Source organism: Streptomyces mauvecolor (assembly GCF_039532965.1).
Lineage (GTDB): Bacteria > Actinomycetota > Actinomycetes > Streptomycetales > Streptomycetaceae > Streptomyces > Streptomyces violascens.
The window spans coordinates 53,980-100,008 of the sequence record NZ_BAAASQ010000038.1 but is presented as its reverse complement, the minus strand read 5'-3'; the positions used below and the strand labels follow the sequence as shown (position 1 = coordinate 100,008).

Genomic DNA, 46,029 nt, shown 5'->3' with positions numbered 1-46,029 from the left:
CATACCTCGAGCGAACTACCAAAACCGGACCCTGACCAGCCACCTAACAAAGTCCTACTAGACAGTGCCGCGTCCTTCCGGCCGCCATCACCGTGTCCGTTGGCAGCGGGGGTGTGTCGCCATACCGGCTCTGGATCGGTCTCCGCTGGCTCGTCAAACGAGCGGCGCCCTCGCGGCGGACGACGCCATCGCCAAATGGTCCCTTCGGGTGGCCGGCCGACGGGACGGTGTAAGCCGGGCGGCCGTTGGAGAGGTTCCCGCGCGTGACTGTGACCCCCGCTGCTGACATGCTCCGCCTGCTGGGCGGATTCGAGATCTCCCAGGCGCTCTACGCCGTCGCGCGCACCGGCCTCGCCGACCTGCTCCTCTCCGGACCCCGGCCCGTGACGGAACTCGCCGAAGCCGCCGGTGTCCGCTCCGACCTGCTGCGGCGCCTCGCGCGCACGCTGGCGGCCGAGGACGTGTTCACCCTGGACGAGGCCGAGGACATGGTGGGCCTGGGGCCACTGGGCACGACCTTGGCCACGGGCACGCCCGAGTCGGTGCGCAACGTCGCGCTGATGTGGATGGAGACGCACTACCTGCCGTTCGCCGAGCTGACACAGACCCTGCGCGACGGGATTCCCTCGGCCGACCGGGTGCTGGGGCAGCCCTTCTTCGACTGGCTCGGCCAGGACCCGGCGAAGGTGGCCACCTTCAGCGCCGCGATGGCCGACCTGCTGCGTACCCTGCGCCAGGACGCGCTTGCCTCGCTGGACCTGGCAGGGGCAGGCAGCGTGGTGGATGTCGGCGGCGCCGACGGCGCGGCCCTGGCGGAGCTCGCCGAGCGCCACCCGGACCTGCGCGGCACCGTGTTCGACCTGCCGCATGTCGTGGCGGCCGCCCCCGAGTTGCTGCGTGCCCGGGGCGTCGCGGACCGCGTCACCGCCGTGGGTGGCGACTTCTTCGCGTCCGTGCCCGGCCCGGCGGACTGCTACCTGGCCTGCTTCATCCTCCACGACTGGCCCGACGACCGGGCCGTCCGCATCCTGGAGAACATCCGCGCCGCCGCCGCGCCCGGTGCGCGGTTGTTCCTCGTCGAAACCGTCCTCGGCGAAGGCACGCAGCCGCAGATCGCGAATCTGATGGACCTCACCATGATGGGCATGCTCGGAGGCCGCGAACGCACCCGTGACCACTGGCAGACCCTGCTGGCCACGGCAGGCTTCCGGCTCGACCGCATCCGCCCGACCAAAGGCCCGATGTGCGTCGTCGAGGCCACGCTCCAGCCGTGAAGTTCGTGGACACATTTGTTTTTCGTCCGGAATGAGAGGTTCAGCGAACTTTCGTGATGCGCCGGACGTCTTATGGGGTGAGCGGCCGTTGACCTGGCCGCTCGATGGGGGCACCGCACGGGCGGACCTGTGCGGCGGTGCAGAAGACGAGAACACGGGGGTGTTCCATCGTGACCGACATCATCGAGCGCATCACGGACCGGCTGACCGGCGAGGCGTCACCGGCCCCGCAGGACGGTGAACTGACGCCGTACATTGCGCCCTTGCCCATCCCACCGGTCCTGCGTCCCGCCTCCGGTGACGTACGCGACGAGACCGAGATCGCCATACGGCCGACCTGGGTGAGGCTGCACCCGCAGCTGCCGCCCACCCTGATGTGGGGATACAACGGGTCCGTGCCTGGCCCGACCATCGAGGTGCGGCGCGGCCAGAGGGTTCGCATCGCGTGGACCAACCGCGTACCGAAGGACAGCGAATATCCCGTCACCTCGGTCGAGGTCCCGCAGGCCACGCCCCTGCCGTCCACCGAGCCGGGACGCGGCGGCGTGGAGCCCGACACGGACGTCGCGGCGTTGCCCGCCTGGACAGTGACGCACTTGCACGGCGCCCGCACCGGCGGCGGGAACGACGGCTGGGCGGAGAACGCCGTGGGGTACGGCGATGCCCAGCTCTCGGAGTACCCCAACGACCATCGGGCGGTGCAGTGGTGGTACCACGACCACGCGATGAACATCACCCGGTGGAACGTGTACGCGGGGATGTACGGCACCTACCTGGTGAGGGACGACGAGGAGGACGCGCTCCAACTCCCTTCCGGTGAGCGGGAGATACCGCTGCTGCTGGCCGACCGGAACCTGGACACGGACGACAACGGCCGGCTCAATGGGCGCCTGCTGCACAAGACGGTCATCGTCGACCCGAAGAACGCCGAGACGGGCATGCCGGTGTCGCTGCCCTTCACCGGTCCGTACACGACGGTCAACGGCCGCATCTGGCCGTACGCCGACGTGGAGCCCGACTGGTACCGCTTCCGCCTGGTCAACGCGTCCAACGCCAGGATCTACGACCTGGTGCTCGTCGACGAGCACAACCGGCCGGTGCCGGGCGTGATCCGCCAGATCGGCAGCGACGGAGGGCTCCTGCCGAGTCCCGTGCCCGTCGACTTCGGCCACGACCTTCCGACCCTCACCATCGCCCCGGCCGAGCGGATGGACCTGCTCATCGACTTCCGGGCGCTCGGGGGCCGGGCCGTTCGCCTCGTCAACAAGGGGCCGAACGAGGCGCCGGGCGTCCCCGACGTGGCGGGGAACCTGCGCTATCCGCAGGTCATGGAGTTCCGCGTCAGTACGTGCGAGAGCCCGGGGGAGCCGGGCGACGGCTTCCAGATGCCGGGCGTCCTGTCCGGTTCGTTCCGCAGGATCACGCACGAGGTCCAGCACGGCCACCGCCTCGTCGTGCTGACCCCGCCTGGCACCAAAGGCGGCGGCGGAGAGCCGGAGATATGGGAGATGGCCGAAGTTGAGGACGCCGGGAGCCTGGCGCTCCCGGCCGACGGAGTCATCCAACTGCGCGGTACGGACGGTGCGTTGAAGACATACCGTCGCATCGCACGCACCTTCAACGACGGCCTGGGCTTCATGGTCGCCGAAGGCACCTACGAGCAGTGGAGCTTCCTCAACCTCGCTGTGAACCCGCCCGTGACGCATCCGATGCACATACACCTGGCCGACTTCCAGATGCTCGGCCGTGATCCGTACGACGTGTCGGGCTTCGACCCAGCGGTGGGCGGCACGCGCAGTCCCGTGACGTTCAACCCGGCTCTGCAGATCCCCCTCGCGCCGAACGAGTATGGGTACAAGGACGTGTTCCGGGTGCCCGGTGGCCAGGTTCTGCGCGTGATGGGCCAGTTCGTCGGGGCGTACGGGCGGTTCATGTACCACTGCCATCTGCTGGAGCACGAGGACATGGGAATGATGCGACCGTTCGTCGTCATGCCCAAGGAGGCGATGAAGTTCGAGCACGGAGCCGGCCACGGCGGCCACGGCGGACACGAGGGACACGGCGGCTGAGGGGGCGCGTCGCGTAGGGGGAGGCGCGTGGTTGCGCGGGGCGGCTCACCGGCACGAGGAGGGCTGCCTCCGCTTCCCCGGCGGCAGGCATGCGCTGACGCCTGCTCCCGGTTGCATCGCTGCCCGAGGACATTCATGCCTCTCCGCGCGGTTCACGCCATGACGGAATCTCCCGACACGGTCCGGGCCGCCGAGCCGTCACGCTGTGGGCCGAAACCGGCAGCATGGGCGGGCTGACCGGGCCGGTCATCGGAGGATGGGCTGATCCGCCGTCAACGCCGCCGCCGTGGTAGCCCGGTACTGGCTGGGCCGAACGCACGTCAGCCCCGGTACAGCCCAACCCGAACCGCTCGGCCCATGACCATTCGCACGGATGTGACGAATCGCCGCACTGGACAAGGGACTTGCAGCAAGATCACCCTGCTTCATTGCCCGGACAAACCCGCCAGGCATCACCGCCGGGGGAGACATGCCGGACCTGGAAGACTCGCCGCTGCACTGCGTGATGTCGTCCGACGGAGGTTCCGGTACGTGTCGAGGCGAACGCTGCCGGGGGAGCAGTACACCGAACCCGGCCGGGATCCTGGGCTGTTCGGGCCGAACTCAGCGGCATGGGTTCGTGCATACCGACATCCTGGCGATCGCGGGCAGCCTGAGCGGGCTGATGCTCGGCCAACTCCACCCTCGCGCGCGCTCCATGGCGTCATCAGCGCTCTCCGTCGGTGCATCGGCGAGTACTGGAGGGTGAAGGAAGCCCCGCCTGCGCTGCGCATGACCTGTCCTGAAGTCCCGTTCTCCCCTCGGAGGACGGGGCTTCGTACGTTTCCGCACGAGCTCCTTCAGCACAGCTTCCCGGTGTACCAGGCGTTGCGGATCTTGGTGGCGGGGCCGAGATAGGTGACACCCGGGGAGACGCAGCGGTTCTTGTCCCAGCCGAGCACGACGTCGATGTGGATGTCGATGATGCTGCCGTCGTGGGTGCAGTGGTTGTAGTACGAATTGCCGTAGCTGACGAAGTAACCACAGGCGGCGGCGTGGGCGGGGGCAGCGGTGGCCACGGTGGCGCCCCCCAGCAGGGCGAGGGAGGCAAGAGTGGAGGCGATCCGGCGTGTGCGCATCTGGGTCTCCTTCGTGGGGCGGTCGACCCAGGTTAAAAGCCGGATAAATAGCTTGTACAGGGCGCCTCGTACGGCCTGTACCCGTTCCGCTTCCCGAAGCGGGATCACGCGAACAGGCGTCCCCCTGTTTCGGCTTGGCCTCACCGTTGCTCTGCTCGGCATGTCCGAGGGAATCGCATGGATCGGTGAACACAGCTACGAGGCCCCTGGGCTCGGCGTGCCCGGGATGCTCGGCCGCATCTCGCTGACCGCCGCTCGCGGTGTGGAGACGGAGGAGTTCCTGGTTCGTCTTGGCGGACCAGGAGCAGCTTCTGTGCGGGGATTCATATAGCGAGCGGCATGAACTGTCTATCAGGCCGTGGTCGAAGTCGGCGACCTGCCACTGGTGATCCTTCCCCAGCCGCAGACGGGGTGACACACCAAACGGGCGGGCGGCGACCCGAATCCGTCATCCAGGGAGAGCGGGGCGGAGGCCAACGCGGCTGAAGTAGCGGTGGACGGTGACCTCGCGGGGTGGCGCCGGCTGATCGGCCGGTCGCAGGCGCGGCGAGGCTGCGGGATGCGCTTGCGCGGGGAGGAAGAACCCGTCGATGTCGGCGAGCCGGCCGTCGCGGTGGAGCGCGGTGCTCACGCTCGCCGTGGCGGGCCCCAGCTCCCGGCGGACCCCGTCGGCGGCCCGCGGAACGGTGAAGGGCTCCACGGCGGTGTTGGTGAGCAGGCATCCCGGATCGGGATCGGGGCCGGTCTCGAACGCCGGGATGAAGAACGACCGGATGCCCGCCACACGGTCCGGGGGTTCGAGGAGACGGGTCCGGACACGGGCCCTGCGCCACCTGGTCGTTGTAGGCGTCCAGCGCTGCGCAGAACAGGCCGTCCTTGCTCTGGAAGACCGGGTACAGGCTGCCCGGGTGCGGCCTGCGCGTTCGGTCAGGGAACTCTGCCCCCGTGTACCTGGCTTGGTGATTCATGATCACGTATGCAGGACTGGTTGCATTCCAGCAGAGGAAGAGGACCAGTGCACGACCGCCACGACAACGACAGAATGGCTGCCGCCCGGAACGGGCGCACCCCGGTCAGTAGGCCCGCGGACGGAGGCGGGACACCGCCCCAAGGCCTCCTCGCCCTTCAGGCAAGCGCGGGCAACGCCGCTGTCGTCCAGTTGCTGCGTCAGGCCGGCCATTCCTCGGCCCAGGAACAGCACCAACACTCGGCCGGGTGTGGGCACCAGCAGACCGGGCAGCCCGCGCATGCGGTGCAGCGGTCTGCTGTCCACGAGGTCCTGCGCGCCCCCGGACGGCCGTTGGACGACGCCACGCGCACCGACATGGAGGCACGCCTGGGCGCGGACTTCTCCGGAGTCCGCATCCACAACGACAGCGCCGCCAAAGCCTCGGCCGCCGAGGTCGGCGCCCGTGCCTACACCTCTGGCCATCACGTCGTCATCGGCCACGGTGGCAACGACAAGCACACCCTTGCGCACGAGCTCACCCACGTGATTCAGCAACGTCAAGGCCCCGTGGCCGGCACCGACACCGGTGCGGGCCTGAAGGTCTCGGACCCGGCTGACCGGTTCGAACGCGAAGCCGAGGCCACCGCGCGTCGAGTGATGTCGAGCCCGGTCGCTGCTCAGCCGGATGTGCAGCGGTCAGCGGTCAGCCAGAGCTCCGTGGCCGAGCCGACGGTGCAGCGGGTGCAGGACCGGCTCACCGACGCCTACTGGGCCCAGCAGGCCCAGGGAAAGAAAGTGGTGAAAGCGCCGACCAAAGCGTCGGCGGGCCGCAAGGGTGAGGACATCCTGAACGACGTCGGGCCCAAGCTCATCAAGGAACTGGCCAACAAGTGCAGTGGGAAGTCCGAGGAGGAGCTGGCTGCGATGGGCCGGCTTGAACTGTTCCGGACGATGGAAGCATGGGAAGCCGAGGACATCGAGGCCTGGTGGGCGAGGGACGGTGATGCGCCTACGAAGCTGAACAACATGAATCAGTGGGTCCTTGACCACGAGTCCGACGGCAAGGCCTCAGGAGAGTTCAACAAAGCATTCGGCGAGACGAAGAAGACGGCGGTCGATCCTTCCAATCCGAAGGACGGCGTCCTGCCGGTCGGCGCCCACCTCGGTGACGAAGTGCAGGCACGCAGCTATTTCAAGCGTCCCCAGGAGCAGGTGACGATGAAGTTCATCCTGAGGCCCGGTGCCCACGAGTTGCTCTTCCACCCTGATTACGTGGCCGTCGACGGGAGCGGCAAGGGCCGCACACCCGAGTCGCTTCGAAGCATCCACGGCGGCATGCCGCAGGCCAAGAAGGGCGAAGGAAAGCTTGAGGGGTACGTCGGGATCAAGCAGGAGGATCGGGGCGACTTCAGTGTCAGTCTGGGTACCAAGTGGTCAAGGCTGCTGTTCCAGATGTTCGTAGAGCGGATCGAGAGGGTTTGATACGTCCCTGGAACCGGTGGGGGCCGCAGAACACACTGTGGGACATCGAGGACGGGAAGCCCGTGATGGGTCCCGTCCCGGATCGCTGTGGCTGACGCGGTGCTGGAGCGCTGGCTGATTCCCCAGGCGGTCGGTCAAGCGGTGAGGACGGTGGTGGGTGACTCCCGGTCGCCAGCCCGTCCATGACCCGAAGGACCTCGGAGGCATCGGCCACCGCGTCGGCACCCACCAGGCTCACACACCAAACCACGCCAGGCATTACGGACTTGAGCCTTGACCACACCTCGCCCAACCCAACGGAAACAGAAATGGTTTGGCGAAACCCTCCAAGCACGGAGTGGATGGACATACATGGCCATGTCCAAGCCCATGTCCATGTCCATCCCGCCGCCACCGGTGCGAGCTGGGCGCTGCGCAGCAGCAAGCACCCTCACCCCGAGAGGTTCGCCGAGACGATCGCGCCGATGAAGCCGTCCGTCGCAACCTGGCGCGCGTGCCACGAGTCGGCGCCCGGCGCGGCGACGTACATCCGGAAGAAGAAGAGCGGATCACCGCTGGATCCGGTACGCAGACCCACATCGCGGTCGCGTCGGGCGTAGTTCTCCATGGTGACGTAGTCCCCGCCGCTCGACGCGACCGCCGTCCCGAAGTGGTACTCGAAGGTGTTGTCGTTGCCGGCCGCCCGGTTCTGCTTCCGCTGCTCCTCCTGCGCCGCATCGCCGTAGCCGACCGTGACCAGGATGTCCCCCGGGTTCGGTGTGGGCATGAACTCGTTCATGCCCAGGGCCTCCAGGGCCTGGTCCACCGCCGCGGGGTTCACCTGCACCAGTGCCTGGAAGCGGGCGCTGAGGTTGGCTCCGTATGCGAGATACGCATCGGGGCCCGCAGCGGCGGCCGTCGCGAAGTCGGCCGCCAGGGAGCTGCCGTCGATGCGGTCGATGAGCCGGGCGAGTCCGATGTGCCACTTCTCGATGCCGGGCGTGGCCGGGTTGAAGGCGCCGCTCACGAACGCCGCCATCTCGTTGCACCGTTGCGGCGTCCGGACGTCGAGGCCCTGCTGGGTCTCCTTGCCGTGCCGGCCTTTCTTCTGGACCTTCGGCTCCACCTGGTACAGCTTGCGCTCGCCCCGATCACCGGTCAGGAGAAGGTATTTGGAGGTCTTGACCAGCGTGACGGCTCCCTTCAGCTTCGCGTTGGCCTCGCCGATACGCGTACTCGTCGCGAAGAACACCTTGGGCTCGTTCACGCCGTCTTCAATCGCCAGATCGCGGGCGGTGGAGATGCGGAGCGGCACGGTGCCCGCGCGTACCAGATTCGGCGTGAGTTCTGCCGGGTTCTCGAAGTAGCTTCCGTCGCGCTCCTGTTGGCTCACGAAGAACTCGTTGTCGCCGGTCAAGTCCTGGTCCTTGCCCAGGATCCTCCGCTGGCGCTTCTCGGGGTAGCCGGGATCGCCCGGGGCCACCGTCTCCGCCCGCTGGACGGTCGCCGTCCGCTGGATCGTACGCACCACCGCATTGTTGCCCGCCACCCGCTGGAGCGCGGAGGCCTGAGCAGGGTGCAGCGCGGCACGGTGCTGGAGCGGGCGGGCGGGTGCCGTGAGGTGGAGCGGCGGCCGCGGGCGCTCCGCGCCGGGCTCGGACGGCCTGTCGTGTGCCCGCATCTCGTGATCCTCCTGGTGGGCGAGGCGTATCCCGCGATCTCTCGAACTCCACCGACCTTTACCGCTCCGCGCCCGCAGATCCAGAGCGAGACGGGCGCCGTCGCGGGCAAACACGACTGCCCGTGCAGACAGACGGACCGTGCAGACCGACGGAACCGGATGGCGCGATCCTGGTCTCGGCGGATGACCCTCTGCTGAGACCTCGTTGTCACCCTCGGCAACAACCGCTATGCCTTTCGGGGGCGTTGGGAAGATTAGGAAGATCGGCTGTGGCTCAACGTCCCCGGGCCCTTCTACGGCGGGGAGACCGACACATGCTGGACGGGGCGGCTTTCGACCCCCGCCCAGGTCCTCTACGGAGGTGAGTACCTGACCTCATGGTGCGGTGTGCCAGTTGTCGGACAGTCGTGCAGGATGCCGACGAGCGGGTCGGCGTGTGTACATGTACCCCCTCCGGCGCGTCACGGTGCCGAACCGTGCTGTTGGACGTGGCGGGGTTCGCCGGCCGTGTGACATGCCCCTCTTCCGCCGTCGTTGCGGTGGTCATGAGGGGAGGTGGAGCATGTGGTGATGACCTCCTCGTTCCGCCCGCCGCATGTCGGTGGCCGACCGGATCCAACAGTCGGGACTACCGCGTGCGGTGAAGAGTCCCCTCCCGCCCGCGGGTACCTGCTGGACAACGCGCGCGCCGAGGCGGGCGAGCGATTCGTCTGGCTGGCCGAGCTGTTCGACGGTGTGACGCGCGGGCACTTCGATCGGCTGGGGGTCGGGGCCGGCTCGCGCTGCTGGGAAGTGGGGGCCGGTGGCCCCAGTGTCCCGGAAGCGCTCGCGGCGGCCGTCGGTCCGACCGGGCACGTGCTGGTCACGGACATCGACCCGATCTGGTGCACGCCCGGCTCGTGCTGGTCCATGTACCCGACCGGGCCCGGGCGTTGGCCACGATGGCGGCAGCACTCCGGCCCGGCGGCTGGCTGCTGATCGAGGACGCCGATACCGCTCTGCAGCCACTGGCATGCCTGGACGACAGCGGCCCTGCGCAGCGGCAGGCCAACCGGCTGCGCGACGCGGTCCGGGAGCTGCTGACGCGCCGCGGCGCGGACCTGCGCTACGGCCGGACACTGCCGCGAGCCTTGCGTGAGGCCGGCTTGGTGGATGTCGCCGCAGCGAGCTCTTTCCCCTTCGGCGGGCCGGCCTGTGACCGGCTGGAGGCGGCGACCATCCGGCACGTGCGCGGCGAACTGCTCGCGGCCGGCCTGGCCGACGACGCCGAGATCGACGCACACCTGGCCGCCATCCACGCCGGCGAACTCGACCTGACACTCGCGCCACTGATCTCGGCCTGGGGACGCCGTCCGGCCGAGTACCCGCCGGCACTCGGTTAGGGGCGGGAACCGAACACACCAGCCAGTGAAAGGGGCCATGGCGGTTGCTCCCGCTGGTCAGCGGAAAGACAACATCCCTGGTAGGCCTTCGGTGTTCGTATCAGACACGAAGGGTTCGCGTCTGATACGAACACGATCAGGTTGTCGAGGCGACCGGACAGCCGGCCTGGCGGTCCCGCCTGCCAGGCCGCGAGCGTCAAGGCTGGGCCCCAGCCCGGGCTCCCAGCCCTCGCTCGTCATCCGCACCCCATCCTCGACGGGTACCTCGCCGTACGGCCTACTTCGGCGGCGCCTGGAAGCCGCCGATCTTCCGCTCAAGCAGTTCGGCCAGCCGTAGCGGGGTGCGGTCCTCGAACATCGGGCCGATGACCTGTACGCCCACCGGCAGGCCGTCGGGGGACCGGCCCGCCGGTATGGCGGTGGCGGGCAGGCCGGGCATCGTGGCCAGGCCGGCCCAGACGAGCTGGTCGAAGTACGGGTACTCGACGCCGGCGATGTCGATCCGGCGCTCCAGCGGATTGGGGTTGTGGTCGTGCGGGAACGCGGGAGTGGGCGTGATCGGGCACACCACGGCATCGAACTCGGCGAACAGCTGCCGCCAGCCGTGGCGGTGCAGTTCGCGGAGGTTGACCGCCTGGAGCCAGTCGCGGTGACTGAACACCATCGCGCGCAGCCGTGCCGCGTCGAGACTCTGGTCGTCCGAGCTCAGCCCGGCGGCGCGGGTCCGCAGCTGCTCGTACGATTCGAGGGGAAAACGTGCGACGGAGCCCGAAACCAGCAACTGGCTGTACAGCGTCCCGGCCTCGGCCAGGTCGGGTAGCAGCGGACTGTGCCGTTCGACGTGGGCTCCGCCGTCGACAAGCGCGTCGGCGACCCGGTTCACGCCCGCCCGCACCGCCGGCCCGGTCGGAATGAGTGGATGGTCGTCGAGGATCAAGACCCGGAAGTCGCGGAGCCGTTCGTGGCGCGCGGGCGGCAACCTCAAGTGGTGCGCCATGCCGTGTGTCAACGGATCCGGTCCGGCCATGACGTCGAGCAGGAGCGCGAGGTCGCGGGCAGTGCGCGCCATCGGACCGACGACGGCGAGGTCGAGGTCGACCGGCAAGGCGGGTGCGGCCGGCTGAACCATACCGCGGTTGGCCGCAAGGCCGAGTGTCGGCTTGTGTGCGTAGATGCCGCAGAAGTGCGCGGGGGTGCGCAGCGAACCGGCGAGGTCGGAGCCGATGGACAGCGCGCCGAATCCGCACGCCAGGGCCGCCGCCGATCCGCCGGAGGATCCGCCCGACGTGCGGCCGTGGTCCCACGGGTTGTTGGTGGTGCCGTAGATCTCGTTGAAGCTCTGGATGTCCTGCAGCCCCAAGGGCACATTGGTCTTACCCAGCACCACCGCGCCGGCGGCCTTGAGCCGCGACACCTGTACCGCGTCCTCGGCCGGCACATAGTCCCGGTGTTGCGGCATGCCCCAAGTCGTGGGCAGCCCGGCGATGTTGTAGGACTCCTTGACCGTCACCGGAATGCCGAGCAGCGGCCGGTCCTCGCCGCGGGCACGCGCCTCGTCGGCGCCGCGTGCCGCGGCCCGCGCGCGGTCGAAGTCCGGCACACAGATCGCGTTGATCTCCTTGTCGTCCCGCTCGATACGGGCGATCGCCTCGTCGGTCAGTTCCACGGAGGTCACTTCACCGGCACGCAACGCGGCCGAGAGTTCTTCGGCCGTCTGAAAATTCCAGTCCATACATCGGACGGTACGGGTCTCTGGGGGAGGTCACGAAATGGCGTTTCGCGCAACGGGGTTGGCGCTCGGGCCACAGGCAATTCTCCCGACCGATGGCGATCGGGATGCACAACTGAGTGCGTTACGTCCGATGGCCCCAACACCGGCCCGAGACACGTCTCGACCCCGACATGGCGAGCTACTGCATCGTCAAGGCGATCAACGACGGGCCCGACGGTGCGACGTCCGGCCGGCACCGGGAACCGAAGCAGGCCTTCCACCCCCCTGGCCCGGCACTACCGACGGGCGCGACACTGAACCCTGCCCGCGCGGTCCCGCCCGATCGGCCGATGGAGTGCGCCGGGGGAGTGCGGGGGTGGGGCGTGCGTACGGCCGCGAGACGGCTGGGTAGGGTATGCGTCGTATGTACCGACAAGGGGTGGGGTGGATGGTGAGCCGTCAGCACACGTGGACCGCAGCGGGTTTGGCCGTGGTGATTGCGCTGGGCGCGGTCGGCTGTTCCAGTGGGAACGGCAAGAAGTCCTCCGGCGACGGGAAAGCCTCGCCGTCGCTCTCCGCGTCCGGCGGCGCGACGGGTGCCGGCGGTGCACCGGGGGGCGTGAAGGCGCTGCCCGGCCTGCCGACCGTGTCCACCGCGCGCACGGACCTGGCCGGCCTGAAGGTCGCCCCGGCCAGCTCGATGGCGGGGTACAGCCGCGACAAGTTCCAGCACTGGGTCGGCCAGGGCGGCAAGTGCGACACCCGCGAGACCGTGCTGAACCGGGACGGCACCGGGGTCAAGCAGGACGCCGAGTGCAAGCCGGTGTCGGGAAAGTGGGTCTCCCGCTACGACCACCTCACCTTCGACAGCGCCTCGAAGATGGACATCGACCACACGGTCCCGCTTGCCAACGCCTGGCGCTCGGGGGCGAGTTCGTGGACGGCCGAGCAGCGCAAGGCGTTCGCCAACGATCTCACCCACCCGCAGCTCGTCGCCGTCTCCGCGACCAGCAACCGGGCCAAGGGCGACCAGAGCCCGGACCAGTGGGCGCCGCCCGCCAAGGACTACTGGTGTGCGTACGCCGAGTCGTGGACCGCGGTGAAGGCCACGTACAAGCTGACCGTCACCCAGGCGGAGAAGGCCAAGCTGACCGAGATGCTGAACATGTGTGCAGCCTGACGGCCGAGTACGAGTCGCGGCAGAGGGCAGGGCAGGATGGACGGCATGAACGGTAACCAGGAGCACCCGGCCGAGGGCGCGGCCGCGCAGTCGTTCACCGGTCGGGTCACCGCGGGCCCCGGCGGGGCGATGACGGACGAGGTCGGCGTGATCACCGGCGACCTCACCCTCACCACGAGCGTCGGTGAGGACCACTTGGCCCGCTTCGCCATCCAGTACACCGAGGCGGACGAGTGGTACACCCTGACGGGCAGCCCCCGGCCGCTTCCGCCGGACGGCCTTGAAGCCCTGCACACCCGCACCCTGGAGGCGATCCGAGTGGGCGGCGCCGCCGAAGCACCGACGACGTAGGCCCGGCGGCCCCCGGGCCCGTGGCCCGGGGCCCGCCGAGCAGGCTCGATCCGGCACGGCGTCCGGCGGGCCGTGTGCGCGTCACGTCACCACCTGACTGATGCCATTGGTCGTGTCGATCCGGACCACACCTGGCTGTCGCTCGCCGCCGATGCGGAAGGCTGGTCACTGCGGTTGCAGGAGACCCGGCGCCTGCGCGCGCCGTCGTCCGAGGCGACGTGGTCGCCGAGAACCGTCAGAGTGCGGCGAGCGATTCGTTGCGGTACGCGGGGTCGTGCGTCCGCGCTCCGGCCGTGGGTGAATGGGTTGGGCCGCTCGGGGGGTGCGGGCCTGCACTTGTTCCGATGCTCGGGTTTGGTGGGAGTTGTCCCGTGTACGCCGAACCAGGAGCTTCCATGCGTCGTCTCGTTGTTGCCACCGTTCTGACGGTGGTTGCCGCTGTGGGGTTCGCGCCCGCTGCCGTCGCGCTCGATGGTGATCTGCTGATCCCCTCCTATCCGATGGGTCATCACCCCGGGCCGGGTGATGTCGCCAGGGGCGGCGGATCTCCGTATTCGGTGACTCTCAGGAAGGACCGGAAGCCGCCGTGCTGGTACCAGCACGACGACGGGACATTCTCGGCGTACGACTACAAGCAGAGCACCGGGCAGTGCCCCTGGCCGGGCAACGTCGAACTGACCTGACGGCCTCGCTCAACCCTCACTGTCCGCGGCGTTCGCCCAGGCCCGCGCCGTGGCCGGCGACTTCACCACACCCCGGCCAGTCCCACGGGCATCTCTCCTGCAGGGATGCCCTCGATGACTCCCGACGCCACGTCGAAACGGTATCCGGGTGACGTTGCACAGCCACCGGCGTGACGCGGGAACGCCTGACCAGACAGGTCGCCGACTGGCTGCAGAACCACCTCGAACCCGAGGGCGTGGGCATGGTGGCCGAGGCGAGGTTCCGCTCCTGGCCTGGTGCAAGCACCCCTACTGGCCCGTTGAGCGGCCTTGGTTCCCGAGCTCGCAGACCGGCGCGGGCCGGGAGCCGCGCGGAGGCGTTGGGTCAGTTGGTGAACTTGTTCGGGGACGGGGCGATGCCCTCGCTCAGGACGTCCGCGAGCATCGCCAAGTGTTGCTCCGCTTTGTCGTAGTCGGTAATCGACTCGCGCAGTCCCCCTTGAGCAGGTCGACGGAGTAGGCGATGGTCTGCGTGATGTGCTCCTTGAGCATCGGCTTGTTCGCGGCGTCCTGGCCGTAGTACGTCGCGATCGCGGCCCGGATGTCGCGCTGGTTCTGCAGCAGCCGGGCCGGATGAGGTGATCGACGATGTGGTGGGTGGGACCTCGGGCAAGACGGACGCTGCCCCTGGGGCCGGGAAGGCTTCGGAAGGAACCTGTGCTTCTCGTTCGAGTCGAGGGTCCCGACGTCAAAGGTGGCGGAGGCCCTTGGCCCGCACCGATGGTCCTGCTCAAGTGGCGGGAACGGGCGCAAGCCGGTAGGCGTTCTCGTGGGTCACCACGAGGCCGGCGGTGGGCGGCGCGAAGTGCGTGCCGAGGACCAGGGTGTCCGTGCCGGCCAGGGAGCCGAGCAGCTTGCGGCGCGAAGCCTCGGACTGGGCCGGGTCGATGTCGACGCAGGCGCCGATGGCGGGGTGGGCGAACTGGACCGGGTGGTGGATGCAGTCGCCGGTGATCAGCGCTGTCTCACTCCGGCTGGTCAGTTCGACGGCGATATGGCCGGGGGTGTGACCGGGCGTGGGCAGCAGGCGCAGGCCCGGAGTGACCTCGACTCCCTCGGCCGGGACGTCGACGAGGTCGAGCAGCCCCGCCTCTTCGACCGGGATCACGGAGTCGCGGAACATGTGCCTGCGGGCCTCCTCCATGTCGTACGCGGCCCAGAACTCCCGCTCGGCGCGGGAGGTGACATAGCGGGCGTTGGGGAACGTGGGGACCCACTCGCCGTTCACCTCCCGCGTGTTCCAGCCGACGTGGTCGGCGTGCAGGTGGGTGAGGATCACCAGATCGACGCTGTCCGGGTGGAAGCCCGCAGCGGTGAGGCGGTCGAGGAAATCGGTCCGCAAGTTGTGCCACGCCGGGTTGGCCCGTTCCTTGCCGTTGCCGATTCCCGTGTCGACGAGGATGCGCAGCCCGCCGATGGTGAAGGCGAAGCTGTGGCTGTCGAGGTGAAGGATGCCCTCGGGGTCGGCGAAGTCGGGGCGCAGCCAGTCCTGGTGCTTGACCACGTCCGTGGTGGCGTCCGGCAGCAGCCAGGTGCCGGTCGCCGGCGGAAGGAGGACCTCGTCGATGCGGTGGACGGTGACAGCGCCCACGGTCCAGGAGGGAATGGTGGTGGGCTGGTCGTCCGGTGAGGCGCTCATGGTCCGTCGTTCCTTTGCTCTTCAGTGGTGTTCTTCAGTGGTTTGAGCGGAGTTGGTCGTCTGCGGTGTGAAGTGCCTTGCGTCCGGACGCGGTGAGTGCTGCCGCCACCGCGACAGCGGGGCGAGTGGCGGCAGCGGCGTAGGCGCGGGAAGCGGTCCGCGGGTGCGGGCTGCGGGGCACAGGCTTTCCGTGGCTGACGTCTGACGTGGCGTTGGACATGGGCTCTCTCGCTAAACGCAATCGGTTTGCTTTAGTCCATCGTAGGTCCTAGTGTCGACTAAAGCAAAGCGTTAGCTTTTGGCGCGGGGGTTCCCAGGACTGCTCCGTCGCCAAGTCCGATCAGGAGAGAACGTTCATGTCCGCTGCCGAACTCGCCCCGTCGGAGGCGGCCCGCTGGGCCGACCGCGCCGGGCTCCCACTGCCGGCTGACCGGCTCGCCGCGGTGGCCGCCACCGCCAACCACATCCAGTCCGTCGTCGCGATCCTGCGGGAACTGGACTTCGGAGACACCCCGCCTGCCGCCGCCTACCGCGCCGGAGAGGAGAAGAACGATGCAGCCGAATGAACTGTCCATCGCCGACGCCGCCGACGCGATCCGGGCACGAAAACTGTCCCCCGTCGAGCTGGTGGACTCCGTCCTCGACCGCCTCGGGCAGGTGGAGCCGTACCTTCAGGCCTACGTCACCGTCACGGCGGAGGAGGCCCGCAGGGCGGCGCGCGAGGCTGAACGGGATGTCGCAGCCGGCCGTCTGCGCGGTCCGCTGCACGGCATCCCCATGGGGCTGAAGGACCTGATCGACGTCGCAGGCGCAGCCACCACGGCCAGCTCCCGGGTCCGGGCGGACCACCGCGCGAAGGCCGACAGCACGGTCGCCGCTCGCCTGGCCGCGGCCGGCGCGGTCCTGCTCGGCAAGACGCACACCCATGAGTTCGCCTACGGTCTGACCACCCCGCAGACCCGCAACGCCTGGGATCGCGACCGGGTCGCCGGTGGCTCCAGCGGCGGTTCCGCCGTCGCCGTCGCCGCGGGCGCCGCGACCTTCGCCCTGGGCACCGACACCGGCGGATCGATCCGGGTGCCCTCCGCACTCAACGCGGTCGTCGGCCTCAAACCGACCTACGGCCTCGTTCCCCGCCACGGTGTGACGTCCTTGTCCTGGTCGCTGGACCACGTGGGCCCGATCACCCGCACCGTGGAGGACGCCGCCCTGGTCCTGTCCGCCCTGGCCGGCCACGATCCCCGCGACCCCGCCTCCCTGATCACCTCCGGCCCCGACTACCGGCCGGGCGGCGCCACGGAACTGACGGGCCTGCGCATCGGAGTGCCGCGCAACTACTACTTCGACCACGTCGACCCCGAGGTGGAGTCCGCTGTCCGGCGCGCCACAGCCGAGCTCGAGAGCCTTGGAGCGCGGCTCGTCGAGGTCGAGATCCCGATGACGCGCTACATCCAGGCCACCCAGTGGGGCCTGATGGTGCCGGAGGCCACCGCCTACCACGAGCGCACGGTGCGCGCCGTCCCCGACCTGTACCAGGCCGACGTGCGGATTCTTCTCGAAGCCGGCGAGCTGATGCCGGCCGGGGACTACCTGCGCGCCCAGCGCTCGCGCACGCTCATGCGGCAGGCCTGGGCCCGCCTGCTGGAGGAGGTCGACGTGATCGCCGCCCCGACGGTCCCGGCCACTGCAGTGAAGACGGACGACGAGGCGATCACCTGGACGGACGGCACCGTCGAGGGGGTCTCCGACGCCTACGTACGCCTCTCCGCCCCCGCCAACATCACCGGCGTGCCCTCGCTGTCCGTCCCGGTCGGCCACGATACGACAGGCCTGCCCGTCGGCATGCAGCTGATCGGCCGCCCCCTCGGGGAGCGGGTGCTGCTGCGGGTCGGCCACGCCTACGAGCAGACCCGGCCCGCGCGGCGACTGGCAGCCGTATGACGGCACCAGGCGGACCGGCTCCGGCTGCACCTCCCGAACCCGGGACGAGCGGCCCGGGCCGCACCTCCCGATGCCGGGGCCAGCGGCTGAAGCAACATATTTGCCTTAAGCTGGTTCCATGAGCCGAAAGACCATGGTGCGCCCCGGCGGACGCAGCGCCAGGGTGCAGGCATCGGTGCACGCCGCCGTGCGCGAACTCGAGGCGGAGGTGGGCCGCGAAGCCCTCACGGTTCCTCTCGTGGCCACCCGCGCCGGAGTCACCCCGTCCACGATCTACCGCCGCTGGGGCGACCTGCAGGAGCTGCTGTCCGACGTGGCGGTCGAGCGCCTGCGGCCCGAGACGGCGCCGGAGGACAAGGGGAGCCTGAGGTCCGACCTCGAAGCCTGGGCCGAGCAGTTCCTGGAGGAGATGTCCGCCCCCACAGGCCGCGCCTACATCCGCGACGCCCTGCTCGGCGACCCGGACGGCACCAACGCCAGCCAGTGCTCGGCCTACGCGGCCGAGCAGGTCGACGTCATCCTCGATCGCGCGGCCGGCCGCGAGGAGAACGCACCCGACGTCGAGACAGTCCTCGACCGCGTTGTCGCCCCCATGATGTACCGCATCCTTTTCCGTCCCGAGGGGCTCGACACCGCGTATTCGCGTCAGTTGGTGGTCGGACTCGTCGGGTCGTACGACCGCTGACCCAATGCTCTTGAGGCCGGCTCATCCGCTCCCGAGCCGGACTGTTGCACCCCTGACAGTCGTGGCCACCAGACCGCAAGCCGCGCCCCTGGGCATTTAGGCGGGCTATGCCAGGGTGCCTTGGGGAGGGCAGGTCGCGGGGCGCGGCACGGTAGCTGATCGGGGTGGGTTCGGTGAGACGGTCGACGCGGAACAGTCGCCACGTGGCCGTGTTCGGTGTCGTGGGCGACGAGGTATTCCACGGGGGTTGGCTGCGATCAGGGCGTGCGGTTCCACGCGCGCTGGCTCGTTTCGCCGCTTCGCCTGTGGTGGGTGAAGGCGACGGTGACGGTCCCGTGGTCGGGGCAGGCGGCGGCCAGGGTGGCAAGGGTGGGGGAGTTGGTTGCGGTGCGTCTGGCGAATACGAGGGGGCAGCGATTCCTGCCGCCCGTCGATGGCTGGCTGACCAGACCTTCGCATCAACCCTCCATGATGGCTTTCAAGGGATCTCGTGAAGATGTCAGCAAGCGGAAGAGCTGGGAACGCCGCATGCGTGCAGACGAACAGAACGGGCAGATCGTGATCACGATCGATAATGAGGAACTCATGCGGATGACCGGCATCATGGCCGAGTCCCTGAGTCTGCCCACACGCTCCGAGCTTTACATCCGGACAGGCCGTTCCAAACGGAATGCAGAGGAACTGGTGAAGGGGCTTCAGGGTGTTGCCGGGGGAGAGGCAGGGACGTTCGAGCTGGATCTCGCGGTCGGCGTTGAAGAGGAGGAGAACCCGCGTCGCCCGTGGAGTTGAGCGAGTCTCGTTTACAGGTGATCGGTCGGCGTCCCGGGCGTCGGCTGAAGAGTGGTGAAATATGTGGTGCCGTCCCCTTTCTGAGTAGTTGCAGTGTGGCTGGTCGGGCCGGTGGGCAGGGCTGGAATTGCCCTGGTCATACGGACCGGAGGCTGTCGATCGGAGTTCTTGTGATCTTCCGTTTCCGCCAAGCTGCCGCTGCCTCGCTCACGGTCGCGGCATGCGGCCTGGGACTGCTCAGCGCCCCAGCTCAGGCCACTCCGGCCCCCCTCACCGCCCGCGCTGCACCGCTCTGCTTGGAAAAGACAGAGGACGACGGCTGCACCATCCCCAAACTCGGCCTCATCACAGCGCGCGTCGGAGCGTGCCGAACCACGCCGAGGGACGGCGACTGCCCGGAAGGGCAAGAAGGCGGAACCGAAATCATCGAGCTCGACCCTCACGGGCCGCTGGCCAAAGCAGGGCTCAAGCCCCACGAAACGATCGTCGGGATCAACGTCATCCGCACCCGGCCCAACACCAACTCGTGGACGCCCCATGCCCTCTACGCCAGGGCCAGCACCTTTCCCGCGGGTACCCAGGTGAAGGTCCGCTACAAGACGGACGGCGGCTCGTACCGGGGCGCCAGGCTCATCATGGGCTGACCCCCTCCGCCGCGGCGAGCTTCTCGGCCCTGCGTGTGGACACGCCGAGCAGGTAGGCGGTGGCGACCACCGAGATCAGGGCCTGCTCGGCCCGCCGACGGCGCTCCAGCAGCCACTGCGGGAAGCAACTGCCGGTCCTGAGCCCGGCAACGGTCGGCTCGACGGTGTCCGCCCGGGTGTCCCACTCGCGCGAGCGAGCGGTAGCCGTTGCGGTGATGGACGCGCTCGTCACCGACCTGCCCGTATGCGGCATTGCAGAGAGCATCGGCCTGCGCGGACATGAGCGCATCGGCGAACGTCTTCACCATCGCGCGCAGCAGATCCGGACTCGCCGCAGTGACACTGTCTGCCGCGAGGTTGCAGGGGCGCACCGTCGGGTGCGGTCATCGTGCTGATCTCCTTCGGGGCTTCGACACTTCGGAGATCAGCCGGTGGCCGTTCGCCCATGCAGGCCGCACCCCGACGCGCGAGCAAACCCCGGATCAGGTCGAACCCGTACACCACCTCCATAGACGCAACCCGCAGGACAGCCCGTGACAAGGGCACGACGAACCAGTGCCGCGCCGGTTCAGCGGCTGATCCCGGCCGGAGGACCGGCGGAGTCTGATGGCTGGTGCCTCACATGCAGGATCCCGGGACTGTGGCTGAGGCCGTGTCCCGGGACCCTGTGTGTCTCGCTATGTTCCTTGCCCACCCGTGCTCTGTGGGTGGTGTGGGGAAGATTGGGGGTGGGTCAGTGCCAGTGGCCCACGCCGCTGTCCTGGTTGAAGTTGAAATCGTTGTCGTGGCAGCCGTTGCCGCACTCGTCGATGGGGGCGCTGGCGGTGGCGGTGTGGGTGGGGGCTGCTGCTGTTGCGGCGGTGGCGGGAAGGCCGAGGAGGCAGGCGGCTCCGAGAATGATGGCGGCGGTACGGCGCATGGGAAGGTTCTCCTTTTGTGTCGGGTCAGTTGGGTTGGCTCGGTGGCTGGCCCGGGCCGGCCCTTGGGTGTCCGTGCGGACGGGCGTGTGCTGGTAGGGCGCCAGGCGACGGTAGCCGTGAGCCTGTGTTCATGGTCAGCCTCTCCCCGGACCTCCCACCGCGACAGCGGAGAGCATCTGAATGAGTGAAGATCAAGATTCCTCCCCGGAGCCTGCCGGGAAGCGAACGCTGCCCATGCGGGTGTGCGGGCGGCGGCGATGCCCGCGCGGGCCTTCTTCCCCTCTCCCGCTCGGGGAGTTCCCCCCCCCCCCCCGTTGGCGCACCCCGCTCGTCCCTCGTGCGCCTGGCAAGAGCGCACTCCCGGTCCCTGAGGAGGGTTACGGGAGCGTACGGCCCACCACTGGCGAAGTGTGGTGTCCTGCCCGGGAGCCTGCTGGTGTTCCCGTCTCATCAGCCCTGTCTGGAGGGCCCACTTGGGCGGGAGGCCTTGCGGCGGCCCCCTGCGGCAGGGGCCGTGCAGTTCGGCGCCGGATCCGCCATCGGCCGGCGGGAGCGGCCTGCGTGTCCGTGGACAGGTGTGGGATCGGATCCGCTGTCGGCAGCGGGTCGGCGGTGCCGGTGTCCGGCAGCACGGAGTCCCGGGGCCATGCCGTTCCCCGGGACTCCTTGTGCAGGTCCACTTCCTTGACCTGCCCGTTCAACGACTGGCCGCAGCTGCGGTCACCCTGACGGCTTTACGCCCAGTCGATGCCGAGGTCGGCGAGTTGCTGTTCGTTGAGCGTCTCGCGGCGGGTTTCCTGGTTGGTGAGCCACACTGCGAGGCGTACGTCGTGGTCCTGGCCGTCGATGGTGAGGTGCTCGGTGTGCTGGCGCGGAACGACGGTTCGCTGCTCGCGCCTGCCTCCTGCAAGGAGCTGGAATGCGTACCACCGTCGGCCATTTCACCACCGCTCGCGGGCTGCCCCGTACGATCGCCGACATCCTCACTGCCGTGTACCCGGGCGCCGCCTGCCTCGTCCTGTCCCGGGACGAGGACGACGGCGTCCAGTGGCGCCAGAGCATCCGGGACCCAGGGTGGCGACGACCGCGTGCGGCTGGAGTCGGGGCGCCCGCCGCGCGGCAGTACATGGTCCCGGGACTGTGATGGTCCCGGGACCGTACGTGGTTCTGCTTTCCGCTACCGGCCGAACGATCAGGCGATCAAGGAAAAATGTGGGCGCGAGTCAGTGCCAGACCCAGCCGGAGACGTGGCTGTCCATGTCGAAGTTGAAGACGCTCTCACAGGGCCCGACACTGCAGGAGTCGACGGGGGCACTGGCGGTGGTGCTAGTGCCGGGAGTGCTGGGTGCTGCTGTCGCGGTAGTGGCAGCGAGACCGAGGAGACAGGCGGTGCCGAGTATGACGGCTGCGGTACGGCGCATGGGAGGGTTCTCCTTGAGTCGGTTGGGGGTTGGCTCAGTGGCTGACCCGGACTGCCATACGGCCGGGACGAGGCGCCGGAGGCGACCGGCAGCCGTAAGCCCGTTGTTCATGGTCAGCCTCACTCCGTGCCTTCCGGCGTGACAGCGGGAGGCGGCTGAATGGGTGAAGATCAAGACCGGCGCTTTCTCGGTGCCTGACCGCTCACGGTGGCCGGCGCGGTGCGCGCCACGAGGCGCCGCACAAGCCACTGCGTTCGCCCTGCGGCCGACGAGCGCCTGACAGGTCAACGACCCCTGGTCGTGCCGCGGGCGAGGGCGTAGGGGCTTACGCAGAAGGCTGCGATGTTGCAGGCGACGGTCAGAGTGGGGAACAGTCAGTAGGCGAAGCCGCGTCCGTGGGACGGCGATACGGTTGGCACGCCGATCATCGAACCAGCACATGGTGCCGTGGCCTCAATCACCTCACAGGCCTCGTCAGCACCACATCCACATCCACACCCACACCTGCATCCGGGCCGCTCCCGGCGAGGACCTCGTCCCAGTCTCCCGGGCGATACACAGCCGCGTCAGTTGTTCCTCGGCAACCCTGAGCTGTTGCTTCAATTCATCGATCTGGCCCTGGAGTTCCTCAACCCGAGCACGGGGCCGTTGCTCCTCGATGTTCCAGCTCTCTACTCGACGAGCCCATCGCTGCCCCCCCCAAAGCCCTGCCGCGACAGTAGGAGACACGAGTCCGTCGCCACTGTGGCTCGGCATCGGGTGGAGGAACTCCAGTCTGGGGCTGCGGAGTTGGGCCTCGGGAGGATCTGTATCGGCTGGAGATCAAGCGGGAGAGGGTCGCGCAGGTGCTGAGGATGTCGGTTGGATCTCCCCACCCCCAGTCACCTGATGGGGAGTGAGGATATGTGGCTGTACGCGTGCGAGCGCTTCGAGGCGCTGCACCTCGTTGACCGCGACGTGGCGACGGTCCCCATGTACCGGTGCGGGGGCCGGACGTTCGTCTGGCCCCCGCACCGGGGGCGGCGGCGATGCTCGCCGGCTCCCGTGCCTGGGTCAGACCCGGTCGAGCTGGTCCGGGATGACCGAGCCGTCGGCGCGCCGTACGGGGCCGTGCGTGCCGTCGGGGTGCGTGGCACCGGTGGTGGCGCACGGGTAGGCGCCGGACTTGCGTGGCAGCGGGTCGATGAACATCGGGTTGGCCACCCAGCGGCCGTCCGCGTCGTCGAAGGCCCGGCACATCAGCTCGGACTTGTTGCGGTTGATGGCCACGTGGGCACTGGTGGCGTCGTCGACGAAGGTGACGTCGGTGTCGGCGTCGCCCGCGCCGAGGGCGATGCGGTGCGCGAAGTCCTGCTTCTGCCAGGCCCTGGCGCCCTTGATCTTGAAGATCTCCTGATTGATCATGCAGCGCTTGCCGTCCATGTAGGGCAGCGTGTCGCCCCGGCCGGTCTCGACGCCGCCGCAGCCCTTGATCTCCGTGGTGAGACGCCCGTGCTTGGTGACACTGCGGATGCCGATGGTGTGACCACGGTCGAGACCGACGCCGCTGGACCACGCCTCGGCGATGGGCTCGGATGAGGCGGAGACGATGTAGACGTCGAAGCCGGCTGCCTTGAGGGTATGGATCAGGTCCTTCTGCTGGTCGTAGTAGCGGATGTAGCCGGCCAGGGTGTGCGTGCCCACGGTCTGCTTGGTACCGACCGGCGCGGAGAGCTGCTCGGCGCGCGCCTTCTTGGCGAAGGAGGTGAGCTGCCCCGGAGTGTGACCGGCGAACAGCTGCGGTATCCAGGCATACGCGGGCACGGTGCGGCGGTGGTTCCAGTCACCTGCGAAGGCGGCCTCGCCGGCCATCGTCTGCGACTTCTCGCGGATCTCGAAGATCTCGTCGGCGCAGGCCGCGTTCTTCGAGGTGGGCAGGGGCCGGCCGACGCGCACCTCGGTGCCGCACGCCTTGGTGAGAGCCTTGTCCGCGGCCGGGGTGAGCCAGGCGCTGGTGTCCCGCCAGCTCTTGGGCTGGAGGATCTTGTCGTGCTTGAGGGCCCAGGCGAGGGTTGCGTCCGTGATGTCGTTCTTCACGACGGTGTTGTCCCAGTCGAAGGCGGCGACAGGGCGGGGGCCGCCCTTGCCGGAGCAGGTGCCCCGCTCGTCGATCATCTTCTGCAGCTTGGCGCGGTTGGCACCGGCCCAGGAGAGGTTCTTGGCGAGCTGGGGGCACTTGGCGCCGGACGAGTGGGCCGGTGCGGCGGTGGCGGGGACCGTAGCGGCGAGGACCGCGGCGGCCAGGAGGCCGACGACGACGGCGGGCTTCTTGCGCATGCGTTCTCTTACGTGTGAGGGCTGGCAGGACAGGCCGGGGTCGGCGGGTGGCCGTCCGGGCACTTGATCATGGACCCTACACAGGGTTCGCATAGCCGCCCGAGATGCCACCGGCGACGAGGAACTCGGCGGCGCCGACGAAGCGGGAGTTGTCAGAGGGAAGGAAGGCGACGCTGGTGGCCATGTCCTCAGGCTCGGCGGAATCGCCGTGCCCACCGTCCGGACCGGTGACGTGCGTTGATCACCCTGGACCACACGGCCGCCCTTGCCTTGGCCCACGGCCACCGGCTGCTCGCCGGGCCGGCTTCCGTCCCCGGCCGGGGACGGCCGGGCTCGCGCCCACGTGCCCGCCTTGTGTCCGGCCGGGACAACCGTGGTCGTCGCCACGTGGGCACAAGAACTCCGGTTCCAGGAGGCAAGGGTGAGCCATGACGTCTCGAATGAGCTGACCTATTCTCGTCGACCGAAAGGGATGCTGCTGACACCTCTCCGGCGGTCTCAGCTCCGTACACACCGCCGTACTCGGACTTGAGCGTTTCTCGCCCCAGCTAGCGCTTCTCGCCCAAGCTGAGGCCGATTCTGGCCAGGGGTGGACCAGTCCGTCGCGATCGCCTGCTGCGACGTCGTGAGCTGTGCTTAACCGAAGCAGATCGCGGGGTGCCGTTTGGACTCGGCGGTGTATTTGGGGTTGTTGGGGCCCGTGCCTGTCTTGTGCCCGGGTGATGGCGGTTCGACCCACAGGTTTCCGGGGCGCTGGGGTCCCCGCCGAGATCGAGGGAGATGAGGTGACCGTACTTCGCGTCGTGGAGGGCGCCGGTGAATTTTTGGGACTTTGCGTTGGCCGTCTTCGCCGCGCCGGTGGTCGAGACGGGCGAGCGGGTCGTTGTGGTGTAGCCGGGCTTGCAGATCGTCGACTTCAGCGACGCCGGAGTGACGTTCGGATTCAGTGCGCCCGGCGTGCACTTGGGGTCCGGCAGTGGCTGGCCGTGTTCGGCGCCGGAAGGGCAGGAGTCGGCGAGTGGCCGGGCATGGACCGTGTATTTCGTCTGTGGGCCGGGACCGTTCTGCGGAGCCGCTTGTGCGCTCTGTGCGGTGGAAGCCGGGGTCGACCGGGTCGTCGGCTGCTTCGCGTGGCGACCGGACGCAGACAGGCGGAGCCGGTGTCTTTCGGGGCTAGGGATCTGGCGGTCGGAGTGTTCTGACGCTCGGACCGGACGACAGCTCCCATCAGGGAACCCGTGTCAGGTCGAAGGGGGTGAGACTGTAGAACACCACGGACGTCACCAGCACACCTCGGAACGGCATATCAGGGCTGCCGGGTACGGACGGGGTGCGCTACGTGTGGGCATGTCTGTGTTTCGTGACGCACGACGCAGCAGTGTGTCGAGCGGGTTCCCGAAGGGGACCTCGTTGGGGTTCAGCCGGTAGGGAAGTACGACGGTGTGCGGACGCGCATCGTGGTGGCGAGCTCACGAAGAACGGACTCGTTCACGGGTGGGGTGGTCGCCTGGATGACGGCGACAGCGTCGCCGACCCGTGTGTAGTACTCGACGTACTGGTAGTTCGCCGAGCGCCACACTCCGGGAGTCACCTGGGAGCAGGCGGGTGATGGTGTGGGGGAGCTGCTGGTGAGCGCGGCGCAGTGGGAGGACGGGGTGAATCCCGGCTGCACGGGGCCGACGATCACCTTTATTTCCTGATGGAGTTCGTCCATGGTGTTCGCACCCCTGCGCAGGTTGTCGGGTGTGAGCCGGTAGAAGAACGTGGGGTCATTGCCGCCGGACGAACCGGTCGCGCCGGCGCCGTTCAGGTAGTAGCCAGTGGGCACGTTCGGCCCCAGGAGGGGGACATGCGCAGCGGCCAGTTCGTTGCTCTGCCTGCTCTGCTTGGCTTGTGTGGAGGCAAACGACCCGATCGGCATCAGCAGGAGCAGGACGAGTGCCACGGCTGCTCGTGGCCACAGCGGTCTGCTCGACTGAGTGGACCAGGCCGCGAGGGCAAACGCACCCATGCACAGGGCGAGTTGGACGTACGTCGCGCCGTCGTGAACCCACTCGGTCAGGTGGGTGCTCCATGAGACGTACCAGCCAATGCCGATGCCGAGGAGCGCGGTGAGCCAAGCCGGTCGGACGTTGACGAGACGCAGGGCTGTCCACGAGAAGAAGAAGAGCAGAACCGGCACGACATAGGACCACAGAAGGGCAATGCCGAGGCAGCCGTAGCCCTGCGCCTTTTGGCAGGTACTGGAGTCCAGAATCAGCCGCGTCGCCAGCGTGAAAGCCGTCACGCCGACCAGCCCGACACCGGCCGCTCGTGCCGCATGCCATGACCGTCTGACAGCCAACGGCTCTACCACCACACTGCTCATCGTGCCTCCCCCGATTCGTGCGAGATCCTATAGAACACGCTGTCGGGTCGTCGGGGCGCTGTACAGATCGACATTGGCCACCTGGTGCCCCTCGATCACCACCTGGCCGGGGGCGGAGCCACCGGAGGACCTGAGGCTGGAGATCCGTACGCCCAGTTGCACGACCGTCGGCGCCGCTTCGCCCCTGCAACGTGATCTCTTCGGTGTGGCCCCCAGGAGATGCGGTGGTGGCCTTCGCGGGCGATGTGCTGCGAGACGGCCTGAACGCCCCGATGGAAGGCCGCTGCTCCTCGCCCGAGTTGGGGTTCCGCCGAAGCCGGAGTCGGCTGTTCCGCGGGCGTCACGCCCAGCGCCGAGAGGCAGCGCTGCTGCTCTTGGGCGGTTTCGTCCACGCGGTCGGCTGTCGTTGGAGCCATGTGCCGAGGTCGTCTGATCTCGACGATCACCTCAGAGGATTCGCACCCGGTCTTGTTTGTCCCACTCTCACCGTCCCTGGCTGAGCACGCTGGCGACAATGCCCAGCACGATGAGGACTACGGCGAGCACAACCATGCGTAGGCGAGGGCGAGTTGATGAGCCCGGTGCCTTCCGGGTGGGTGGCTGGGCGCCTGCCTGGGTGGGCGCCTGGTGCGCGAAGGGGGCCCGCGGGGGCGGTGCGTATGCCTGCTGGGCATCGGGGGAGGCCGGCCCGGGCTGCGGGTGCAGGCCGGGTGATGGGGCGGGGCTGGTCGGTGAGTCCGGGCCGGGCACAGGAGCCGGGGCGGACGGCGGCGACTCCAGGACGGTGGGTGTGCGGGCCGGTGCGGGTTCGGGTGTCGCAGGGCGGGGCGGTGCGAAGTCCAGCAACTGGCCTGCGCTCCGGCCGAGTTGTTCCAGCACCAGGCCGGGCAGCCAGGGCCTCGCCGCCTGTTCGCCGGTGCGCGCGGCGATGTCCTGGGGGGTGGGGCGCCCGGATGGGTCCTTGTGCAGACACGCCTGTATGAGACCGAGCAGCGACTTTGGCACCCCGTCGAGATCCGGCGCCTCCTCGGCGACGCGGAACATCAGCGCGTGCAGCCCGCTGTCGATGGTGCCGAAGGGGGAACGTCCGGTGGCGGCGTAGGCGAGGACCGAGCCCAGGCAGAACACGTCGGAGGCGGGGGTCAGTTTGAGGCCGCGTACCTGTTCGGGGGACATGAAGCCGGGGGACCCGATCACCGCGCCGGTGCGGGTCAGCGGGCCTTCGGCGAGGGTCTCCAGGGCCCGGGCGATGCCGAAGTCGATGACGCGCGGGCCGTCCACCGTGACGAGGACGTTGGACGGCTTGAGGTCGCGGTGGATCAGCCCGGCCGCATGGATGTCGGTCAATGCGTGCGCCAGGCCGTCGGCGAGGGAGTGCACGGACGCCTCCGGGAGCGGACCGAAGTCTCTGGCCACCACATCGTGCAGAGACGGACCGGGTACGTACTGGGTCGCCACCCACGGCACCCGCGCCTCGGTGTCGGAATCGAGCACGGCCGCCGTCCAGGCTCCGCCCACCCGCCGGGCGGCAGCCACCTCGTGTGCGAAGCGCTTGCGGAAGTCGGGCTGTGCCGCGTACTCGGCCTGTACGACCTTCACCGCGACGGTGCGCCCGACATCGGAGCGGCCGAGATACACGAGGCCCATCCCGCCCGCGCCGAGGCGGGCGATGAGGCGGTAGTGGCCTATGTGCGCGGGGTCCTCGGCGATCAGCGGTTCCACGGGAAGAAAGATAGCCCAACTACCGGACGGAGCGGGCAGATCGAGCCGTGGAGCCTGACGCCCGTGGCTCCGTGAGCGCGTGCACGGTGAAGGGCTTGATTCGCCGTGACGTACACCCCTGATCAGCGGTTTCGACCCCGGTAGGGATGATGCCCATCACGGAGAGCGCGGGGGAGAAGAAGCCACGCCCTCGCCGCGCGTTCACGCCGGAGTCCAGGGCCGAGATCGTCGAGCTGTGCCGGCACGCTGACCGCTCGACCGGCCGGCGGGCAGGTTCCGCCGGCCTGGTCGGACAGGTGACCGGAGCCGTTGGAGTGTCGGGACGCGCGTTCCGTCACCGGCAAAGGTCGCCAGCCCCCCCGCCCCGGACTCCGCCATACCAAGAACTCCTGACGAGATGATCTCCAGGATGGATCGGGTGGGAGGTAAATGCGTCGACAGCGTCCTCTGCACCCGGCAAAGTGGCCGTCCGTGACGAGCAGTGAGCTGTGGACCCGTGCGACCGCCGACCGCTACGACGCCGAGGAGACCGAAATGTCCTCGGCCGCCGTTCTCGGACCGACTCTCGCCTTCCTCGCCGAGCTCGCCGGAGACGGCCGGGCACTGGAGTTCGCCATCGGGACCGGACGAGTGGGCGTTCCCCTCCGGGAACGTGGCGTGCCGGTAGTAGGTATCGAACTGTCGGAGCACATGGCGGCGGTGCTGCGGCGCAAGATCGACGTGGACATGCTCCCGGTGATCATCGGGGACATGGCCACCACCGTCGTCCCCGGCGAGTTCAGCCTTGTGTATCTCGTCTACAACACCATCACGAACCTGCTTACGCAGGGCGAACAGGTCGAGTGCTTCCGCAACGCTGCCCGTCATCTGGAGCCCGGCGGCCGGTTCGTCATCGAGCTGGGCGTGCCACCGCTGCGGTTCCTTCCGCCCGGCCAGGTCGCGGTGCCGTTCGACGTGTCTGAGCAGCATCTCGGCTTCGACACCTTCGACCTGGTCGAGCAGATTCTCGTCTCGCACCATTTCACCCGCGACGGCGACGACGGCCGCTACCGCCGTGGTAACTCCCGGCATCGGTACGCCTGGCCGGCGGAGCTCGACCTGATGGCTCAGATCGCCGGGCTAGAGCTGGAACGTCGCGTCGCGGACTGGGGCGGGGCGCCCTTCACCCAGGACTCCGCGAAGCACATCTCCGTGTGGCGCAAGCCGACTTGAGGTCTGCCACCAGGCTGCCAATGCGAGCCCCGCCTGTGGTGAAACTCCTTTGGGTCGACGCTGCTCGCGACCGTGCGCACCAGCACCTCACCCGCTCCGCACTCCGGCTCGTCGGCCTCCCGGACCGCGAGTACCTCCGGACCTCCGTGGACATCGCTCTGTACCGCACGCACAACGAGAACTCCTTCTTGAGGTGGGCGGGGACAGAGCCGTACTCGCCCGTGGGCAGCCACGGGTCGAGCTCCCACCGGGGCCGGTCACGCGTGGCCGGGTTCAGCAGTCGTAGCGGTGGGTGGTGGGCCAGTCGGGGCAACCGCGGCAGAGGAAGACGTAGACGCCTCCGCAGTCCCCCATGTCCATCCCGTGACTGTCGTCCTCGTACTCGTGGTGGCCGCGGACTTCCCAGCCGGACCCGGGGCGGGTTCGCTCCTCCGCCGGGAGCCAGCGGCCGCACGATTCGCTCGCCGAGATCGTCAGCAGGTGCTCCATCGGCACGCCGCAGGTGCAGTGGGGCCAGTCCGGTTCCTGCGTCCAGCCCGGGTATCCACCGACCTTGCTCTGCAGAGTGGTGAAGGCGTCGTAGTACGAGATCCCGGCGGTTTCCTCCAACTCGCTGCTCCAGTTGCCCACACGCTCGCAGAGCTCGGCGGGCAGGTCCCCGTTCGGGTACTCCACGGTCTCGGTGGGGTGGACCACGCAGGGCCGTGGAACGTAGTCGTCGTCGAACTCGTACGGCAGCGGTGCCTGTTCCAACAGCGGCTGGGGCAGCACCTCGGCCGTCGAGCGCCATCGCAGTACGGGCACCGGCGACCTCTGGTCGTGTTCGGAGTGGACCAGCGGGCACCAGAGCACCTGGAGCGCATCGGTGCCGGGCGGGAAGACGAGCGCGGGGACATCGCGCGCGAACAGCTGCAGCACGGGCACCATGGCGACAGGAGCGGGGCCGACGACCGCGCAGTCACGGGCGGGGTTGTAGTGGTCGGCCGCGGTGCAGCTCGGCCAGGTCTCCTCGGCAGGCCACAGCAAGGGCCCGCCGAGCGAGCTGTCTTCCCGCCCAGGTGTGCCGATACGTGGGTACAGCAGCGTGACCGTACGCGCATACGGCGCGAGCGCCGGGAAGTGCTCCGCGATGTCGACCGGGGGCGGCGGAACGGTGAGACTCATGATCCCCTCAAAACGACGCATCGTAACGCGGCGGTCAGAGCGTCCTGGCCGGTCATCATGACCGGCCAGGACGCTCTGACCGACAGCTTGACCAGTTACCTGCCTACCTGCAGGCGTCCAGCCGCATGCTGCCCGGCACCCAGCACGGCTTTGCCGTTCGGAAACGGCAGAGCTCCCCAGCGTGAAGTCCCACGTTCAGTGCCGCGAGCAAGGGATGTGAGGATGCAGCCATGCGCGATTCGGGGCGCGGGTTGTGGGCCGGCCGCTCAATTGCCGGGTTTGTCGTATCCGGATGGCGGGGACTCTTCCGCCCGTTCCGCACCGCGGGTTCGAGCCGCGCAGCTACGATGAACAGCACGGGCCCCCGGGGCCTGAACACCCGCTCGTGGGGAGGCAGTTGTGGCAGTGCCGCTGGATGCCGACGGCGAGGACGGCCATCGCCCCGACTACCCGCCCAAGACCCCGCCTCCGCCGAAGAAGCCGGTCGAGCCGCCACGCCCCGAAGGCGCGACACTTCGCTCCATGTTGGTACGGCCGCGTCTTGCGGCGCGGATCGCGAACCGCAGGGCTGCGAACTGGACGCTGGAGAACGCCCCTTGGGAACCGGCGAAAGCGGCCCGGCACGTCATCGGCAAGCTGGCCGGATGGGGCTACCACCTGGACACCGACCGGGAAGCCGGCATCACGGCCGTGACCGTCCTGCTGACCCGGGCCGCCCTGACCGACGGGGGCCGCCGCGTCAGCCTCCACCTGGCCGACCAGGACCACCAGGCTCTCATCCTCGTCCTGTCCCACCAGGCCGGCCACGCACCCGAGGACGAGCGCCTGTTGCGGGAGGTGACCGCGCTGGGAGTCGCTTCGTGCGGCACGGATACCGATCAGGCAGACGGTGGCCGGCGACGCTGGGCCCTGGCCGACCTGGACGGGTAGTTGCCGGCGGCAGCGCGGACGCGTCCAGCACCCCGCCTGGCCCCAACGCCCCGTGCCGTCGGGATGCATTGCTGTCGGAGGCCGCAGAGAGCGGGTTGACCGCCCATGCCCCCGTACACGTGTGGCTGTCATCCGCCCTGGTCGAATGGTCATTTGACCGGGACTTTATCTGTAGCTTATATTCCTCGCCTTGACTTGCCCGTTCGGGACAAGTGCATCTTTCTGTCCCGTGGGGGGATTAATCATGCGTTACTACATAGACGGGCTGAGAAAGTACGCGACGTTCAAGGGCCGGGCCACGCGCGCCGAGTTCTGGATGTTCGCGCTGATCGACAGCGTCATCACTGTCGCGCTCTACTTCGGCGGGCCGGCTCTGGGCATCGGAATGGTGCCCGTGACCCTTTACACGCTGGCGACGGTCCTGCCGAATCTCGCCGTGACCGTCCGCCGACTCCACGACACCGGCCGGTCGGGCTGGAATGTCCTGTGGGGCATCATCCCCATTGGCTCGATCGCAGTGCTGATCATGTGCGTCGGCGAGAGCTCGACGGACGAGTCCTACGGTCCGTACCCGGGCACCGCGGACCCGCTTCCCCCGCTTCCCGCCGTCTGACGCTCGATACACCGGGGCCCCGATGACGCCGTATCAGGCCGTCGTCGGGGCCTGCGGCATTGTGTCCAGGAGCGCACCCCGCCGGATGGTCGTCGAGGACGCGCACGAGCTCCGCTCCTCTGCGCCGGAGGCCCGTTGGGGCAGTGCCGCCGCTGTATGCCGATGCCGAGGACGGCCACCGGGGCTACCGGCCGAAGACTCCGTCTCCTCCTAAGAAATCTGTAGAGCCGCCCCGGCCCGAGGGCCGTACCGAGCCGGTTCTGTGTTGGCGCGGTCGCGGCTTGCGGTGCGGATCGCGAACCGCCGGGTGGGGAACTGGGCCCTGGAGAACGCCCCTTGGCCATCCGCCGAGGCGGGCCGGTACGTGATCGGGAAGCCGGCCGAGTGGGGCTACGCGCTGAACGCTGACCAGAGAGCGGACATGGCCGCGGTGACGGTTGTGCGGCCCGGGCCGCCTTGCTGACGGCGCGGCTGGCGGATCAGCCAGCCCACCAAGATCTACGTTCATGTCCACCGAGAGCGTCGCCGCCCCCACCTTTTGTGACCACACGGAAAGTCGCTCAACACACCAGCATCAGCACTGAGAGCGGAACCGCCCGTCTATCCCTCATCGACCTCCTGATCGGCGGCTTGGTGGGCGTGGTCGATCTCGGCCATGTGTTCCTCCGCCCAGGTCCGCAGCCCTGCAAGCACGGTTTCAAGAGACAGCCCGAGTCCGGTGAGTCGGTAGAAGACCCGGGGCGGCACGGTCGGTTCGACCCGGCGCGACACCAGCCCGTCGCGGGTCAGACTTCGCAGCGTCACGGACAGCATTTTCTGCGAGACGCCGGGCATCCGGCGTCTCAGCTCCGCGAAGCGCACCTCGTCCGGTGCGGCATCGGCGAGCGTCTTGACGGCCATGGACGTCCACTTCGTGCCGATGCGGTCCAGCAACTGCCGCGTCGGGCACAGAGGATCGAAGAGATCGCCGCGTACCCCGCGACCGGTGGCCCGGGATCCTCGGGTGGTCACCTGGGGCTCACCACCTTCCGTGAAAGTGCCGTCTAGGAAGCGGCCGGGCGGTTACCTATCGTTCTGTGGTCACCAATGGTAACCACTGAGTGGGAGGATCTGCCATGCATGTCACCACCGCACACCGACTGCGCCGCATCGAGACGAACGGCGTCCAGCTCAACGTCGCGATCGCCGGGGAGGGACCTGCGGTTCTCCTGCTGCACGGCTTCCCGCACACCTGGCGGCTCTGGAGCGGCATCATGGGCCGGCTGGCCGGGCAGTACCGGGTCATCGCCCCGGACCTGCGAGGCTTCGGCGCCAGCGCACGTGCCGTCGAGGGTTACGACGCCGGTACCCTCGCCGCCGACGCCGAAGGGTTGCTCGACGCACTCGGCGAACCCACGGCAGCGGTGGTCGCCATCGACGCGGGCACCGCCCCCGCCGTCCTGCTCGCACTGCGCCGACCCGGTCGCGTGCGGCGCCTGGTCGTCATGGAGGCACTGCTCGGCCGCCTGCCCGGAGCCGAACACGTAGTCGCGGGCGGCGCCCCATGGTGGTTCGGCTTCCACGCCGTCCCCGGCCTTGCCGAGACCGTCCTGGCCGGCAACGAGGCACCGTACATCGACTGGTTCCTCGACTCGGGGACGCTCGGGCGAGGAGTCCCCGACGACATCCGTGCGGCCTTCGTCCACGCGTACACCGGGAGCGAGGCCCTGCGCTGCGCGTTCTCCTATTACCGGGCCCTGCCCACCAGCGCGCAGCAGATCCAGGACGCCGTCGCGACGGCCCGGCTGACCATGCCCACCATGGCCGTGGGCTCTCACCCCGTCGGCACCGGCCTCGAACGCCAACTCCGGCCCATAGCCGACGACCTGGTCGGACACCATCTCCAGGACTGCGGCCACATCATCCCCCTCGACTGCCCCGACGCGTTGTTCGCGCTCCTCGCCCCCTTCCTCTCCGCCGACCTGCCGAAGTGAGCCGGAACGCGGCCGAAGGATCACACGGTCGGAGGTTCGGGCGGACAGCCCCGGTGGGCAGCATCGCTCGTTTGCCGTCCGCACAGCCGGGGCGCTGTGCCAGTCCTCCTGCGTCGCGGTGTTGCTCCGTGCCAGGGCGGCAGCTCGGTCGTGACGCTCGTGGCCCGGTCTGCCGCGGTCGGTACGGCGAGCGCCGGTCGGCGGTGGGTACGGCGCAGCATCAGGCGGGCCATGAAGGGGCGGACGCGGCGTACGACGGCGAAGTAGAGCCGACCAGCCGGGTTGTGAAGGCGGACGACTGTGCCGAAGGTGACCGGGCCGCACGCGACGAGGGTGGAGGCGCGGAAGCCCAGATGCCGGTCCTCCCGGCCGAGGAGGAGCTCAAGTCCGGTGCGTCCTACGACCGGGAACGGCGCACCGCGCAACACGTCGGTCCAGGCCTCAGGTTCGGTCGGCATCCCGGGTTCAGGCCCAGACTGATGGCGGCGCGTTCGACGTCGTCGAGGAGGTCCTCGACAACCGCGCGGTGCATGGGCCCGATCGTCAGACGCCACAACAGTCATCTGTCGATCGGGTATTGGCCCTGAAGTGTGTGAGTGACCCGGCAGTGTTCGGGGCCCTTGGCCGTACGGTGAGCTCGTGCCAGCAGTACCCGCCGATGTCGGGCCGGGCCTCGCCGATCGCCCGAGCTGTCTGTAAGCAGTTCCGCAGGCACCACGGTTCCAAGGTGTTTTGGTATCAGGCGCGAACTCGCGGTCGTGAGCTCACCCCGGCCCTCGGCGGCCCTCTTCTCGTTGCTGGGCCGCTTGTAGGGGTTCACCGTCGACCCCTTCGACCGGCGAGCAGTCGTACCTCTCGTGATCGTTTTGCCGAAGTCCTGGCTCGGCCGGTCCCTCCAAAGGAGCTACACCCACCGCACTTGCGACGGGGCGTCCTCCCTGCGCATGTGGGGGCGGGCCACGTTTCTCGCCTCGACCTCAGGCGTGCAGCCGTAAAACCAGTTGGGTGTAGCTCTTTTGGAGGGACGGTCTCGCCTGTCCCTCCCCTCGTAGCGTGGAGATGTCCGCTGTGAGGGGAGGGAACACTCGCCTGCGGCCAGAGGCTCAAGGCCCTGACCAGATGCGATGCGGCAGGCTTGAGACTTTGCGATAGCCCTGGTTAGAAGGCGCTGTTGCTGCAGCCCATGCTCGAACCCAGGTGGGTTTCCTGAGCACCCGCGTTGCCCTCGCCGTTCAGGAGGTTGCCGCCCAGGCCGTTGAGGATGCCGACCTGGCCGAGGACGTCGACGTTCAGGTCGTGCGACTTGCAGTTGCTGCTCTGCCCGATGTTGAAGCTGTCGCCGCCTTTCCCGCCGTCGTGTGCCTGGGCCGTGCCGGTGGCCAGCATTCCGAGGCTGCCGAGGGCGGCGACCAGGACGGCCGCCTTGCGAAGCGTGTTCACGTGGTCTCCAAGGGAGTGGAGTGGGTGCGATCCGTGGCAGATCGATTCCTTACGGTCACGAAAATTAGATTAAATACCATCAAAACGCTCTGAAGGCGCGCCGGAAGCCGCGATCGAGTTCAGGAGGCCGCGGCTGCGCGGCCTGTGGAGAGGCTGGGGCTCGTACAGGGCGAGCAGCACCGCCTCGGCGCGGTTCGGACTCGGTGCCGCGGGTCTTCATCGCCTTCTTCGACGCGATCTGGGCCCAGCCGTCCGTGGTCGAGAGGAGCTTGGGGGTGGAGAACTGCTCGGCCGTCGTCTGGTCGACGTACAGGCGAAGCGGCCGCGGCCGCTGGACGGGTCCGGGAGCAGGAGGCTTCGGGTCGCGGGACACATCTCATCGCGTTTGCGCCACGGCCGCATGATCGAGGCAGCGGGGGTCCTTGCTGGGGACTCCGAAACCATCACACCCACGATCTGTGCGTGGTGCCGGCCGGTCTCGGCCCAGCGCTTCAGTATCGAGACGACGCCGTGGCCGATGCCGTTCTGGCCGACCTTGACCCGCACGGGGCGCGGGGAGTTGAGGGTGTCTGGCCACGGTCCGTCGTGCGCGGGACGGACCAAGTGCCGTTCGGCGGGCGCCAGATCACGAAGTCGGCCTTGCCGCTGCCGTTGGCTGGCACCGGAACGTCGGTGGGGAACCGCCCTACTGCCGGATCGTCTGGCTGCTGTCGGCAATCAGGGTTCTGCCGGTTCAGCACTTCCTTCAATCTCGTTGCGGGTTTTCGGTGATCGCTTGGCCGCGCGGGTGGGGCTGTGAGAGGACTGGGTTCGGCTCTTGCGGGCGGGTTCGCAACGAGCCCGCGTTTCGTGCCGGGGCTTCCCCTGCACATCACCCCTACCTGTGAATGAGGGAGCGTCTCGGGGCAGAAGTGATTCCCGCTGGTGCTTACACGCTGACCAGTGTCACGAGCGGTCTCGTGCTGGATGTGTCGGGGCGCGAGCAAGGAGGACGGCGTCACCGTCTACCAGTGGAACACCAACGGAACGGACGCCCAGATCTGGGAAGTTGAGCCCCGCGGCGCTCGGCCCCAAGCACTGCCGACTGAGGGCCCGGTGGAGCGGCAAGTACCTGGACGTGCAGGGCGGCAGCAAGGAGAGTGGCGCGGCCGTCCTGCAGTCGACGCCTGACCCGGCCCGACAGTCACAGCTGTGGGCGATCGGATACACCCGCTTCGGCGACAACGGGACCAGGATGGTCGTGAACACGAACGCCATCGCCTCCCTGGCCATTGAGGGCGACAGCATGGAGCGGGGCGCCGAAGCCATTCAGGGCATGAGCCGGAAGCTCAGCGACGCATGGGTCCTGACACCGGTGAAGTAGCCGGATTCTGGCGCACCCGCCCCTGATCTCATGGCCGGGGTAGCACATCAACTCCCGGCCCGGCGGTGTCAGTCCGCCCGGATGCTGCGCCTGCTCTCCCTGCCCCAGATGCGCCGCACCTGGACCGGCGACGAGCTCGCCGAACGTCTTGGCGCCACCCTGCGCACCATCCCCGCCGAGACATCGACCGTTTGCGCACCCTGGGCTGCCCGGTCCAGGGCACCACCGGGCAGGCCGGCGGCTGCAAACTGGCCGCCGGAACCGACCTGCCACCGATCCTCCTGGACGACGAGGAAGCCGTCGCCATCGCCGTCGCCCTGCACACCGCCACCAGCGGCGTCGCCGGCATCGAGGAAACCGTGGTCCGCGCCCTGGCCAAGCTCGAACAGGCCCTGCGCGTCCGGCTGCGCCGCCAAGTCACCGCGATCCAGTCCACCGCCGCCCCGCTACCGGTGCCCTGGAGCACCGGCCCAACAGGCGACCCCTCCACGCTCGCCACTCTGGCCGCCGCCTGCCGCGAGCACGAGACCCTCACCTTCACCTACCGCAGAGGCAGCGGCAAAACGGGACGACGGCGCGTAGAACCGCACACCCTGGTCGCCGCCGACCCCATCTGGAACCTCATCGCCTACGACTGGAACCTCATCGCCTACGACACCGAACACGCCGAATGGCGACTTCCGCGTCACCTGGCCCCTGTCCGACCGCGTCCACTCCCTCGATGAACACACCAGCATCCTCGCCCCGGTCGGCAACAATCCCCAGCCCATCGCCGAACAACTCCTCGGCATCGACCTCGGCCCCAGCGAAACCATCCAGGGCACCCCGAACTCGCCCCGCACCCTGAGCAGTTGGGGAGCCATCTGCTGCGCTCCGCCCGAGCCCTCGCCGAGCAGGGCGAGAACGGCGGCAGCCCGCAAGCGGCGGTCGGCACGTCCAACGGCGGCGGCGCCGGGGACCAGTGAGTACTGGTCGGCGCCGCAGACGATCGGGCGGGCCGGGCCACTTGGGCGGGAGCTCTCGTATGACCTCCATGGCCATCGTCAGCCAGCCCTCCAGGACATCGCCGTCGAGGGTCTCCTCCGCCAGGACCACCCAGCCGTTCTGCTCCTTGCCGCGGAACACCAACGGAAACCCCCAGACCACAGCCCCTCCTTGTGACGCGAGCGTTGAGATCCCACAGCCTGGACAGCGCCCGGAGCGGCCCGTAGAGGCTCGCGGCTGATGTCGTCATCTCGCGGCCCGTCTCGGACCCGTGCCGTCTACGGCATCACCGTGAGACCAGCGCGTGGGTGCTGCTGCTCAGCGCCTCGTCTCGTACCTGGTCAGGACCACACCGCCGGGAAACGTCCGCGTCTCCACCAGGTTCAGGTTCACCCAACTGCCCAGCGCGGTGAAGAACGGCGTGCCGCTGCCCACCAGGACCGGATGGGCAGCGATCACGTACTCGTCGATCAGCCCGGCGCGCATGGCTGCCCCGGCGAGGGTCGCGCCGCCGATGTTCATTGCGCCGCCGTCCTCGGCCTTGAGCCGCGTGATCTCGGCGATCGCGTCGCCTGTGACCAGGCGGGTGTTCCAGCCGACCGTGTCGATCGTCGAGGAGAACACCACCTTCGGTGTGTCCCGCCAGTTCCGCGCGAACTCGATCTCCGCCGGGGTGGCGCCCGGCTGCTGATCGCCGGTCGGCCAGTAGGAACTCATCGTCTCCCACAGCTTGCGCCCATACAGCGACAGGCCACTTGCCTTCTCCTGGTCGAGCCACCACTGGAACAGCTCATCGCTCGGCGGCCCGCTCCAGCCGATGTCGTCGCCGGCCGCGGCGATGTAGCCGTCCAGGGTCAGGTTCATGCCGTAGATCAGTTTCCGCATGGCCCAGCCTTCCGTCCGTGAGTGTCCGGCTTATAGACCAGCACGGCACGGGAAACTCATCGGTGCGCGACCTGGGCTCGCCAGCAGTCCTCACGCTCGGGGCTCAGCGTGGGGTACTCGGCCGACTCGGACGGCCGCGTCTCGGCTGGGTGTGCTGCTCGGCGGCGTCGAACGCGGGCGCGAGCGGGGCCAGCGCCGTGCGGAGTTGGTCGGGCAGGGAGCCGGAGGGCACGACCAGTCCTCCGGTGGCGAGACTCTCGGCGGCTTCGGCGTTTGCGGCCGGCTGGAGCCAGTCTTCCAGCGCGATGCGAATCGCCGCGGCCACGCTTGCCGCGAGAACGCGGGCTGTGTGCGCTCCGGCGTCACCCAGGCGTTCGGCGATCACCGCCGTGAGAGGGGGCTCGATGGAGGCGGTGGCGTCGAAGAAGGCGTCGCGCAGCGCGGTGTGGGAGGTGATCAGCAGCAGCGCCTTGTGTTCGCGCTCGCCGGTGTGCGTGTACTGCTCGACCACTGCTTGGGTGACGGAGTCAGCCAGGCGTACTCCTGCTGGTCGGGCTGCGACCGCCGCCGCTATGCGCGCCTCCCGGTCCGCGGTGACAGCGGAGACGATCGCCTGCTCACGGCTGGCGAAGTAGTTGTTGTAGGTGCGCGGCGAGACCCCGGCCGCTTCGGCGATGTCCTCGACGCGCACCTGGCCCGGTCCACGCTCCACGGCCAGGCGCAGGGCTGCCTCTTGCAGCGCCTCGCGCGTGGCCTGCTTCTTCCGCTCCCGCAGTCCTGGTGGTGGTGTCGTCACGGTGTCAGCGTTCCACACAGGACTGCGTACGCGCAAAGTTGCGCGTACGTAAATTTGCGTGCACGCATGTTTTCTGTCAGCCTCGGCCCGACGGAGACCAAGAGAGGACGTCACCATGCGAGCAAGAGGAATGACCTACGACACCGGATTCGTCATGCACGGCCAGACATCCCGCGAGGACTTCGACCTGGCGGTGGTCCGGCGGGAGCTCGCCATCATCCGCGACGACCTGCACTGCAACGCGGTCCAGATCATCGGCGGCGACCCGGAACGACTGGAGCTGGCCGCCGGTGCCGCCGCCGAACTCGGCCTGGAGGTCTGGTTCTCGCCCTATCCGCTGGAGCTGGATCCGGAACAGATCCTCACGCTCTTCCGCGACTGCGCCGAGCGAGCGGAACGGCTTCGACAGCAGGGAGCCACGGTCGTATTCGTCGCAGGGGTCGAGCTGAGCGTGATGAACCGCGGGTTCCTGTCCGGAGAAAGCCCCGAGGAACGGGTCGAGCAGCTGATGGGCCAGCCCGAGCGACGGGCCGAAGCGATGCGCGAGCTCGGGGTATGCATCAACGCATTCCTCCGTGACGCCGCGGCCACGGTCCGCCAGCGCTTCCACGGCAAACTCACCTACGCATCCATCCAGTTCGAGCAGGTCGACTGGACTCCCTTCGACATGGTGACGTTCGAGCTGATCCGCTCCGCCGAGGTCGCCGACCGGTTCCGGGAAGCGGTGCGCACCCTGGCTCAAGGCCCGAAGCCGCTTGCCATCACCGGGTTCGGCACCGCCGCCTACCGCGGCGCGGGCGACCGCGGTGGACGGGTGCTGGAAGTGGTCGAGCACGACCCGGAGACCAAGGCTCCTGTACGGCTGAACGGCATATACGAGCGTGACGAGGCCGGCCAGGCCACATATCTGAGCGAATTGCTGGAGGTCTTCGAGACCGAAGGCGTGGACAGCGCGTTCGTGTTCCTGTTCGCCTTGCCCGGCTACCCGCACCGCCCCGACGGTGACCCCAGGGACGACTTGGACCGGGCCGGCCTGGGCATCGTCAAACTCCTCGAAGGGCGCCAGGGACACACCTACCCCGACATGCAATGGGAACCCAAGGCCGCCTTCACGGCAGTGGCACAGCGGTACCGGAGGTGACAGGCCCCGCGCACGGTGAACACGGCTCGGGATCCGCACTGCGCCGCAGTGCGGATCCCGAGCAGAGGGAGCGGTATCCGCCGAAATGCTCGGGAGTGTGGCCGCAGGGGTCGCGTCCGTCGTCAGCGTCTTGACGGCTCACCGAACAATTGGGCCCGCGCTCAAGTCGTCGCAGTCCTGCGAGGGCAACGCCCGGTGAGTCGCGAGCGATTCATGGACCACGTCACGCACGCTCTCGGCCTCGACGCCGGCGGGTGCCGCGCCGCGAATCGGGACCCGGCCGCGCTGGTGCATCGACCACCCAAACCGCAAGGTGCCAGAAGCCGTCCGCTGGGCAGAAGCCCATCGTGCAGGCGTCGCCGACCTGGAGAACCGGTGGCCTCAGGCGACATCGTGACAGTCCAGGCCGGGTCGCGGTCCGGGTGAGCGGGGCATGGAGGCCTGGGAGTTCTTGCGGTCTGGTGCGGCGCCGCGCGCCTACGACCCGGCATCCGTCGCCGGTGCCTGACGGCAGTGCACACCTCATGCGAGTGCTGATCGCCCTCGTCCCCACGCCGGGGTGGGCTCGTTCGTTTACGGAGACGGGGCGGACCTGCTCCCATTCGTCCGCGGGTTCAAACCCCGCTGGCACTGCAGCAGCTGACCTGTACATGCGCCGCGTATCACCTGCCCGAATGGCTCCCGACGGCTCAACAGGCGAGTTCCGAAACGGTCTCGGAACCGCCTTCACCGTCGAACCTTCCGCACCCTGACGGCCAGTTGCGGAAGGCTTTCGCCTCAAGGTCACTCAGGGGGTCACCTGCCTCGGTGCCCGGCTGGTGGCTGGGCACCGAGGAGGTGGTGACGTTACTTGCTGAACGCGGTGTTGTTGCAGCCCATGCTGGAGCCCATGGAGGTCTGCTGCGAGCTCGGGTTGCCTTCGCCGTTGAGCGCGTTGCCCAGCAGGCCGTTGAGGATGCCGACTTGGCCGAGGATGTTGAGGTTCAGGTCGTGCGACCTGCAGGTGGTGCTCTGTCCGACGTTGAAGCGGTCGCCGTGCTTCCCGTGACCCCCGTCGTGCGCCTGGGCGGTGCCGGTGGCCAGCATTCCGAGGGTGCCGAGGGCAGCGACCAGCACGGCGGCCTTGCGAAGCTTGTGCATGTCATCTCCGGTGGAGAGAAGTGGACGCGATCTGTGACAGATCGACTTCGTGTGGGTACAGAGGTAATACGACGTATCCCTCAAGCACTTGGCGGCGCGCCGCAATCGGGGAATCCTCACCGCCTTGGTCGGCACGCCGCGCTGTGGGCGGGCCGGAATCGGCGTGAACCACAGCACGGGGGGCACAGGGCGATTGCGGTCGGCGGATTCCGGAGGGCCAGCCAGGCCACGGGCCGTCAGGTCACCGCTGGTGTCACCCAGTCCGGCTACCTCCAAAAAAGCTCCGGGCCGCTGGGCAGACCCTCCTCGGCCTCCTGCACCGGGTGTCTGTTGGGCGACGGCGTTGCGTCGTGCGGGCAGGTGAGGCGTCCGGCCTCCGTACGGCCAACCGGCCCCATGGGCGGGCCCCTTCGGCGGCTGGCCGGCCGCAGGCGCCGGGAGGACAGCGGATACGGGCTCGAAGAGCGAGCCGGCCGTATCTCCCTCCCACACCGACCGGCCGCGCAAGCCTCCTGCTGGAAGGGGTGTTGTCCACGATTGAGGGCGGCGAGACGCCGATGAGCTGGGAGTGCTCCAGGCCATTGGCGAAGCCTGTCGGTCGTCAGTCGAGGCCTTCGATGATGCGAAAGTCGCGCTCGACGGCGTCTGCGAGAGTGGCCAGCGCCTCCTGGTAGGCCGCACTCGCGTGTGTCGCGACGGCCTGATCGAAGCTGTCGAACTCGATCAGGATGGTGCGCTCGGCGATGCCGGCGTCGTGTGCGACAGCCCTGCTACCACGGGAGAGGGTCCGTCCGCCCCCTGCCCGGACCGCCGGACCGGCCAGCCTGTCATAGGCAGCCAGCTTCTCGGGGTCGGTGATGGTGCGGTACGCACTGACCCAATAGCCCTTGGCCATGAGACCTCCACTGTTCGCGACTGTACGTCTGACTTCGAATGCACACTTCATGGTCTTTCAAGATCAAGCGATGTTCAGAAGCATGCTCAGATCCATGGCCGGCGCGCTGTGGGTCAGCGAGCCGACAGAGATGGCGTCGACACCGGTCTCCGCGACCGCGCGCAGGTCGTCCAAGGTGATCGTGCCCGAGGCCTCCAGCCTGATGTCGGAGTCTGGGGCCAGTTCGCGTCGAAGACGGACGGCCTCGGCCACCTGCGGCACGGTCATGTTGTCGAGCATGATCCACGACGGCTCGGCCTGCAGCGCCTCACGAACCTGAGCGAGCGTGGCCACCTCCACTTCGATGGCCATGGCCCTTCCCTCCGACGCCATGTTCTTGCGGACGCTGTCGATGGCGGTGGTGACGCCGCCCGCGGCTGCGATGTGGTTCTCCTTGAGCAGCACCATGGCGGCGAGGTCCAGCCGATGATTGCTCCCGCCGCCTGCGGCGACCGCGTACTTGTCCAGCAACCGCAGCCCAGGAGCGGTCTTGCGGGTGTCCAGAACGCGGACGGGCAGATCGCGCACGGCGGTCACATACCGATCGGTGAGTGTGGCAATGCCGCAAAGGCGCTGGAGGAAGTTCAAGACCGTCCGTTCGCCGGTGATGATCTGGTGCGCAGGGCCGGAAATCCTCGCCAGGACGTCGCCGGCCTCAAGGCGAGTGCCGTCGGGCACTGATTCGTCGATCTGTGTCTCACCGCCGATGCGGGCGTAGACCTCGGCGGCCAGGGGCACCCCGGCGGCCAGCCCCGGTTGGCGGGTGACGATGACCGCCGTCGCCCATTGTCCTGGCGCGACGCTCCATCGAGTGGTGACGTCATCGGCGGCTGCGTCTTCGGACAGCGCGAGTGCCACGGCGTCGCGGGCTGCCATCTGAGGGATCTGCATGCGGGTGGTCCTCAGCTTTCGTTTCGAGTCGACTCGCCCCGGCTCGGCACACCGGTCACCCGCCACGCCGCAGGCGCAGTCGCCAAAGGAGCCTTCGGGCCGGACGGGGGGAAGGTCGGGGGCGCTCACGGTCACCGCTCCTGGAGAAGGGGAGGGAGGGTCGGAGGGAATTCCGCTGTGGCGGTGGCACGAACATCGAGGGAACGGTCGGGGCGCATGGTTACGATCAAGTGGCGCTGCCAGGCCGCGTCCTTGCGGTCATCGTGGTCCTCGCGCCAGTGGCAGCCACGGGTCTCCTCGCGGCTCTGTGCGGCGGCGACCAGGGCGCGGGCCACGCACAGGAGGTTCGTCGCCTCCCAGGACTCGACGCCGGGGACCGCAGGTTTGCGGTCGCCGGGGGTTTCGGCGTCGGCGTCCGCGCTGATCGATTCGAGCTGCGCGGCAGCCTCGGCGAGGCTCGACGACGAGCGGACCACTCCGGCTCCCTTCGTCATGATCCGCTGGATCGCGAGGCGGGAGTCGGGAGCCAGGAGCGGAAGCGTGGTGCCCTCGAGGGTCTCCGGTTCGGGGCGGTTGCGGGACGTTGCCGTGATGTGTTGCGCGATGCGTTCCGCGAAGACCAAGCCCTCCAGGAGGGAGTTGGAGGCGAGGCGGTTGGCGCCGTGGACTCCGTTGCACGCCACCTCGCCGCAGGCATAGAGGCCTGGGATGGTGGTGCGGCCGTGCAGGTCGGTGCGTACGCCGCCCGCTGCGTGGTGAGCAGCCGGGAAGACGGGGATCGGCTCCTTGACCGGGTCAATGCCATGGCTGCGGCAAGCGGCGAGGATCGTGGGGAAGCGGGCCTGCCACATCTCGCCTCCGAAGTGGCGGGCGTCCAGGTACATGTGCTCGGTGTCATGGAGCCGCATCTGGCGGCTGACGGCCTTGGCGACGATGTCACGGGGGGCCAGTTCGGCAAGTTCATGCTGCCCGAGCATGAAGCGGGTGCCGGTCGCGTTGACCAGGTGCGCGCCCTCGCCCCGTACCGCCTCGGAGACCAGGGGCTGCCGGCCCTCGGAACCGGAGCCCAGAAAGAGGACGGTGGGGTGGAACTGGACGAATTCGAGGTCGGAGACCTCTGCACCGGCGCGCAGGGCAAGCGCCACGCCGTCGCCCGTAGAGACGGAGGGGTTGGTCGTCGCGGAGAAGACCTGGCCCATTCCACCGGTGGCCAGCACGACGGCAGGCGCGCGGACCGCGCCGACTCCGTCGTGTTCGCCCTCGCCCATGACGTGCAGAGTCACGCCTGCCGCGCGGCCCTCGATGTCGGTCAACAGGTCCAGAACCAGGGCGTTTTCAATCGTGAGGAGGGCCGCAGCCCGCACCGCCTCGACCAGTGCACGGGAGACCTCCGCACCCGTGGCGTCGCCGCCCGCGTGGACGACGCGGCGACGGTGGTGGCCGCCCTCACGGGTGAGGTGGAGGTCGCCCTCGGGCGAGGTGTCGAAGTGGGCTCCGGTGGCGATCAGCCGTCGTATGGCGTCAGGACCCTCGGTGACCAGGGCACGGACCGCGTTCTCGTCGCAGAGCCCGGCCCCGGCGACCAGCGTGTCGTCCAGATGCTGCTGAGGGGTGTCTCCCTCGCCATGGGCTGACGCGATGCCGCCCTGGGCCCAGCGCGTGGAGCCGTCGCCCAGGCCGGTCTTGGTGACGATGACGGTGTGCAGGCCGGCCGCATCACAGCGCAGGGCCGCGGTGAGGCCTGCCACGCCCGATCCGACGACCACGACGTCCGCGTCGATCGACCAGCCTGGTGCCGGCGCGTGCAGGCGCATGCCGGTCGCGGTGCCTGTTCCCGTTCCTGTTGCGGACACGGTCACTGGGAGCCCCCGAAAGCGAGCGGGGTGTTGGCGATACGGCGGGTGGTGTCGGCCCTGGCGGCCGCCGGGAGGGTCTCCTCGCCCGTGTGGTCGTCGGGGACCTCGGTGAAGTGGGAGAAGCGTGGTGTGCCGGGCTCGTGCGGTATGCGTGCGGTGCGCGCTGCGAAGCTGACGGCGTGGTACCACCCGCACAACAGCAGCAGGTCGAGCAGCTGGAGGTCATCGAAGACCGAGGCCAGCCGTGCCCACAACGCGTCATCGATGTCGGAACGCTCGTGCAGCATGTCGACAGCGAGGATGAGCAGCCGTTCCGGCTCGGAAGTCCAGCACGGGTCGCCCGGACCGCCGTGCACCAGTGACA

39 protein-coding genes and 3 pseudogenes (1 of these 42 only partly in view) are annotated in these 46,029 nt (G+C 68.8%); 20 read left to right on the top strand and 22 right to left on the bottom strand.

Going from position 1 to position 46,029, the window contains the following annotated elements:
- Positions 1 to 263 precede the first annotated feature (263 nt).
- Together ABD346_RS34465 and phsA are read left to right on the top strand one after the other, a co-directional pair.
- On the top strand, positions 264 to 1,274 hold the full coding sequence (locus ABD346_RS34465; protein WP_344380251.1) for a methyltransferase: 1,011 nt from the start codon (positions 264 to 266) through the stop codon (positions 1,272 to 1,274).
- Between the two features lie 170 nt (positions 1,275 to 1,444).
- Complete coding sequence (gene phsA, locus ABD346_RS34460; protein ID WP_344380250.1) at positions 1,445 to 3,343, top strand: O-aminophenol oxidase PhsA; 1,899 nt, start codon at positions 1,445 to 1,447, stop codon at positions 3,341 to 3,343.
- Positions 3,344 to 4,182: 839 nt separating this feature from the next.
- Here phsA and ABD346_RS34455 read toward each other — a convergent pair.
- Together ABD346_RS34455 and ABD346_RS34450 are read right to left on the bottom strand one after the other, a co-directional pair.
- Complete coding sequence (locus ABD346_RS34455) at positions 4,183 to 4,461, bottom strand: DUF6355 family natural product biosynthesis protein (RefSeq protein ID WP_344380249.1); 279 nt, start codon at positions 4,459 to 4,461, stop codon at positions 4,183 to 4,185.
- 448 nt (positions 4,462 to 4,909) lie between these two features.
- Positions 4,910 to 5,245: a hypothetical protein gene (locus ABD346_RS34450; protein WP_344380248.1), complete on the bottom strand. Its 336-nt coding sequence runs from the start codon at positions 5,243 to 5,245 to the stop codon at positions 4,910 to 4,912.
- A 258-nt stretch (positions 5,246 to 5,503) separates the two neighbouring features.
- Here ABD346_RS34450 and ABD346_RS34445 point away from each other — a divergent pair, with 258 nt between their 5' ends.
- Positions 5,504 to 6,892: an eCIS core domain-containing protein gene (locus ABD346_RS34445; RefSeq protein WP_344380254.1), complete on the top strand. Its 1,389-nt coding sequence runs from the start codon at positions 5,504 to 5,506 to the stop codon at positions 6,890 to 6,892.
- 430 nt (positions 6,893 to 7,322) lie between these two features.
- Here the strand turns inward: ABD346_RS34445 and ABD346_RS34440 are convergent, their stop codons facing one another.
- On the bottom strand, positions 7,323 to 8,552 hold the full coding sequence (locus ABD346_RS34440) for a hypothetical protein (RefSeq protein WP_344380247.1): 1,230 nt from the start codon (positions 8,550 to 8,552) through the stop codon (positions 7,323 to 7,325).
- A gap of 669 nt (positions 8,553 to 9,221) precedes the next feature.
- On the opposite strand from ABD346_RS34440, the pseudogene ABD346_RS34435 reads away from it, so the two are divergent.
- Positions 9,222 to 9,934: pseudogene (locus tag ABD346_RS34435) on the top strand (methyltransferase domain-containing protein).
- A gap of 277 nt (positions 9,935 to 10,211) precedes the next feature.
- On the opposite strand, the gene ABD346_RS34430 reads toward ABD346_RS34435, so the two are convergent.
- Complete coding sequence (locus tag ABD346_RS34430) at positions 10,212 to 11,666, bottom strand: amidase (protein WP_344380246.1); 1,455 nt, start codon at positions 11,664 to 11,666, stop codon at positions 10,212 to 10,214.
- A 469-nt stretch (positions 11,667 to 12,135) separates the two neighbouring features.
- On the opposite strand from ABD346_RS34430, the gene ABD346_RS34425 reads away from it, so the two are divergent.
- The 3 genes from ABD346_RS34425 (at position 12,136) to ABD346_RS34415 (ending at position 13,859) form a co-directional block, all read left to right on the top strand.
- Complete coding sequence (locus tag ABD346_RS34425; RefSeq protein WP_344380245.1) at positions 12,136 to 12,825, top strand: HNH endonuclease family protein; 690 nt, start codon at positions 12,136 to 12,138, stop codon at positions 12,823 to 12,825.
- Positions 12,826 to 12,870: 45 nt separating this feature from the next.
- A complete protein-coding gene (locus ABD346_RS34420) occupies positions 12,871 to 13,176 on the top strand; it encodes a hypothetical protein (RefSeq protein WP_344380244.1) in 306 nt (101 codons plus the stop codon).
- Between the two features lie 395 nt (positions 13,177 to 13,571).
- A complete protein-coding gene (locus ABD346_RS34415) occupies positions 13,572 to 13,859 on the top strand; it encodes a hypothetical protein (RefSeq protein ID WP_344380243.1) in 288 nt (95 codons plus the stop codon).
- 769 nt (positions 13,860 to 14,628) lie between these two features.
- On the opposite strand, the gene ABD346_RS34410 is transcribed toward ABD346_RS34415, so the two are convergent.
- A complete protein-coding gene (locus tag ABD346_RS34410) occupies positions 14,629 to 15,537 on the bottom strand; it encodes an MBL fold metallo-hydrolase (RefSeq protein ID WP_344380242.1) in 909 nt (302 codons plus the stop codon).
- A gap of 356 nt (positions 15,538 to 15,893) precedes the next feature.
- Here ABD346_RS34410 and ABD346_RS34405 point away from each other — a divergent pair, with 356 nt between their 5' ends.
- The 5 genes from ABD346_RS34405 to ABD346_RS34385 all read left to right on the top strand — a co-directional run bounded on the left by ABD346_RS34405 (position 15,894) and on the right by ABD346_RS34385 (position 19,596).
- Complete coding sequence (locus ABD346_RS34405) at positions 15,894 to 16,103, top strand: hypothetical protein (RefSeq protein WP_344380241.1); 210 nt, start codon at positions 15,894 to 15,896, stop codon at positions 16,101 to 16,103.
- Positions 16,090 to 17,478, top strand: a complete 1,389-nt coding sequence (locus ABD346_RS34400; RefSeq protein WP_344380240.1) for an amidase — start codon at positions 16,090 to 16,092, stop codon at positions 17,476 to 17,478. Before ABD346_RS34405 ends, ABD346_RS34400 begins: the two co-directional genes overlap by 14 nt.
- A gap of 118 nt (positions 17,479 to 17,596) precedes the next feature.
- Complete coding sequence (locus tag ABD346_RS34395) at positions 17,597 to 18,163, top strand: TetR/AcrR family transcriptional regulator (RefSeq protein WP_344380239.1); 567 nt, start codon at positions 17,597 to 17,599, stop codon at positions 18,161 to 18,163.
- A 264-nt stretch (positions 18,164 to 18,427) separates the two neighbouring features.
- On the top strand, positions 18,428 to 18,952 hold the full coding sequence (locus ABD346_RS34390; RefSeq protein ID WP_344380238.1) for a hypothetical protein: 525 nt from the start codon (positions 18,428 to 18,430) through the stop codon (positions 18,950 to 18,952).
- Between the two features lie 170 nt (positions 18,953 to 19,122).
- Positions 19,123 to 19,596, top strand: a complete 474-nt coding sequence (locus ABD346_RS34385; protein WP_344380237.1) for a hypothetical protein — start codon at positions 19,123 to 19,125, stop codon at positions 19,594 to 19,596.
- On the opposite strand, the pseudogene ABD346_RS34380 reads toward ABD346_RS34385, so the two are convergent.
- Positions 19,592 to 19,983, bottom strand: a pseudogene (locus tag ABD346_RS34380) (transposase); the annotation flags it as partial. The gene ABD346_RS34385 and the pseudogene ABD346_RS34380 overlap by 5 nt on opposite strands.
- Before the next feature lie 346 nt (positions 19,984 to 20,329).
- Positions 20,330 to 20,515 (bottom strand): hypothetical protein, encoded by a 186-nt coding sequence (locus ABD346_RS34375; protein WP_344380236.1) that lies wholly within the window; start codon positions 20,513 to 20,515, stop codon positions 20,330 to 20,332.
- 920 nt (positions 20,516 to 21,435) lie between these two features.
- Here ABD346_RS34375 and ABD346_RS34370 point away from each other — a divergent pair.
- The gene (locus tag ABD346_RS34370) at positions 21,436 to 21,660 is read left to right on the top strand and encodes a hypothetical protein (RefSeq protein ID WP_344380235.1); all 225 of its coding nucleotides are present in this window, start codon (positions 21,436 to 21,438) and stop codon (positions 21,658 to 21,660) included.
- A 79-nt stretch (positions 21,661 to 21,739) separates the two neighbouring features.
- Here ABD346_RS34370 and ABD346_RS34365 read toward each other — a convergent pair whose 3' ends face one another.
- The 4 genes and pseudogenes from ABD346_RS34365 to ABD346_RS34345 form a co-directional block, all read right to left on the bottom strand.
- Positions 21,740 to 21,937 (bottom strand): hypothetical protein, encoded by a 198-nt coding sequence (locus ABD346_RS34365; RefSeq protein ID WP_344380234.1) that lies wholly within the window; start codon positions 21,935 to 21,937, stop codon positions 21,740 to 21,742.
- Positions 21,938 to 22,990: 1,053 nt separating this feature from the next.
- Entirely contained in the window at positions 22,991 to 24,253 is a 1,263-nt protein-coding gene (locus ABD346_RS34360) for an HAD family hydrolase (RefSeq protein ID WP_344380233.1), read from the bottom strand.
- A 1,417-nt stretch (positions 24,254 to 25,670) separates the two neighbouring features.
- A complete protein-coding gene (locus ABD346_RS34350; RefSeq protein WP_344380232.1) occupies positions 25,671 to 26,621 on the bottom strand; it encodes a hypothetical protein in 951 nt (316 codons plus the stop codon).
- 594 nt (positions 26,622 to 27,215) lie between these two features.
- A pseudogene (locus ABD346_RS34345) lies at positions 27,216 to 28,343 on the bottom strand (serine/threonine-protein kinase); the annotation flags it as partial.
- A gap of 471 nt (positions 28,344 to 28,814) precedes the next feature.
- Between ABD346_RS34345 and ABD346_RS34340 the strand changes: the two are divergent.
- The gene (locus ABD346_RS34340) at positions 28,815 to 29,555 is read left to right on the top strand and encodes a class I SAM-dependent DNA methyltransferase (RefSeq protein ID WP_344380231.1); all 741 of its coding nucleotides are present in this window, start codon (positions 28,815 to 28,817) and stop codon (positions 29,553 to 29,555) included.
- A 273-nt stretch (positions 29,556 to 29,828) separates the two neighbouring features.
- Here the strand turns inward: ABD346_RS34340 and ABD346_RS34335 are convergent, their stop codons facing one another.
- Complete coding sequence (locus ABD346_RS34335) at positions 29,829 to 30,719, bottom strand: hypothetical protein (protein ID WP_344380230.1); 891 nt, start codon at positions 30,717 to 30,719, stop codon at positions 29,829 to 29,831.
- 399 nt (positions 30,720 to 31,118) lie between these two features.
- Here ABD346_RS34335 and ABD346_RS34330 point away from each other — a divergent pair, with 399 nt between their 5' ends.
- Positions 31,119 to 31,649 (top strand): hypothetical protein, encoded by a 531-nt coding sequence (locus ABD346_RS34330; protein ID WP_344380229.1) that lies wholly within the window; start codon positions 31,119 to 31,121, stop codon positions 31,647 to 31,649.
- Positions 31,650 to 31,893: 244 nt separating this feature from the next.
- The gene (locus ABD346_RS34325) at positions 31,894 to 32,262 is read left to right on the top strand and encodes a DUF805 domain-containing protein (protein ID WP_344380228.1); all 369 of its coding nucleotides are present in this window, start codon (positions 31,894 to 31,896) and stop codon (positions 32,260 to 32,262) included.
- Positions 32,263 to 32,862: 600 nt separating this feature from the next.
- Here the strand turns inward: ABD346_RS34325 and ABD346_RS34320 are convergent.
- Positions 32,863 to 33,273, bottom strand: coding sequence for a winged helix-turn-helix transcriptional regulator (locus tag ABD346_RS34320; RefSeq protein ID WP_344380227.1), 411 nt, complete (start codon positions 33,271 to 33,273; stop codon positions 32,863 to 32,865).
- Positions 33,274 to 33,377: 104 nt separating this feature from the next.
- Here ABD346_RS34320 and ABD346_RS34315 point away from each other — a divergent pair, with 104 nt between their 5' ends.
- Positions 33,378 to 34,235 carry an alpha/beta hydrolase gene (locus tag ABD346_RS34315; RefSeq protein WP_344380226.1) on the top strand — a complete coding sequence of 286 codons (858 nt, stop codon included), beginning with the start codon at positions 33,378 to 33,380 and terminating at the stop codon, positions 34,233 to 34,235.
- Positions 34,236 to 34,255: 20 nt separating this feature from the next.
- Here the strand turns inward: ABD346_RS34315 and ABD346_RS34310 are convergent, their stop codons facing one another.
- Entirely contained in the window at positions 34,256 to 34,693 is a 438-nt protein-coding gene (locus ABD346_RS34310; RefSeq protein WP_344380225.1) for a DUF2867 domain-containing protein, read from the bottom strand.
- A gap of 700 nt (positions 34,694 to 35,393) precedes the next feature.
- Positions 35,394 to 35,675: a hypothetical protein gene (locus ABD346_RS34305; RefSeq protein WP_344380224.1), complete on the bottom strand. Its 282-nt coding sequence runs from the start codon at positions 35,673 to 35,675 to the stop codon at positions 35,394 to 35,396.
- 1,048 nt (positions 35,676 to 36,723) lie between these two features.
- On the opposite strand from ABD346_RS34305, the gene ABD346_RS34300 reads away from it, so the two are divergent.
- Both ABD346_RS34300 and ABD346_RS34295 read left to right on the top strand, forming a co-directional pair.
- The gene (locus tag ABD346_RS34300) at positions 36,724 to 37,038 is read left to right on the top strand and encodes an RICIN domain-containing protein (protein ID WP_344380223.1); all 315 of its coding nucleotides are present in this window, start codon (positions 36,724 to 36,726) and stop codon (positions 37,036 to 37,038) included.
- Positions 37,039 to 37,229: 191 nt separating this feature from the next.
- Complete coding sequence (locus ABD346_RS34295) at positions 37,230 to 37,763, top strand: helix-turn-helix transcriptional regulator (RefSeq protein ID WP_344380222.1); 534 nt, start codon at positions 37,230 to 37,232, stop codon at positions 37,761 to 37,763.
- A 577-nt stretch (positions 37,764 to 38,340) separates the two neighbouring features.
- Here ABD346_RS34295 and ABD346_RS34290 read toward each other — a convergent pair.
- Positions 38,341 to 38,907 carry a dihydrofolate reductase family protein gene (locus ABD346_RS34290; RefSeq protein WP_344380221.1) on the bottom strand — a complete coding sequence of 189 codons (567 nt, stop codon included), beginning with the start codon at positions 38,905 to 38,907 and terminating at the stop codon, positions 38,341 to 38,343.
- Between the two features lie 103 nt (positions 38,908 to 39,010).
- Positions 39,011 to 39,703 carry a TetR/AcrR family transcriptional regulator gene (locus ABD346_RS34285; protein ID WP_344380220.1) on the bottom strand — a complete coding sequence of 231 codons (693 nt, stop codon included), beginning with the start codon at positions 39,701 to 39,703 and terminating at the stop codon, positions 39,011 to 39,013.
- A gap of 130 nt (positions 39,704 to 39,833) precedes the next feature.
- On the opposite strand from ABD346_RS34285, the gene ABD346_RS34280 reads away from it, so the two are divergent.
- Positions 39,834 to 40,844 carry a glycoside hydrolase family 113 protein gene (locus ABD346_RS34280; protein WP_344380253.1) on the top strand — a complete coding sequence of 337 codons (1,011 nt, stop codon included), beginning with the start codon at positions 39,834 to 39,836 and terminating at the stop codon, positions 40,842 to 40,844.
- 846 nt (positions 40,845 to 41,690) lie between these two features.
- Here the strand turns inward: ABD346_RS34280 and ABD346_RS34275 are convergent.
- The 5 genes from ABD346_RS34275 to ABD346_RS38700 all read right to left on the bottom strand — a co-directional run.
- Positions 41,691 to 41,984 (bottom strand): hypothetical protein, encoded by a 294-nt coding sequence (locus ABD346_RS34275; RefSeq protein WP_344380219.1) that lies wholly within the window; start codon positions 41,982 to 41,984, stop codon positions 41,691 to 41,693.
- 601 nt (positions 41,985 to 42,585) lie between these two features.
- Positions 42,586 to 42,879 (bottom strand): DUF1330 domain-containing protein, encoded by a 294-nt coding sequence (locus ABD346_RS34270; RefSeq protein WP_344380218.1) that lies wholly within the window; start codon positions 42,877 to 42,879, stop codon positions 42,586 to 42,588.
- A 63-nt stretch (positions 42,880 to 42,942) separates the two neighbouring features.
- Entirely contained in the window at positions 42,943 to 43,809 is an 867-nt protein-coding gene (gene nadC, locus ABD346_RS34265; RefSeq protein WP_344380217.1) for a carboxylating nicotinate-nucleotide diphosphorylase, read from the bottom strand.
- 131 nt (positions 43,810 to 43,940) lie between these two features.
- The gene (locus ABD346_RS34260) at positions 43,941 to 45,623 is read right to left on the bottom strand and encodes an L-aspartate oxidase (protein WP_344380216.1); all 1,683 of its coding nucleotides are present in this window, start codon (positions 45,621 to 45,623) and stop codon (positions 43,941 to 43,943) included.
- A 41-nt stretch (positions 45,624 to 45,664) separates the two neighbouring features.
- A protein-coding gene (locus ABD346_RS38700) for a carboxymuconolactone decarboxylase family protein (protein WP_381226454.1) crosses the window boundary here: on the bottom strand, positions 45,665 to 46,029 show its 3' portion. The gene runs 301 nt beyond the window's last position; only the last 365 of its 666 coding nucleotides appear in the window; the start codon falls outside the window, past its right edge; its stop codon occupies positions 45,665 to 45,667.

What these genes read in the sequence shown, in the direction of transcription:
- ABD346_RS34360 (WP_344380233.1), bottom strand. Translation starts at nt 24,253, where the DNA reads ATGCGCAAGAAGCCCGCCGTCGTCGTCGGCCTCCTGGCCGCCGCGGTC.
- ABD346_RS34270 (WP_344380218.1), bottom strand. Translation starts at nt 42,879, where the DNA reads ATGGCCAAGGGCTATTGGGTCAGTGCGTACCGCACCATCACCGACCCC.
- ABD346_RS34430 (WP_344380246.1), bottom strand. Translation starts at nt 11,666, where the DNA reads ATGGACTGGAATTTTCAGACGGCCGAAGAACTCTCGGCCGCGTTGCGT.
- ABD346_RS34415 (WP_344380243.1), top strand. Translation starts at nt 13,572, where the DNA reads ATGCGTCGTCTCGTTGTTGCCACCGTTCTGACGGTGGTTGCCGCTGTG.
- ABD346_RS34335 (WP_344380230.1), bottom strand. Translation starts at nt 30,719, where the DNA reads ATGAGTCTCACCGTTCCGCCGCCCCCGGTCGACATCGCGGAGCACTTC.
- ABD346_RS34440 (WP_344380247.1), bottom strand. Translation starts at nt 8,552, where the DNA reads ATGCGGGCACACGACAGGCCGTCCGAGCCCGGCGCGGAGCGCCCGCGG.
- ABD346_RS34400 (WP_344380240.1), top strand. Translation starts at nt 16,090, where the DNA reads ATGCAGCCGAATGAACTGTCCATCGCCGACGCCGCCGACGCGATCCGG.
- ABD346_RS34290 (WP_344380221.1), bottom strand. Translation starts at nt 38,907, where the DNA reads ATGCGGAAACTGATCTACGGCATGAACCTGACCCTGGACGGCTACATC.
- ABD346_RS34370 (WP_344380235.1), top strand. Translation starts at nt 21,436, where the DNA reads ATGCGTACCACCGTCGGCCATTTCACCACCGCTCGCGGGCTGCCCCGT.
- ABD346_RS34315 (WP_344380226.1), top strand. Translation starts at nt 33,378, where the DNA reads ATGCATGTCACCACCGCACACCGACTGCGCCGCATCGAGACGAACGGC.
- ABD346_RS34325 (WP_344380228.1), top strand. Translation starts at nt 31,894, where the DNA reads ATGCGTTACTACATAGACGGGCTGAGAAAGTACGCGACGTTCAAGGGC.
- ABD346_RS34395 (WP_344380239.1), top strand. Translation starts at nt 17,597, where the DNA reads ATGAGCCGAAAGACCATGGTGCGCCCCGGCGGACGCAGCGCCAGGGTG.
- ABD346_RS34280 (WP_344380253.1), top strand. Translation starts at nt 39,834, where the DNA reads ATGACCTACGACACCGGATTCGTCATGCACGGCCAGACATCCCGCGAG.
- ABD346_RS34310 (WP_344380225.1), bottom strand. Translation starts at nt 34,693, where the DNA reads ATGCCGACCGAACCTGAGGCCTGGACCGACGTGTTGCGCGGTGCGCCG.
- ABD346_RS34455 (WP_344380249.1), bottom strand. Translation starts at nt 4,461, where the DNA reads ATGCGCACACGCCGGATCGCCTCCACTCTTGCCTCCCTCGCCCTGCTG.
- ABD346_RS34405 (WP_344380241.1), top strand. Translation starts at nt 15,894, where the DNA reads ATGTCCGCTGCCGAACTCGCCCCGTCGGAGGCGGCCCGCTGGGCCGAC.
- ABD346_RS34445 (WP_344380254.1), top strand. Translation starts at nt 5,504, where the DNA reads ATGGCTGCCGCCCGGAACGGGCGCACCCCGGTCAGTAGGCCCGCGGAC.
- nadC (WP_344380217.1), bottom strand. Translation starts at nt 43,809, where the DNA reads ATGCAGATCCCTCAGATGGCAGCCCGCGACGCCGTGGCACTCGCGCTG.
- ABD346_RS34260 (WP_344380216.1), bottom strand. Translation starts at nt 45,623, where the DNA reads ATGCGCCTGCACGCGCCGGCACCAGGCTGGTCGATCGACGCGGACGTC.
- ABD346_RS34375 (WP_344380236.1), bottom strand. Translation starts at nt 20,515, where the DNA reads ATGCGCCGTACCGCCGCCATCATTCTCGGAGCCGCCTGCCTCCTCGGC.
- ABD346_RS34350 (WP_344380232.1), bottom strand. Translation starts at nt 26,621, where the DNA reads ATGAGCAGTGTGGTGGTAGAGCCGTTGGCTGTCAGACGGTCATGGCAT.
- ABD346_RS34420 (WP_344380244.1), top strand. Translation starts at nt 12,871, where the DNA reads ATGAACGGTAACCAGGAGCACCCGGCCGAGGGCGCGGCCGCGCAGTCG.
- ABD346_RS34365 (WP_344380234.1), bottom strand. Translation starts at nt 21,937, where the DNA reads ATGCGCCGTACCGCAGCCGTCATACTCGGCACCGCCTGTCTCCTCGGT.
- ABD346_RS34410 (WP_344380242.1), bottom strand. Translation starts at nt 15,537, where the DNA reads ATGAGCGCCTCACCGGACGACCAGCCCACCACCATTCCCTCCTGGACC.
- ABD346_RS34275 (WP_344380219.1), bottom strand. Translation starts at nt 41,984, where the DNA reads ATGCACAAGCTTCGCAAGGCCGCCGTGCTGGTCGCTGCCCTCGGCACC.